Origin of the sequence: Bradyrhizobium liaoningense, from assembly GCF_018130785.1 — a bacterium.
Taxonomy (GTDB): Bacteria; Pseudomonadota; Alphaproteobacteria; order Rhizobiales; family Xanthobacteraceae; genus Bradyrhizobium; species Bradyrhizobium liaoningense_A.
Map to the genome: position 1 here is coordinate 1 of NZ_JAFCJT010000016.1, position 55,474 is coordinate 55,474.

The 55,474-nt window shown below is 61.8% G+C and carries 57 protein-coding genes, 1 tRNA gene and 4 pseudogenes (1 of these 62 cut by a window edge); 34 read left to right on the plus strand and 28 right to left on the minus strand.

Annotated features, from left to right (window positions below; genetic code table 11):
- Positions 1-297: 297 nt before the first annotated feature.
- From JQ627_RS26195 to JQ627_RS26205, 3 genes are all read right to left on the minus strand, one after another.
- A complete protein-coding gene (locus JQ627_RS26195) occupies positions 298-942 on the minus strand; it encodes a DUF2182 domain-containing protein (protein ID WP_212486973.1) in 645 nt (214 codons plus the stop codon).
- Positions 943-1,051: 109 nt separating this feature from the next.
- The gene (locus tag JQ627_RS26200) at positions 1,052-1,753 is read right to left on the minus strand and encodes a DUF1326 domain-containing protein (protein WP_212486974.1); all 702 of its coding nucleotides are present in this window, start codon (positions 1,751-1,753) and stop codon (positions 1,052-1,054) included.
- A 516-nt stretch (positions 1,754-2,269) separates the two neighbouring features.
- Positions 2,270-2,416: a hypothetical protein gene (locus JQ627_RS26205; RefSeq protein WP_212486975.1), complete on the minus strand. Its 147-nt coding sequence runs from the start codon at positions 2,414-2,416 to the stop codon at positions 2,270-2,272.
- A 132-nt stretch (positions 2,417-2,548) separates the two neighbouring features.
- Here JQ627_RS26205 and JQ627_RS26210 point away from each other — a divergent pair, with 132 nt between their 5' ends.
- The 5 genes and pseudogenes from JQ627_RS26210 to JQ627_RS26230 all read left to right on the plus strand — a co-directional run bounded on the left by JQ627_RS26210 (position 2,549) and on the right by JQ627_RS26230 (position 4,436).
- Entirely contained in the window at positions 2,549-2,794 is a 246-nt protein-coding gene (locus tag JQ627_RS26210; RefSeq protein WP_306330602.1) for a DUF3551 domain-containing protein, read from the plus strand.
- A gap of 130 nt (positions 2,795-2,924) precedes the next feature.
- Positions 2,925-3,125, plus strand: coding sequence for a hypothetical protein (locus JQ627_RS26215; protein WP_212487188.1), 201 nt, complete (start codon positions 2,925-2,927; stop codon positions 3,123-3,125).
- A pseudogene (locus tag JQ627_RS26220) lies at positions 3,083-3,256 on the plus strand (ferritin-like domain-containing protein); the annotation flags it as partial. The gene JQ627_RS26215 and the pseudogene JQ627_RS26220, both read left to right, overlap by 43 nt.
- A gap of 179 nt (positions 3,257-3,435) precedes the next feature.
- Entirely contained in the window at positions 3,436-3,801 is a 366-nt protein-coding gene (locus tag JQ627_RS26225; RefSeq protein ID WP_212486976.1) for a response regulator transcription factor, read from the plus strand.
- Between the two features lie 119 nt (positions 3,802-3,920).
- Positions 3,921-4,436: a ferritin-like domain-containing protein gene (locus JQ627_RS26230; RefSeq protein WP_212486977.1), complete on the plus strand. Its 516-nt coding sequence runs from the start codon at positions 3,921-3,923 to the stop codon at positions 4,434-4,436.
- Positions 4,437-4,450: 14 nt separating this feature from the next.
- On the opposite strand, the gene JQ627_RS26235 is transcribed toward JQ627_RS26230, so the two are convergent.
- The 4 genes from JQ627_RS26235 to JQ627_RS26250 are packed head-to-tail and all read right to left on the minus strand — an operon-like array spanning position 4,451 to position 6,456.
- Positions 4,451-4,939, minus strand: coding sequence for a DUF3147 family protein (locus tag JQ627_RS26235; RefSeq protein WP_212486978.1), 489 nt, complete (start codon positions 4,937-4,939; stop codon positions 4,451-4,453).
- A complete protein-coding gene (locus JQ627_RS26240) occupies positions 4,936-5,283 on the minus strand; it encodes a DUF3147 family protein (protein ID WP_212486979.1) in 348 nt (115 codons plus the stop codon). Before JQ627_RS26240 ends, JQ627_RS26235 begins: the two co-directional genes overlap by 4 nt.
- Positions 5,280-5,885 carry a cupin domain-containing protein gene (locus JQ627_RS26245; RefSeq protein ID WP_212486980.1) on the minus strand — a complete coding sequence of 202 codons (606 nt, stop codon included), beginning with the start codon at positions 5,883-5,885 and terminating at the stop codon, positions 5,280-5,282. The genes JQ627_RS26240 and JQ627_RS26245 overlap by 4 nt, the downstream gene beginning before the upstream one ends.
- Entirely contained in the window at positions 5,872-6,456 is a 585-nt protein-coding gene (locus JQ627_RS26250) for a phosphatase PAP2 family protein (RefSeq protein ID WP_212486981.1), read from the minus strand. Before JQ627_RS26250 ends, JQ627_RS26245 begins: the two co-directional genes overlap by 14 nt.
- A 117-nt stretch (positions 6,457-6,573) precedes the next feature.
- Here JQ627_RS26250 and JQ627_RS26255 point away from each other — a divergent pair, with 117 nt between their 5' ends.
- The 6 genes from JQ627_RS26255 (at position 6,574) to JQ627_RS26280 (ending at position 10,892) form a co-directional block, all read left to right on the plus strand.
- Entirely contained in the window at positions 6,574-6,771 is a 198-nt protein-coding gene (locus JQ627_RS26255) for a hypothetical protein (RefSeq protein ID WP_212486982.1), read from the plus strand.
- An 80-nt stretch (positions 6,772-6,851) separates the two neighbouring features.
- Positions 6,852-7,106: a SemiSWEET family sugar transporter gene (locus JQ627_RS26260; protein ID WP_249143395.1), complete on the plus strand. Its 255-nt coding sequence runs from the start codon at positions 6,852-6,854 to the stop codon at positions 7,104-7,106.
- Positions 7,107-7,119: 13 nt separating this feature from the next.
- Entirely contained in the window at positions 7,120-8,268 is a 1,149-nt protein-coding gene (locus JQ627_RS26265) for a YihY/virulence factor BrkB family protein (protein WP_249143379.1), read from the plus strand.
- A gap of 725 nt (positions 8,269-8,993) precedes the next feature.
- Positions 8,994-9,371, plus strand: coding sequence for a hypothetical protein (locus tag JQ627_RS39680; RefSeq protein WP_312015809.1), 378 nt, complete (start codon positions 8,994-8,996; stop codon positions 9,369-9,371).
- Positions 9,372-9,591: 220 nt separating this feature from the next.
- Positions 9,592-10,359: an SDR family NAD(P)-dependent oxidoreductase gene (locus tag JQ627_RS26275; protein ID WP_212486983.1), complete on the plus strand. Its 768-nt coding sequence runs from the start codon at positions 9,592-9,594 to the stop codon at positions 10,357-10,359.
- A 17-nt stretch (positions 10,360-10,376) separates the two neighbouring features.
- Positions 10,377-10,892, plus strand: a complete 516-nt coding sequence (locus JQ627_RS26280) for an inorganic diphosphatase (protein WP_212486984.1) — start codon at positions 10,377-10,379, stop codon at positions 10,890-10,892.
- 528 nt (positions 10,893-11,420) lie between these two features.
- Here JQ627_RS26280 and JQ627_RS26285 read toward each other — a convergent pair.
- From JQ627_RS26285 to JQ627_RS26295, 3 genes and pseudogenes are all read right to left on the minus strand, one after another.
- Positions 11,421-11,853 (minus strand): annotated as a pseudogene (locus JQ627_RS26285) (SDR family oxidoreductase).
- A gap of 194 nt (positions 11,854-12,047) precedes the next feature.
- The gene (locus JQ627_RS26290) at positions 12,048-12,602 is read right to left on the minus strand and encodes a DUF4142 domain-containing protein (protein WP_212486985.1); all 555 of its coding nucleotides are present in this window, start codon (positions 12,600-12,602) and stop codon (positions 12,048-12,050) included.
- Between the two features lie 106 nt (positions 12,603-12,708).
- On the minus strand, positions 12,709-13,785 hold the full coding sequence (locus JQ627_RS26295; RefSeq protein WP_212486986.1) for a flavodoxin family protein: 1,077 nt from the start codon (positions 13,783-13,785) through the stop codon (positions 12,709-12,711).
- Between the two features lie 324 nt (positions 13,786-14,109).
- Between JQ627_RS26295 and JQ627_RS26300 the strand changes: the two genes are divergently transcribed.
- On the plus strand, positions 14,110-14,562 hold the full coding sequence (locus tag JQ627_RS26300; RefSeq protein WP_212486987.1) for a PPC domain-containing DNA-binding protein: 453 nt from the start codon (positions 14,110-14,112) through the stop codon (positions 14,560-14,562).
- Between the two features lie 557 nt (positions 14,563-15,119).
- Here JQ627_RS26300 and JQ627_RS26305 read toward each other — a convergent pair.
- Positions 15,120-16,223, minus strand: a complete 1,104-nt coding sequence (locus tag JQ627_RS26305; RefSeq protein ID WP_212486988.1) for a DNA topoisomerase IB — start codon at positions 16,221-16,223, stop codon at positions 15,120-15,122.
- A gap of 176 nt (positions 16,224-16,399) precedes the next feature.
- Positions 16,400-18,313, minus strand: a complete 1,914-nt coding sequence (locus tag JQ627_RS26310; RefSeq protein WP_212486989.1) for a helicase-related protein — start codon at positions 18,311-18,313, stop codon at positions 16,400-16,402.
- Between the two features lie 1,050 nt (positions 18,314-19,363).
- Between JQ627_RS26310 and JQ627_RS26315 the strand changes: the two genes are divergently transcribed.
- Both JQ627_RS26315 and JQ627_RS26320 read left to right on the plus strand, forming a co-directional pair.
- Positions 19,364-19,549, plus strand: a complete 186-nt coding sequence (locus JQ627_RS26315; RefSeq protein ID WP_212486990.1) for a hypothetical protein — start codon at positions 19,364-19,366, stop codon at positions 19,547-19,549.
- Positions 19,550-19,817: 268 nt separating this feature from the next.
- Positions 19,818-20,003 carry a hypothetical protein gene (locus tag JQ627_RS26320; RefSeq protein ID WP_212486991.1) on the plus strand — a complete coding sequence of 62 codons (186 nt, stop codon included), beginning with the start codon at positions 19,818-19,820 and terminating at the stop codon, positions 20,001-20,003.
- Between the two features lie 80 nt (positions 20,004-20,083).
- Here the strand turns inward: JQ627_RS26320 and JQ627_RS39175 are convergent, their stop codons facing one another.
- The 3 genes and pseudogenes from JQ627_RS39175 to JQ627_RS39805 all read right to left on the minus strand — a co-directional run.
- Positions 20,084-20,311 carry a pyridoxamine 5'-phosphate oxidase family protein gene (locus JQ627_RS39175; protein WP_249143398.1) on the minus strand — a complete coding sequence of 76 codons (228 nt, stop codon included), beginning with the start codon at positions 20,309-20,311 and terminating at the stop codon, positions 20,084-20,086.
- Positions 20,257-20,502, minus strand: a complete 246-nt coding sequence (locus JQ627_RS39180) for a hypothetical protein (protein WP_249143380.1) — start codon at positions 20,500-20,502, stop codon at positions 20,257-20,259. The genes JQ627_RS39175 and JQ627_RS39180 overlap by 55 nt, the downstream gene beginning before the upstream one ends.
- A gap of 72 nt (positions 20,503-20,574) precedes the next feature.
- A pseudogene (locus tag JQ627_RS39805) lies at positions 20,575-20,757 on the minus strand (Gfo/Idh/MocA family oxidoreductase); the annotation flags it as partial.
- A 171-nt stretch (positions 20,758-20,928) separates the two neighbouring features.
- Here JQ627_RS39805 and JQ627_RS26330 point away from each other — a divergent pair.
- Entirely contained in the window at positions 20,929-21,930 is a 1,002-nt protein-coding gene (locus JQ627_RS26330) for an SDR family oxidoreductase (protein ID WP_409363819.1), read from the plus strand.
- Between the two features lie 86 nt (positions 21,931-22,016).
- Positions 22,017-24,140 carry a catalase gene (locus JQ627_RS26335; RefSeq protein ID WP_212486992.1) on the plus strand — a complete coding sequence of 708 codons (2,124 nt, stop codon included), beginning with the start codon at positions 22,017-22,019 and terminating at the stop codon, positions 24,138-24,140.
- Between the two features lie 38 nt (positions 24,141-24,178).
- On the opposite strand, the gene JQ627_RS39185 is transcribed toward JQ627_RS26335, so the two are convergent.
- Both JQ627_RS39185 and JQ627_RS39190 read right to left on the minus strand, forming a co-directional pair.
- A complete protein-coding gene (locus tag JQ627_RS39185; RefSeq protein ID WP_249143399.1) occupies positions 24,179-24,430 on the minus strand; it encodes a carbohydrate porin in 252 nt (83 codons plus the stop codon).
- A complete protein-coding gene (locus tag JQ627_RS39190; protein WP_312015810.1) occupies positions 24,315-24,803 on the minus strand; it encodes a carbohydrate porin in 489 nt (162 codons plus the stop codon). Before JQ627_RS39190 ends, JQ627_RS39185 begins: the two co-directional genes overlap by 116 nt.
- Here JQ627_RS39190 and JQ627_RS26345 point away from each other — a divergent pair.
- Both JQ627_RS26345 and JQ627_RS26350 read left to right on the plus strand, forming a co-directional pair.
- Entirely contained in the window at positions 24,684-25,082 is a 399-nt protein-coding gene (locus JQ627_RS26345) for a TetR/AcrR family transcriptional regulator C-terminal domain-containing protein (RefSeq protein WP_212486993.1), read from the plus strand. The two genes, JQ627_RS39190 and JQ627_RS26345, sit on opposite strands and share 120 nt — an antisense overlap.
- A gap of 942 nt (positions 25,083-26,024) precedes the next feature.
- Positions 26,025-26,255: a hypothetical protein gene (locus tag JQ627_RS26350; protein WP_212486994.1), complete on the plus strand. Its 231-nt coding sequence runs from the start codon at positions 26,025-26,027 to the stop codon at positions 26,253-26,255.
- A gap of 49 nt (positions 26,256-26,304) precedes the next feature.
- On the opposite strand, the gene JQ627_RS26355 is transcribed toward JQ627_RS26350, so the two are convergent.
- On the minus strand, positions 26,305-26,562 hold the full coding sequence (locus JQ627_RS26355) for a helix-turn-helix transcriptional regulator (RefSeq protein WP_212486995.1): 258 nt from the start codon (positions 26,560-26,562) through the stop codon (positions 26,305-26,307).
- Positions 26,563-26,661: 99 nt separating this feature from the next.
- On the opposite strand from JQ627_RS26355, the gene JQ627_RS26360 reads away from it, so the two are divergent.
- The 4 genes from JQ627_RS26360 to JQ627_RS26375 all read left to right on the plus strand — a co-directional run bounded on the left by JQ627_RS26360 (position 26,662) and on the right by JQ627_RS26375 (position 31,378).
- Positions 26,662-27,675, plus strand: a complete 1,014-nt coding sequence (locus JQ627_RS26360) for a hypothetical protein (protein WP_212486996.1) — start codon at positions 26,662-26,664, stop codon at positions 27,673-27,675.
- The gene (locus tag JQ627_RS26365) at positions 27,672-29,786 is read left to right on the plus strand and encodes an AAA family ATPase (RefSeq protein WP_212486997.1); all 2,115 of its coding nucleotides are present in this window, start codon (positions 27,672-27,674) and stop codon (positions 29,784-29,786) included. Before JQ627_RS26360 ends, JQ627_RS26365 begins: the two co-directional genes overlap by 4 nt.
- 56 nt (positions 29,787-29,842) lie before the next feature.
- Entirely contained in the window at positions 29,843-30,730 is an 888-nt protein-coding gene (locus JQ627_RS26370) for a 3'-5' exonuclease (RefSeq protein WP_212486998.1), read from the plus strand.
- A gap of 351 nt (positions 30,731-31,081) precedes the next feature.
- The gene (locus JQ627_RS26375; RefSeq protein WP_212486999.1) at positions 31,082-31,378 is read left to right on the plus strand and encodes a hypothetical protein; all 297 of its coding nucleotides are present in this window, start codon (positions 31,082-31,084) and stop codon (positions 31,376-31,378) included.
- Between the two features lie 601 nt (positions 31,379-31,979).
- On the opposite strand, the gene JQ627_RS26380 is transcribed toward JQ627_RS26375, so the two are convergent.
- Positions 31,980-32,600, minus strand: a complete 621-nt coding sequence (locus tag JQ627_RS26380; RefSeq protein WP_212487000.1) for a hypothetical protein — start codon at positions 32,598-32,600, stop codon at positions 31,980-31,982.
- A gap of 677 nt (positions 32,601-33,277) precedes the next feature.
- Here JQ627_RS26380 and JQ627_RS26385 point away from each other — a divergent pair.
- Positions 33,278-33,577: a hypothetical protein gene (locus JQ627_RS26385; protein WP_212487001.1), complete on the plus strand. Its 300-nt coding sequence runs from the start codon at positions 33,278-33,280 to the stop codon at positions 33,575-33,577.
- A 93-nt stretch (positions 33,578-33,670) separates the two neighbouring features.
- On the opposite strand, the gene JQ627_RS26390 is transcribed toward JQ627_RS26385, so the two are convergent.
- The gene (locus JQ627_RS26390; RefSeq protein WP_212487002.1) at positions 33,671-34,021 is read right to left on the minus strand and encodes a hypothetical protein; all 351 of its coding nucleotides are present in this window, start codon (positions 34,019-34,021) and stop codon (positions 33,671-33,673) included.
- A gap of 325 nt (positions 34,022-34,346) precedes the next feature.
- On the opposite strand from JQ627_RS26390, the gene JQ627_RS26395 reads away from it, so the two are divergent.
- The gene (locus JQ627_RS26395; protein WP_409363820.1) at positions 34,347-36,758 is read left to right on the plus strand and encodes a TonB-dependent receptor; all 2,412 of its coding nucleotides are present in this window, start codon (positions 34,347-34,349) and stop codon (positions 36,756-36,758) included.
- On the opposite strand, the pseudogene JQ627_RS26400 reads toward JQ627_RS26395, so the two are convergent.
- The 5 genes and pseudogenes from JQ627_RS26400 to JQ627_RS26420 all read right to left on the minus strand — a co-directional run.
- A pseudogene (locus JQ627_RS26400) lies at positions 36,685-37,143 on the minus strand (YcnI family protein); the annotation flags it as partial. The gene JQ627_RS26395 and the pseudogene JQ627_RS26400 sit on opposite strands and share 74 nt — an antisense overlap.
- 658 nt (positions 37,144-37,801) lie before the next feature.
- The gene (locus JQ627_RS26405) at positions 37,802-38,008 is read right to left on the minus strand and encodes a molybdopterin-binding protein (RefSeq protein WP_212487004.1); all 207 of its coding nucleotides are present in this window, start codon (positions 38,006-38,008) and stop codon (positions 37,802-37,804) included.
- 186 nt (positions 38,009-38,194) lie between these two features.
- On the minus strand, positions 38,195-39,151 hold the full coding sequence (locus JQ627_RS26410) for an ABC transporter substrate-binding protein (RefSeq protein ID WP_212487005.1): 957 nt from the start codon (positions 39,149-39,151) through the stop codon (positions 38,195-38,197).
- A 333-nt stretch (positions 39,152-39,484) separates the two neighbouring features.
- A complete protein-coding gene (locus JQ627_RS26415; RefSeq protein ID WP_212487006.1) occupies positions 39,485-39,793 on the minus strand; it encodes a DUF1330 domain-containing protein in 309 nt (102 codons plus the stop codon).
- A gap of 694 nt (positions 39,794-40,487) precedes the next feature.
- Entirely contained in the window at positions 40,488-40,685 is a 198-nt protein-coding gene (locus tag JQ627_RS26420) for a hypothetical protein (protein WP_212487007.1), read from the minus strand.
- 578 nt (positions 40,686-41,263) lie between these two features.
- Here JQ627_RS26420 and JQ627_RS26425 point away from each other — a divergent pair.
- The 4 genes from JQ627_RS26425 (at position 41,264) to JQ627_RS26440 (ending at position 43,530) form a co-directional block, all read left to right on the plus strand.
- Complete coding sequence (locus tag JQ627_RS26425; RefSeq protein ID WP_212487008.1) at positions 41,264-41,506, plus strand: hypothetical protein; 243 nt, start codon at positions 41,264-41,266, stop codon at positions 41,504-41,506.
- Between the two features lie 256 nt (positions 41,507-41,762).
- On the plus strand, positions 41,763-41,921 hold the full coding sequence (locus tag JQ627_RS26430; RefSeq protein WP_212487009.1) for an Arc family DNA-binding protein: 159 nt from the start codon (positions 41,763-41,765) through the stop codon (positions 41,919-41,921).
- On the plus strand, positions 41,921-42,196 hold the full coding sequence (locus JQ627_RS26435; RefSeq protein ID WP_212487010.1) for a hypothetical protein: 276 nt from the start codon (positions 41,921-41,923) through the stop codon (positions 42,194-42,196). Before JQ627_RS26430 ends, JQ627_RS26435 begins: the two co-directional genes overlap by 1 nt.
- Before the next feature lie 254 nt (positions 42,197-42,450).
- Entirely contained in the window at positions 42,451-43,530 is a 1,080-nt protein-coding gene (locus JQ627_RS26440; RefSeq protein ID WP_249143381.1) for a tyrosine-type recombinase/integrase, read from the plus strand.
- Positions 43,531-43,849: 319 nt separating this feature from the next.
- On the opposite strand, the gene JQ627_RS26445 is transcribed toward JQ627_RS26440, so the two are convergent.
- Complete coding sequence (locus JQ627_RS26445) at positions 43,850-45,844, minus strand: DUF6538 domain-containing protein (RefSeq protein WP_212487011.1); 1,995 nt, start codon at positions 45,842-45,844, stop codon at positions 43,850-43,852.
- Positions 45,845-45,945: 101 nt separating this feature from the next.
- Positions 45,946-46,020, minus strand: a tRNA-Gln gene (locus tag JQ627_RS26450).
- 270 nt (positions 46,021-46,290) lie between these two features.
- Between JQ627_RS26450 and JQ627_RS26455 the strand changes: the two genes are divergently transcribed.
- Complete coding sequence (locus JQ627_RS26455; RefSeq protein ID WP_212487012.1) at positions 46,291-48,069, plus strand: acyl-CoA dehydrogenase; 1,779 nt, start codon at positions 46,291-46,293, stop codon at positions 48,067-48,069.
- A 143-nt stretch (positions 48,070-48,212) separates the two neighbouring features.
- Here the strand turns inward: JQ627_RS26455 and JQ627_RS26460 are convergent, their stop codons facing one another.
- Positions 48,213-49,463 (minus strand): MFS transporter, encoded by a 1,251-nt coding sequence (locus JQ627_RS26460; protein ID WP_212487013.1) that lies wholly within the window; start codon positions 49,461-49,463, stop codon positions 48,213-48,215.
- Between the two features lie 302 nt (positions 49,464-49,765).
- On the opposite strand from JQ627_RS26460, the gene JQ627_RS26465 reads away from it, so the two are divergent.
- The 5 genes from JQ627_RS26465 to dxs form a co-directional block, all read left to right on the plus strand.
- Positions 49,766-50,521: an enoyl-CoA hydratase-related protein gene (locus JQ627_RS26465; protein ID WP_212487014.1), complete on the plus strand. Its 756-nt coding sequence runs from the start codon at positions 49,766-49,768 to the stop codon at positions 50,519-50,521.
- Positions 50,522-50,639: 118 nt separating this feature from the next.
- Positions 50,640-52,292 (plus strand): bifunctional UDP-sugar hydrolase/5'-nucleotidase, encoded by a 1,653-nt coding sequence (locus tag JQ627_RS26470; RefSeq protein WP_212487015.1) that lies wholly within the window; start codon positions 50,640-50,642, stop codon positions 52,290-52,292.
- Between the two features lie 134 nt (positions 52,293-52,426).
- The gene (locus tag JQ627_RS26475) at positions 52,427-53,356 is read left to right on the plus strand and encodes a histone deacetylase family protein (RefSeq protein WP_212487016.1); all 930 of its coding nucleotides are present in this window, start codon (positions 52,427-52,429) and stop codon (positions 53,354-53,356) included.
- 73 nt (positions 53,357-53,429) lie between these two features.
- Positions 53,430-53,681 carry an exodeoxyribonuclease VII small subunit gene (locus JQ627_RS26480; protein ID WP_027516568.1) on the plus strand — a complete coding sequence of 84 codons (252 nt, stop codon included), beginning with the start codon at positions 53,430-53,432 and terminating at the stop codon, positions 53,679-53,681.
- A 589-nt stretch (positions 53,682-54,270) separates the two neighbouring features.
- Positions 54,271-55,474, plus strand: the 5' portion of a protein-coding gene (gene dxs, locus JQ627_RS26485; RefSeq protein ID WP_212487017.1) for a 1-deoxy-D-xylulose-5-phosphate synthase. It continues 725 nt past the right edge of the window; only the first 1,204 of its 1,929 coding nucleotides appear in the window; it begins with the start codon at positions 54,271-54,273; its stop codon lies beyond the right edge, outside the window.

Genomic DNA, 55,474 nt, shown 5'->3' on the forward strand with positions numbered 1-55,474 from the left:
AGCGCCTCATCGATTCCCCCAAAAGAATCACAGGAGAATCATAACAGCAGACCGCCGTTTTTACACAGCCAGGGTCACAAGCGGCGGTCGAGGTAAGCGCGGCCCCCCGTCCGGTCCAATACCGACGCCGACATCACAGCTTCGGCCTTCTTCGGCCACAAGCTGACATCAGGAGTGTGAACGCGACGCTCCCGCAGCCCCTCCCTCAGGACATTATCGATTTACTTCCATCGGTGCAGCGACCGCCGCGATCCGGAATCTCCTCATGGGCTTCGTCGCCAGCACCTGGGGACGTCTTCAGCTCGCGCCGACGCCGAACACTACGACTGCCGCCAGGCACAACAGCGCACCGACCGCGCGGCTAAACCGTGCCGCGCCCGGCGCCCATTTCTCTGCGATGACGTAGGCAGCAATAACCGCGATCCAAAGCAGATTCATGACACCTGCGACAAACAGCAGCGCCATCAACACCCAGCAGCAGCCGACGCAAAAAGCGCCATAGCGAAAGCCCCCACGCATCGCGATTGTAGCGCTCGACGGATTGAGCACCGCTCCCCATGGCGAGCGGCACCGGACGAGACAGGCCTGCTTCAATGGCGTGAACTGGAAGAGCCCAGCAATTGCGAATACAAAGGCGCTCAAGAACGTGCTCGCGCTCTCCATCATCGGCGTGACCAGGGTCGCCTTGAGCAGCGCCCAGTGCACGAGAGTGGCCGCGATGCTGAAGCCGCCCCAAGCAACAAGATACCCCGCGATAAATCCGGCGGCGTGCGCGGAGCCGCCGATGCGGGTGAGAACTAGGATTATTGGCAGGACGGATGGCAGCATCATCGCGGCCATCATCACGGTCCACATCAGCAAGACGAGGCCGAGATCGGTCGCGTCCCAGTCCACCATCTGAGGCATGATCCACATGTCCATACCGACATTCATGTGGCGCATGCCCCAATCCATGTAGACAAGGTACGTCCACCCCCCTCCGATAAAGAGCCCGACCAAGACTCCCACGGGCAAGAGGCGCCAACCCTCCATTGAGATTAGACGAGGACTTTCAGGCCGAGTTGAAGGCGAAAGGCGCATAGAATCCACTCTTGCCGCTGATCTCCCACTGGAGATCGAAGTCTCTGTACGTGGTATGCGTGGATTTCGCGGCCACGTATGGAAACGGTCTTCGCGGCAAGTTCTCGACACGGATCTCCTTGCCGTCCAGCCCCTCGATCGCAGTGATGTCGGCATCCCCGATTCCAGCGATTGCCATCTTCCACTTCCGTCCTTGAACCTCGAACGTGATCGGCACAAATTTGACGCCGAGCACTTCCGCGACCGATCCGGCCTGCGCCGCAAATGCACCTCCCGGCTTGAAGGAGAAGATCGCGCTCAGTGCCTCGCGTTGCGCAGGGTTGGCGCGCTCGTCGATGTAGAACGCCCCCCGCCAATTGCCTTTCGCCATGTGGCTTGGCGAGACGTTCATTCTCACCACGTTCAAGCCATCGAGCGTCACGTCGCCTTTCCGGCCGGCTTCAACATGGTAGCCGAGAAGGACCGTACACAAGCCGGAGGTCGGGGCATTTCCGACGACGCAAGGGCACATTGCCTCGCAATTGCAGGCCTCCATATAGAGGCCCTTGACATTCCACGTGCTCTTCTCCTCCGCCGCTTGCGCAACCCGGACGGGGCGCAGTGCGCTGAGAACAGACGCAGCAGTTATTGAGCCAGCAATGTCGAGCAAACGGCGACGGGAGAATGGTGTCATCGTAACCTCCCCGCGTATATTGATCAGCGTAGTGGACGCGCTGTCAGTATCAAACATTAGGGTCACACTTGATCTTGGTGTGACTGAGCGCAATTGAGGTGAGTATAGCCCTGTGGACGATCCTTAGGTAGCAGCTTTCCAAGCGACCAATTCGATGAAAAGGCGGATTCGGGCAGCGGCTCTGACATGCTTGTTTGCGTGTTGGCCTGCTGGGATCAAATGCGATGTGGGTCTGAAGACCGCTGGAGGTCAAAAGCAGGCTTGAGCCATAGGCGCCCCCGGTCAATAGCACGCATTCGAAGATGCTGTGGCCCATGTGGGTTGTCCTGATCGCCGGATCGACCGGCACTGCATTACGTGCTGTTCGCCCTCCCAACCGTTACGTCACACCGGATGTCCGGCGCGATAGGCTACACCGCGAGCGCGATGGGCTCCCTGTAGCGCCCCCCTGTCGAACGTCGCGGCCGAACTAGATCGCCGTGCCCTCGGTTCCATGCCGGGATAGAAGCCGACGTCTCAACCCCACTCGTCGGCGGTGGTCGACACGCCGCCGCGCACGCCAATCGTGCCGATGCGGACATCGCTGAAATAGATGTGCCAGGTTTCCTGGTGGCCGTTGTCGCTGCGCGTCGGGTCAGTGCGGTCATGGCGATGCCCTAGCACAAGGCGTGTACTACGACGACAGTGCCGGTCGCAGAGTCGTGAATGGCACCATATCCGAGGAGCAGGCGCTCACCGCCGCGCAGGGATATCTTGCGCAGCGAAGGACAGCGCAAAGCGGAGGTGGCGATGCGGATGCTACGTTGGATATTCCTCAGTGCGGCGATCCTGGTGATGACCCCGGCTAAAGCTCAAATGTACGATCCGAGTTTTCCAGTTTGTCTTCAGGTTTGGCAGTGGGGTGGCGGCTACTACTTTGACTGCTCCTACTCGACATGGGATCAGTGCCGAGCGAGTGGGAGTGGCCGTGCAGCGATGTGCTTGGTCAACCCTTATTGGAACCGAGCGCAGCCGCGGTCATCCGGCGGCCGCTTCTACTGAAAACCGCTGGCGCAGGGCGATCCGTTCGGAGGCGTGACCAGCCCTCGCAGCGGCGCAGGCCGATTTCGACCTGAATAAGCAGCCTTTCCCTTCCCCGAACCGCTTGGATCATCGCTTGGTGGAGGTGACTATGCGTCAGGCCCCGCCAATTATTCCCGAAACCGAACACGACATCTACCTCGTCCTCGACACCTACGGCCGCCGCCACGGGCGCGCCTGGGCCGAGACCGGCGAGGAATGCACCGACCGCGACACGCTGCTGCGCGATCTGATGGAGGGCCAGTACAGCAGGCCGTGGAGCACTATGAAATCACGCGTTACGGCACGCTGATCGCCTGGGCGAAGAAACTGGGCCGCGACGACTGCGCCTCCGTCTTGCAGCAGAACCTCGACGAGGAGAAGGCGACGGACCAGAAGCTCAACAAGCTCGCTCTGAGCGACGTGAATCAGAAGGCGGCGTGAGTTTTCACGCGCGCTGCGTTGCAGGACAACCCCTTCGATCGAACGGCCCCGCGCCTCGGCGAGTCCGTTTTCGCTTCGGCTGATGCGAGCGAAAACTATCCCATCTGAATCGCGGAACCGGCTCAGGGACTCGGAGGTTCGAGATTCATTGCGATTGCCAACTTATTAGGGTTTTTCCGGTGCGTATCCTCGTCGTCGAAGACGATCCCCTGATCCGCGAGTTCGTCGTCCAAGCTCTCCGGGAAGAAGGCTTCGACGTGATCCACGCCGCCGACGGCGAACAGGCGCTCTCATGGTGCGGCCGCCAGGCCGCCGACGTGCTTGTCACGGACGTCAAGCTGCCGGGCGGAATCGACGGCTGGGAGATCGCCGAGCGCTGCCGCGAGCAGCATCCCGACCTTCCCGTGATCTATGCGACGGGATTTTCGCCAGTCACCCCGCGCCCCGTACCCAACAGCCTCATGCTGCAGAAGCCGTATCACCCGGAGCAGATCGTCGAGGCCATCCGAGAGGTGACGAACGGCCGGGCGCCACCGCCGACCTAGCCGTTGCTTCGGGCGAAGAAGGTCTCGGCTCGGTCGCTCATGGGGTTCCCCGACGTCGCAGACCGGAACCGTGAAAGGGCGCGGGCGTTCCATGCCAATTGCGAAAGGAGAAGTCTATTATGGGTATCTTCACCAAGGACATCAAAACCATGGACGACCTGCTGATCCACGGTCTGCAGGACATCTACTACGCCGAGCAGCAGATCCTCAAAGCGCTCCCGAAGATGATCGACAAGGCTACCAACCGCGACCTCGTCGCCGGCCTGAAGAATCATCTCGAGGAGACCAACAAGCAGGTCGAGCGCCTAGAGAAGGCGTTCGCGAAGCTCGGCAAGGAGCCCAGCGGCACCAAGTGCCCCGCCATCGACGGCATCATCAAGGAGGCAGACGAGACGGCCGGCGAGATCGAGGACAAGGCCGTGCTTGATGCCGCCATCGTCGCGAACGCGCAGGCCGTCGAGCACTACGAAATGTGCCGCTACGGAACGCTGATCGCGTGGGCCGAAGAACTCGGCCACGACGAGATCGTGCGCTTCCTGACCACCAATCTGAACGAGGAAAAGGCGGCCAACACCAAGCTCAACACGGTCGCTCTCCGCAAGGGCGTCAACGCGAAGGCCTCGACCGTGGCCTGACGGCAAGTGGAGCATCAGAGGGGCCGGCTTCGCGGCAAGGCGGGCCGGCCCTTCTCGCGAGCGGCCGTCCGTCGGCTCGATCTCGTTTTGCTTCGCACGTACCAGGCCGCGACCGAGACCGCCAACCAGGCGAGAGAAGCGCCCACGAACGCTCCGGCGACGGTTCGTTCGACCAAAAACCAGAACACGGCTGCGAATGCGAACATGCCCGCGGACCCAAGAACGGCGCCGGCCGAGTCGAGCGCGGCCGCCATCTGACCGCGTCGCTCCCCGGGAAGGGCGGCCTCGCGCTTGCGGCGGATTTCGTGCTTCTCGATCAAAGTTGCGCTGGCGCAGAAGATTGCGGGCAGCGCGAGGAAGAGACCGCCGATCGAAGCGCCGTATCGGCTGCTGATGAGGCCGGTGAAAACCGTGGCGGCGCCGCCGAGCGCGAAGCGGATGACGTACTCATACCAGCGCCCCTCCCGCAGCGAGGAGAGCGAGACGCGAATGGGCGACGTCATGCCTGACCTCCGGCGACGGCCCACAGGCCGAACGCCGCGGCGAGCCAGACCACGATCGACATCAAGGTCGCGGGCAGAGCCCTCACCCGCGCCCGAACGAGAAGCTGGCATACGAAGGCGCTATAGATGGCAAGCGCGACGGCGCCGGCCATCATCGATCCCGTCTGGACGGCGGCGTAGTTGGCGCCGTGCTGGTGGATCGCGATACCTAGCGTGGCGAGCGCGACGGAAGGCGCGGCCCCGAACAAGCCGGCGAAGCTCTTTGGTCTCAGGAGGTCGCCTAGCATCGCGAAGGCCGATACCACCGCGCCGCCCACCAGTAAGCGGATCAAGTATTCGCTCATTTCGGCTTCTTCCAAAGCTTCGCGAGTGGCCCGGCGGCACCGTAGACCGGGTCCTTACGCGGGACTGCCACCTTCGGAATCGTTTTGAGCGCGCGCGGACGATCCTCGACCGCCGTGCATTCGTCGTAGGTGCCGGTCGCCGGATAGGCTCCCACGACGAGGAAGTCATCGTCCGCCGACAGGCACTGGTGACCGGTCCCGGCGGGCAGAACCGCGACGTCGCCGGCCTTCAGCGTGTACGTTCGTCCCTTGTTGCCGCCGAAGCGGACCCGTCCCTTGCCGCGCGCGATAGCGAGTACCTCATGGATCCGGGAATGATAGTGCACATAGTCGTAGATGCCGTCGCGCCAGCTATCGCCCCAGCCGTTGGCCTCGAACAGGTCTTCCATCACCGCGGCGGGATCATGTTTTCCGGCAAGCTCGACCACCTTCCGATAGATAACCAGCGGCCATCGGGGATGGTTGGGGACCAGACCATCGTCCTTGAAGCGAACGGTCGCAGGATTCCGCTCATGCACAAGATCCGCAGCTCCCTTTTTTCCGGGGCGCCGCAGGCCAGTCGCGCGCTCCGCATATTCCTTCAAGTCCTCAATTATCGGCATTGCGGCTCTCCATCGATCCGTCGGCGGCATATCCGGTCCAGAGACGAAGGATTCGCTCCAGCATGGCGCCGAGCACGAATCCGGTTACGACGTCGCTTGCCCAGTGCGCCAGGACGGCCACTCGCGTGAGCGAGAGACCGATCGCGAGCGCGCGGATCGCCTGGCGTGGTCCGCGCGGCAGAGGTCCGACCGCGGACGCCAGCGCACCCATGTGCAGCGCGTGTCCGGAGGGAAAGGCGTCCTCCCGCTCCCCCGAGAACGAGATGCCGTGGATGTGTCCAAGTACGGTCCTGCGGTCGGGGCGGGTCTGGTCGAACAGAGATTTCATGCCGTGGGGCAGAAGCGACGCAGCTACGGTTACCAGCAGAGCGTGATTGCCCGCCCGGCGCAGCGCCTCGCCTTGCGTTCGAGTCGCGAGCCAACCTGCCGTTGCGAGGACCAAGAGAATCTTCTCGTCGGCTCCCCAGGTAAGCCCACGCGCCATGATCTCCGCTCGGTGATTGGTGTTGCGAGCGACCGTCCGCGCGATCCGCACATCTGCTTTCGTGGGCTTGACGGTCACATGAGCCATTGCTTCGTCCGGTTGAGCTATCTCATTCATTCTAACGCTGGAGGCAGTTCCCGGTTCGCTTAAACACAGAGGAACCATCCGCTGAAGCCGTTGTTGAAAAAGCGAATTGGAGGTCCAGTGAAGAAAAGGATGGCGCAGAAGCTGGCCTTGGCCGCGATGCTCGTGCTGGGTGCCGGCGTCGGGATATTCCTGATCGGCGGACGAGATTCCGGTGCGGTGCATGCGGATTCTGGCGTCACGACTGAGGCCGCCGCTGCGGCAGCCGGCGCCACGGTCCAGCCGACCGACCCGCCCCTCAAGGTCGAGCCCAAGTAGTCAAGCCCTTGTCCTCGTTCGCTCCCTACATCGGCGGGATCGCCGCGCTCCTCGCATCGCTCTCCTACCTGCCACAAGTCATGAAGGCCTGGCCCCGGGGATCCACCGGCGACCTCTCGCTTGGCATGTTGTCGGCGCTCACGCTGGGACTCGGGCTGTGGATCATCTATGGCGCTATCGAAGGCGACTGGGTGATCGTGCTTGCAAATGTCGCCGGCGCGACGGCTGTCCGGCGTGGTCCTAGGCTGCAAAGTGCGGGATATGCTGGCCTAGGGGCTGACCTTCCGCAAGACGTTGGCCCCAGGAACTCCTCCCTCGTTCCAGCGATTGCTTGATCCGGAGGAAAACATGAGCGCAGTTCGGAAAACCGCTCGCCGGGGTGACGGATTGAATCTCGCGGCAGCGCTGGGACTGCTCGCCGTGGCGCTTTTGTGGGACCGCATCGCGCCGCCCGAAAGGACGGCACGGACCAAGGACGACGAAGCGTTTCCGGCGAAAGAGGATGCCGATCGGCATGCCTCGCCGGCCGAGCTTGCGACGGAGGCCGGAGACCGCGGACGCCACGCAACGTCGCCCGCGGAAATCCCCGCGCGGGGATGGAAGGACATCCTCTGGCGGGTCTACGGCAACATCGGCGAGCACCGCATTCTCGCGCTCGCGGCGGGCATGACCTACTACAGCCTTCTGGCCATCTTCCCGGCCATCGCCGCGCTGGTCGCGATCTACGGCATCTTCTCCGATCCCGGTAGCATCGCCAAACATCTCGACGACGTGGCCGGCTTCATCCCCGGGGGCGCGGTGGACGTTGCTCGCGAGCAGCTCACGCGCGTCGCCACGAAGGGCGACAAGACGCTCGGCTTGACGTTCGCGATCGGCCTCGTCATCTCGCTCTGGAGCGCCAACGCCGCCATGAAGTCGCTGTTCGACACGCTGAACATCGTATACGGCGAGCAGGAGAAACGCGGTTTCGTGAAGCTCAACGCCATATCGCTCGGATTCACCGTCGGCGGCATCGCGTTCGTGATGGTTGCTTTAGGCGGCGTCGTCGTCGTTCCAGTGGTGCTAAAGTACGTCGGACTGTCGAACGCCGCGGACTTGCTCGTCCGGATCGGACGCTGGCCCGCCCTCTTCGTCGCGCTGGCCGTTGCGCTGGCCTGCATCTACCGGTTCGGCCCGAGTCGTCAGGCGCCTCGGTGGACCTGGATCACCTGGGGCAGCGCAGCCGCCACGATTCTCTGGCTTGCGGCCTCCGCGCTGTTCTCTTTCTACGCCGCCAACTTCGGCACCTTCAACGCCACCTACGGATCCTTGGGGGCGGTCATCGGCTTCATGACGTGGCTCTGGATTTCGGCCATCGTGATCCTGCTCGGAGCCGAGCTCAACGCGGAGATGGAGCATCAGACCGCCCGAGATACCACGACGGGAAGACCGAAGCCCCTCGGAGCGCGTGGCGCGAAGATGGCCGACACCGTCGGTGCGGCGAGAGAACATGGTTGACGCGATGCGCCTCGCAGACCTGGCGCTACGGTCTTCCGATCGGACGGCTCGAGGGCAGCATGGACGATCTCGTGCTGCAGGGTACGGCAGTCGCAATCGCTGCGGATCGGGCGCATCGTTTCAGCAAGCCGGTCCAGGACCACATAGACCTCGAGGAAGGAATCGGCGTCGCGGGAGACGCTTCACGCCGGCGCTTTCGTCCGCCACAGGTATCTCGCTCGCCGGTCGCCCCGCATGCCCAACCTCCGCCAGATCCATCTGATCCCGGCCGAGCTGTTCGAGTCGCGGTGCGAAGCAGGCTTCGATGCGGCGGCCGGAGAACTCGGCGAGAACATCACGACGGCCGGCCTGGATCTCGAGCGTGCCGCTCGGGACGCACATCCGCCTTGGTCCCTCGGCGGTCGTGGAGCTGACGGGGCTGCGGACGCCATGCGTCCTGATCGAGCGCTTCCGCGCCCGGCTCAAAAGACAGGTCCTGTCGTCGGAGAAAACGGGCCCTCCATTCAAATGCGGCGTCTTGGGCGTCGTTCGGGTCGGCGGGCGCGTCGCCGCCGGAGCTGGAGCGCACATCCTGCTCCCGAGCGAACCGCATGACCTCCTCGCCCCGCTGTGGATCCCGATCCTACAGGACCTGCCCTCCTGACGGCGCGTCACCGCAGACCCCTCCCGCGAGGAACGGCAACGCACCTCGCCCGTTTGGTCCCGATTGGCACGGGAGACGCCGCGTGAGCGCGAAAGATACCGCCATCGGGACGGCAAAGCAGATCGTCGCCGAGATCGTGGGAGACGGCAGGCTTGCCCGGGAAGGCGCGCGCCAAGCGGCGAGCGTCCCCGCCGCGGACGCTCTTCCATCGCAAGAGTTCTCGGTGCCGACAACCGGCACCGCCACCCTCTCGGAGCCAGCGCACATGGACGAAGTTCAGTTCGCATCCCTGCTCGGCCGTGCCGCTTTGAAGGTATGGCCCGATCTGCCTCGGGACGCGCAGGAGCAACTGTTCGCCGCCGCCGTGGACGATGGCGTCATCGCCAACTCCCTCGCCGAGTACCTTCACGACCACCATCCGAGAACAAACCATCCGGCCAGGCCGACCCGCCTCGCCTAGGCGGGCCGTAAACACGAACCGGAGAATTCCATGCCGCTCGCGCGCAAATACCCGAAGACGACGCCGATCGAACCCCGACAAGGCTCGCGACATGCGCGAAGCCGTCGTTGAGGACGCCGGCGAGACCGGCGTCGTAGACCGGGATCTGGTGCATGGCGACGGCGGGACCCTGGGACTCGACGACGACGAAGATCTAAACAGGGACGACTAGGATTCGGACATGAAGGATCGCTTCGAGGACAAGGTCATCATCGTCACGGGCGCGGCATCCGGCATCGGCGAGGCGACGGCGCGTCGCTTCTCGGCCGAAGAGGCGAAGGTCGCCCTCATCGACCGCCAGCGCGAGGCGCTCGAAAAGGTCGCCGGCGAGCTTCCGCCGGAGCGCACGCTCGCCCTTGTCGCGGACGTGTCGGATTCGCAGTCCGTCGATGACCTGGTCGCTGCGACCGTGAAGCGTTTCGGCCGGCTCGACGTGCTGGTCAACAATGCGGGCGTTCACGAAGGCGGCGATCCGGCGGAGATCACGAACGAGCAGTGGCGGAAGGTCATGTCGACCGACGCCGATGGCGTCTTCTTCGGCTGCCGGGCCGCCCTCCCCCATCTTTTGAAGACGAAAGGCTCGATCGTAAACACCGCGTCGGTGTCGGGAATGGGCGGCGATTGGTCGATGAGCCCTTACAACGCCGCGAAAGGCGCCGTCGTGAACCTCACGCGAGCGTTGGCGATGGACCTGGGGAAGAAAGGCGTCCGCGTAAATTCCGTCTGCCCCAGCCTGACGCGCACCGGCATGACCGAGGACATGATGGATGACAAGGAGCTGCTGGCGAAGTTCGCCGAGCGAATACCGCTCGGACGCGTCTGCGAGCCCCGGGAAGTCGCAGCGGTCATCGCCTTCCTCGCGAGTGATGACGCCAGCTTCATGACCGGCGCGAACGTCGCCGTGGACGGCGGCGTGTCCGCGTCGAACGGGCAGCCGCCGCAGGAGTAATCGGGACCAGAGGGTACATGGCCAATTTTCTCAAGCTGCCGACCTGGGCGGACAAGGATTTGGCGAACTGCGTTGTGGAGACTCCGCGCGGCAGCTCCTGCAAATTGGACTGGGATCCCGCGCTGAAGGTCTTTACGCTCGCCAAGCCGCTGATGGCCGGCCTCTCCTATCCGTACGACTGGGGCTTCATCCCCTCGACCAAGGCCGAAGACGGCGATCCGGTCGACGTCCTGATCATCCACGATTCACGGACCTATCCCGGCGTCGTGCTGCGCTGCCGACCAGTCGGCGTTCTCGAGGTGCTCCAGCACAGCAACGGGAAGGAAGAGCGCAACGACCGCGTATTCGCGGTACCGGACCGCTCGTCGCTGGAGACCGATCTGGAGGACATTCGGAAGCTTCCCGCCCGGGCCGTCGAGGAACTCGAACTGTTCTTCCGAGCGACGGTCGCGCTCGAAAAGAAAGAGCTCCAGTTCCTGGGTTGGCACGGTCCCGGCCACGCCATCAAGACGATCAAGCGACACTCGAAGTGACGCGATCGGGCGCCAGCATAACCGTACCGCCGAAGCTTGCCCAACGTCGATGATTTCAGTTGAGCCGCTGCAAGGCTAGGAAGCGGCGAGCCCCTACCGGGAGCTCGCGCAAACTTCCGCAGACTTGCTAACAATCGTTTCCGGCTTTTGCCGCGCCCTGCGCTTCCTGCGAGGCCGTAGGCTGACCCTGCGTCTGACGCTGCGCGTCCTGCGAGGACGTTGCGACGTTGCCTGAAGCCTTGTCCATGGCTGCGGTCGGCGGATGCTCCTTGCTTGCCGTTGCCGTACCAGTGGTCGTCTGTGCGGTGCTGCCGGGCGTTGGACCCGAACCTGCGTCCTTGTTGGCTGTGTTGCATGGGCCTGCCTGTGCAGCGCCAGTGGCGAGAATGGCTGCTACGCAGGCGGCGAAGACGGAGTGTCCTACTTTCATCGCGAAGCTCCAATGGTTGGGAATCGCCGACAACCGCGTCGTCGAGCTCAAGTTCCTAATGGGCTCATGTTCCAAAGCTCGAACGGTTCTTGCTCCGCCTAGGGCTGGCCTGCGCCGCCGGATGAGCCATAGACCTGCCCGGTGGCATAGCTCGCATCCGCGGCCGCGAGTTGCACGTAGATCGAAGCGATTTCGACCGGCTGGCCCGGGCGGCCCATCGGCGTCTGTCCGCCGAACTTCTCCAGCTTCTCCATCGTGGCGCCGCCGGAGACCTGTAGCGGTGTCCAGATCGGGCCGGGTGCGACGCCGTTGACGCGGATATGCGATGGCCGCTGCGCGGCCCATGCCGGAATCGCCGCCGGTGATCAGCGCCTTGCGGCCGCTGAGCCGGCCCGAGCCCTTGTAACTGGTCTCGCCGTGATCCGGCTTCGGATCCATCTTGCCGGCGAGGCCCGGCCAGGGCTGGGACTGCCTCTTGAAAGGAGGCTTCGGATAGAGGGATGTAGGATCAGCGAGAGTTTGGTCGGCCATGGTCTGGTGTCCTTGTGCTTTCGCGTGTGGCAGCGCGGCCGCGGCAAGGCCCGCGCTTGCTGCGCGGACGACCTGCCGTCGTGTCACGAACTGCCTGGATGATCTGGGCACGCGAGCTCTCCCGATTGCCGTCAAAGGCGGGGAGGCGTCGACGGAGAATGCCGGCGTCAACCGGCATTCTCGATCGCTGATGATTACTTGCTGGTCTGGCCGACGCTCGGAGCCTTGCCGAGCTCCTGCGCCATATCGAGATGATGCTTGAGCGCAGGGAGGGTCTTGCCGGCCCAGTCCTTGAGGTCCGCATTGTCGCCGCCCTTGGCGTAGCGCTCGAACAGCGACACCGCGTCCTTGTGCGCGCTAACCTGATAGGAATCGTAATCCGAGCTGAAGTCCTTGCCGGTTGCCGCCTTCAGCTTGTCCAGCTTGCTCTGGTGCGAGGTGTCGAGCGCGGCGGGGACCTCGGCCTTGACCTTGCCGCTGCTGACGAGACCTTTCAACTCGCTCGAGGTCTTGGTGTGATCGCTGACCATCTGCTGGGCGAACGTCTTCTCCTGCGCATTGCCCTTCTGCTCGGCGAGCTTGCTCGACTCGATCTCGAACATGTCGGAGATCGCCACTTCCTTGACGAAGTCGGCGGTGGTCGGCGCGACGCCAAGCGCCGAGTTGACGCCGCTTTTTTCTCCGAGCGATTGGGCGAGCGCGGACCCGGCGAGAAGCAGGCAGCCGAGAGCAATGATTGTCCGTTTCATGATTGATGTCCTTCATGCGGCAGCGTCGCGAAGCTGCCGCCTCGATGTTTGCGGCGACCGACCTTCAGCAAAGCCTGATGTTCCTAATGGCCGCCAACAGCCGCGTTTACTTCGGGTTGGGATCCTTCAACCCGCAGCCGGGATCTTGTAGCCGGCCCGTTCTTGCCAGCCGGATCGCATTGCCCAGCGCGCGCGCCGTGTTCTGCACTTCCTGCTGGAATGCATGGTCTTCATCCAGCGCCTGGTGCGAGGTCGCATATTGCTCCATGTAACCGACATAGCCATCGGTCTCGCCGAAGCGGCCTGCGGAGACCAGGTGCATGTCGATCAGCCAGTCCGACAACGCTCGGCGCGCGCCCTCGGCGCCCACGCTGTCGCCATGAACGATGAGGCCGAAGTGACGGCCCTCGAGATGACGCGGATAGGACCAGCCCCTCAGCTCGATTGTCTTGGCTTCCGCGGCCTTCTTGCCGTGGGTCGAGGTCGGATCGGGGTTGCCGCCGTCGGCACAGACCATGCGGTCTATCAACGCCTTGAGCCCGCCCGGAACGTGATACCAGTTCACCGGCGTGATGATGAGGATGCCGTGCGCAGCGACCCATAGGGGATAGATCTCGTTCATCCAGTCGTTGGTCTGGCCCAGCGAATGGTTGGGATAGCAGCTGCACGGCCAGTGGCAGAGCGGCATCGCGGTCGAGACGCAGGATTTGCAGGGATGGATGGTGCGGCCGTATTCCGAGGTCAGCCGTGACAGATCGAGCACGTCGACGGCGAAGCCCATCTCGATGAACTCGCGCTCGACCTGCTCGACGAGGCGCCAGGTCTTCGACATCTCGCCGGGGCAGGTGTGCTCGCTGCGGGCGGAGCCGTTGATGACGAGGATGCGGGGGGCCTCGTTGGCATCGTCATGCCGGCGCTGCGCTTCCAAGATCGCGGCGCGCGCATCGAGCCAGTCGACGGCGAGATCGTAATCGGGATCGGCAAAGCCTTCGCCGGCCTTGCGCGTCAGTGGCGCCTTGCGCGAATGGCTGTAGGCATCCCAGGCGGCGCCGACGATGGCATCGAGCTCACGTGTCAGCGGCGCGAAGGCGGGATCGATGAACTGACTGCGGTAGCGCGCCTCGAAGGCCTCGCGCGACAATTTGACGGGCGGCATCCCCTCACGAACGTCCGGGTCTGTCATGCATCCTCGCGACGAAACCGATCCAGGCGACCAACCCGGACCCATGCGCGCGGTTCCTCGCGCTGGTCCGAACCAAACCCGCTAAGCGGCGTTGGCTCTTACACCGCCGGGTGACAACCGGACGCAACGGGGACGATGGACGCGGCGCATTTTTCCGGTTTCCGCCCGCGACATCAACGCATCGGTACGCGCTGACATCTGACCTGTTCCCGGCGCGTGCAGCGCTCACAAACGAGATCGAGGGATCGGACCTATGAAGCTGACCGGCCAAATGATCACTAAAGTTAGCACAAAGGGCTTCCAGCCCAGCGCGAGCGCCCGGTCATGAAGAGCGCCAGGATAGCCGGGGTGTCGGGTTCCGAGACCCTTGTCGTGATTCTCGATTCCGGAGAAGAGGCGTTCGCTGCGCTTACGAAATTTGCGAGTGACGCCGGCATTACCGCGGCCTCATTGACCGCCATCGGCGCCTTCGAAAGGGCGACGGTGGGTTGGTTCGATTTCGACAAGAAAACCTACAAGAAGATCGAAGTTGCCGAACAGTGCGAAGTGCTGAGCGCGCTCGGCGACATCGCCGTGGGCGACGACGGCAAGGCAAGCCTTCACATCCATGTGGTGCTGGGACTGGCCGACGGGACCACCCGCGGCGGGCATTTGCTCGAGGGTAAGGTGCGCCCGACGCTGGAGGTTGTCGTTACGGATACGCCTGCTCACCTCAGGCGAAAGAAGAAGCCCGATCTCGGCATTGCGCTCATTGATATCGCGGCGGCGAAGGGTTGACGTTACTTCTTCTCGTTCTTCGGTGCCGGCGCACCATCCTTCTCACGTTTGACGGAGGAATCTTAGCCGACTCGTGGCTTTTCACACAGCCAGGGTCACTAGCGGACTTCACATGCAGCCGGCGGGATGTCTGCAATAAGTCTGGAAGCCGAAGCTGACAGCCCGGCTTCTCGGAAGCCTCCTGAGGAAGGTTAAAGAAAAAAGCCGCCAGCGGAGCTTGGCGGCTTGATAGTCCCGGACCGTCGGTTGCCTCCCCAGCCCCAAGCGTACCGCCGTTACCTTGTTTGCGGCCATGCCGCTCCGAACTATCGAATGCGCTCCGATTCGGCTATTGGGCCGCCGATTTATGCACGGCGCGTTTTACAGAGCCGGCAAGGGGGGGATGAGGATGGAAGCCGACTCTGGGGCTATGGCCAGCCGAGACCGTCCCCTTCGCCCAGACCAGCCCAGCACCCCGATTGCAAGGCGAGGGCTCCTTTTTGCCGACGAGAGCGCGTACCGTTAAGGCCGGCTTACAACCGATCGCGGAGAGCGCCGTCTAAGAACTGATCGCGGGACTAGGCGAGGGCCTTCAAAGAATCGAGACGCTTGCGCAGAAACGCCAGCACCATGATCTCTTCCGACGTGAGCTTGGCGTACTGTCGCTTGAACTTCCGAGCGATTTTGGCTTCGATCATCTTGACGAGGTCACCGGACATGTAGGCATTCAAGACTTCAGGGTGCACGTAGCACTTGCGGCAGATTGCGGGCGTGTTGCCGAGCTGCTTCGAGACGCTCTCGATCGCGGCGACAACGTTGCGCTTCGCCTCGGCCTGGCCGTCGTACTTCTTGAACTCGGTCAGCGCCAACGCCGCCAGAACCGTCCCCGCCCAAGTCCGGAAATCCTTTGCGCTGAAGTCCTCGCCTGTGATGTCCTTGATGTAGGCATTGACGTCGCCGGAATCGACGGTACGCGGCTGCCCGTCGTCGTCCAGGTACTTGAAGAGCTCATGTCCTGGGATCTCCGCGCAGCGCTTCACGATGGCGGCAATCCGCTTGTCCTCGACGCGAAGTTTCCACTGTTTGCCCGACTTGCCCGTGAAGTCGAACCGAAGGACGCCGCGGCCCACCGCAACGTGCTTTCGCCGCATCGTGGTGAGCCCGTAGGACTTGTTTTTCTCGGCATACTCGGCGTTGCCGATTCGGATCAAAGTCTTCTCCAGAAGACTGACGATCGTGGCCAGGACCTTCTCGCGAGGTAGACCTTCCAGCTTCATGTCGGCCGCGACACGGTCGCGCAGCGCGGGCAGCGCGGCCGCGAACTGGACGATGTGTTCGTACTTGTTCTGGTCGCGCAGCTCGCGCCATTTTGCGTGGTAGCGGTACTGCTTGCGCCCCCGAGCATCGAGCCCGGTCGCCTGGATGTGGCCGTTCGCCGAGGGGCAGATCCAGACCGATTCATAGGCCGGCGGGATACCGATAGACTTGATGCGTCGGATGACGGCGGCATCGGTGATGCGCTTGCCGTCCTTGTCGTAGTAGCTGAAGGTAGTCCCCGCCCGCTTGCGTGTGTAACCGGGCGTGGAGTCGCTGACATAACGAAGGCCTTCTTCCGCAATGGTGGCCGCGACCTCGGCGGTGCGGTCCAGGATCTGGTCTTCGTTGCTGGTTTGTCGGAGCATGAGCCGGTCCCCTCGGAAGCACTCCGGGATCGAGGCTCCGCTCTTTCACAAAGGATGACGACGTCGGTTTGTTCCGCTCTAAGGTCGTGGATCGACGTGTAACTCGCTGACAGCGACGAGAGGCCGCCGGTTCCTTCGGCAAAGCACTGGCCGATGAGAGACGGCATGGCTCGACTTCAGACAATCGCCACAAAGTTCACCGACATGGCTCCCCCTGTCACTGTGTGCGAAGGCCACTGCCGCAGCTCTTGACCGCTGCCGAAGGTGGCGCTGGTGTCGGTGACGGCCTTGATGGCTGCGAGCCGAGAATTGAAGCCCGCCTGTATGAGAATCGAGGCGGACCGGTTCAGCGTTCCGGTCTCCACCGCGGAGACCGCGAGGCCGAGTTCGAAGTCTTGGATCGGCAAGCCGCCAATGGTGTCTCCATGCGTCGCGGCGCGCACTCGGATGGCCTCGAGGGCCCAGGGGAGTCGGAATACCAGTCCTCCCTCAACGAACTGTAGCGTCTCTGCCTCCCGGCCGGCGGCCATGGTCGCGAGCGGGCGACCCAACAGCCACGCCCGCAGCACCGCTCGCCAATCGTCGGGCATCGTGTCGGGTGTGAACGGATAGAAAGTGAATGCGAGCTCGCCGATGCGGGTGATCGCGGCGATCGCCGCGTCGGCGTCGCCCATCAGGATCGCGGCGTTGGCCTGGACGAGAAGGAGGTTCGCGTCCGCCGCGATGGCGTCGAGCGCATGCCCGGCGGAAAGCCCCACGCCAGCGAGGAAGTAGCCTCGACGGCGTGTCGCGTTTGATTGTTTCCAGATGAGCCGGCTGCGCGAGACCAAGCCCGCCTTGAAGATGCGGCGGGACGCCTCGTTGTAGCGCTGCAGGCGCCGGTGCCAAAGCGAAGACTGCAGGATGTCGTCGAGCGCGGCCTCGATTCCCTCGTCCGGCACGTCGTTCTCTCCGATGAGACTCAGGATGGCGGTGTCGAGGGTCGCGATGTGACGTTGCCAGTCTGCGAGTGCGTTCTCGCGCGCTTCGGGCTTCTCGCCGGCGACCTCGGGAAAGCTCCATGCCATGGCGTTGTTGACGACGTATTCCGTCAGGTGACCGATGTCGCCGCCGATACGGGCGTGCATTCTGTTGAGGAGCGCGGTGATCAGCTGGATGAGCCCGCTCTCCATGTTGCGTGCGCTGAGATCGTCGATCAGCCCCTCCCAACTCTTCCGCTTCTTCGCCAAGTCGTCGAATATGGGAAACAGCACGATACCTTCGACGTCGACGTAGGCCCGGCCGGCCCGGCCGATGACGTTCTTGAACTCGGCGACGTCGATCCGTTCGCCGGCGCGATGCAGCGAGTGCATGATCACGGCGGTCGCGGACAGATTCAGCCCTTGCGCCAGCGTCGGCGAGGAGATGGTGACCTTGAGGACGTTCTCGCGCAGCAACCGCTCGATCTCCTTGCGGTAGGCAGTCGGCAGCGCGCCATGGTGCAGCGCCACACCGATGCGGAGGCACTTGAGGATGGGACTGTCCGCACCGAGCCATTCCTCGCCGAGCGCGATCGCGGTTTTCAGGACCGAAGGGTCGGCCTCGAGCATCGAAGGCAGCGCGCCCCGTTCGTGCAGGTCGACGATGACGTCGGCGAAAGGCTCGACGCTCCTGCGCATGGGACAGAAGATGAGCACCGTCTGCTTGTCCTCGACCAGCCGCCACGCGGTCGCGAGGCAGAGTTCCCTCTGATCCTGAGGGAACGGAGTTTTGCGTTGGCGCTTTGGCTTCGCCCACTTGGGCGGGGGCGCCCCGACGAGGAAGCGCCGGACCCACGGACGCTCGTCCCCGACGCGCAGATTAAGCCGCGCCGTCGACGTCGAGGGCGACCAGACGACCTCGCCGAACCGCAATCGGGTCGGCCGCCAATCGTTCTTGATCACGCCGCCGGGATGGTCCCGCCGCAGCCAGGCGGCGAAATCGTCGAGCTGATCGCCGTCGGGCAGGATCGCGCACAGGCACACGATCCGGCGCTGTGCGGCGTCGATCCGGCGCAGCAGCCGTTGAATATGTACTTCGTACTGGACCTCGCGCTCGTTGAGGCCGATCATGTGTCCTTCGTCGAACACCAGCAGGCTGACGTCGTCGAGCAGGTTGGGATCATTGCGGAGCGCGAACCCGAAGCGCTGTGCTTCAGACTGTTGCGGACGACCACCGCAATCCGTTGGCAGCTTTCGCCGCGAAGAACTCCACCGCGAAGCCCAGTCCAGGGAACGAGAAGCCTCGGTATCTCCTGGGAGAACAGATCGTAACGACCTCGAAGAGCAAAGATGGCAGTACGCTTTACTGTAGCGGTGGCATCTCCGCGACAGTGGGCGACACGAAGGCTTCGAAGACCGTTGGGTTCAGCGTTCAAAGATCGAAGGACGGCAAGATCTCGGTATCGGTCACACCCTTTGAATTTTAGTTGGCCACTGTAGCGATCGCTTCGCGACCGCCCCTTCCAGCGCGCAAACGACCCTAGCGCAGGAAATGCCGAGATCGCCAACCTTTGTGGGAAGGTTTTCTCGCGGCCCGGGGGCTTCATGAGGTTGGGGGCAGGCCGGGAGCAAGGAATCGACGCGGGTTCTGCTCGGTATTTCCAAGCAAGTTCGGCCTTATATTGCGCCTGTCGTCCGTACGGCCAGAACTTCGTGACGTCCCATCTCGCCGTCGCCTACGCGTCAATTCCCGCTGACCGTCACTAAACCCTTTGCGAACTGAGATTATGTGAAGCGTGCCGGAACGGAGACATCGACGAAAGAATTAGAAATCCGGAGACGGAATCTACGCGAGGAGCGGGACAGTCCCCAGCAAAGGCCATGTGGCGTGACGCCCGCATGGCCTTTGTCGTTATGAGGCCCGCCGACACGCGGTGATCCCATTCACATCCTTACTCTGGCGCCTGCAAACCCGGAGACCTAAGCGTTCGCTCATGTGCGATCTGATCTCTGCCTGCCGAGCCTTGCGAAGGGGTGCTCGCGCGCGAGGCCTTTCGTTCCGGACAGGGAACTTTTCGGAATTGTCACAAAGCTCGGCTGCTCTTGGAGCGTATGCGCCGACGGTGCGTTTGCTTAGCAGACACGGAATGCTGTGCGGATCAGACAGAAGGAAAAAAGACCATGAGCGTGAAGGGTGAAATCAAGGAAGGTGCCGGCTACGTCAAGGAAGAACTCTACGAGCACGGCAAATCCCCGGAAAGTCAGAAGAAGGCCCAGGAGGGCCGCAATCTCCGTAATGAGGGAAGGATTGAGGACGGCAGAGCGCCGAAGACCACCAAGCCCGGCACGGGACATCCGGAGAAATAGTTCTTGCTTGCTTCCGCCCCCGCCGCAACGGGGGCGGACTTCGAAAGGAGGCCGCACAATCACCAGGAGACACGGCTGATGGACGAAAATAGATTTGCGCCCTTGCTCAGGCGTGCAACCCCAAAAGTATGGCCGGACCTGCCCCGGGATGCGCAGGAGACTACTGTTCGCGGCTGCCACCGACGATGGGGTCATTGCAAACTCGGTTGATCATCACCCCAAGACGGCGCACCCACCCAAGCCGACGCGGTTCGCTTGAGAGCTCGCAATGTCGTTGAAACTCGGCAAGCCCAAGACGCCACCCACCACCCTCCGAAAAGACAAGGCCCGCGACATGTGGGAAGCCGTCGCCGAAGATGCCGACAAGACGGAGGGGAAGGACCGCGATCTGGTCCACGGCGACCGGGGAACGCTTGGATTGGGCGTCGGCGAAACCCTTAACAAGGACGATTAAAGAGCTGTGTCCTATGATAGCCGATGTCGCGAAACTGGTTCGCGACAGGCTCCGAGATCCGCTACGGCCAAGTTGTTAGATCACAACTGGATCTCTCCCTCCTCGCGTCCCTTCCAATATGTGGCGCGCGTGGCCTTCACCTTGATGAGCACGATGCTCAGCGTGTCGACGCCGTTTTCGAACCACTTATCGAGATCACTCGTCCAGTGTTGCTGGAGGACCGCCTTGTCGCGAACAAGTTCGGCAATTCCCTCTACGGCGACATAGATGCCGTGCGAGAAAAAGCCACCTTCGGAGGAGAAGCCCAGGCGACCTTGGGATCTCGCCGGATATCAACGACCACTCGGGTCTGCTCGCTGGACGTTCCGTCGTAAGCAACTTCACCGTTATTACTCATCCGACGTTTGGCGATCTCGCCGCCCTCCGTATGAGTCGACAGGATCGCGATGTCGATGCCGGCCATATCCTTGGCGATGTCGCCAAGTGTTTTTCTGGGCATATCGGTTCTCTCTGTGGAATTGAGAAACCGCAGGACGCAAGCGATGTTCCTAGCGTGATGCAACGATGGATATTAGACGGCGGGACCGCGAAAGCGATCCTCCCCCGAAATGCTCTCCAATGCCACCGGCCGGTTCTCGGCGGCGGATTGGTAGATTGCTTCCATCAGCTTCTGGTCCTGCAGACCCTCCTCGTCCGGGGTTCGCGGGCGACGCCCCTTCAATACGCACGCGGCCATGTGATCGATTTCACCCTTGTAAGCGAAGGCCGGCTCGAGCTGGACGACGGCTCTCTCGAAGTAAAGACGTGCCGGCCGTGCCTCATGGGCACCGTAGGCTCATGCCGGGGCGCCGGTCGATCGGCGCTCCCCTCGATTAGCAACGATGCGTCGGTCCCCGCGTTGAGCCTTAAATCCGCGGAGAGACCCATGACGCCTCCTCCCGACACATCCGTGTCCCGCCGACGCGTCGTCCAAGTTGCGAGTGCTGCGCTTGCCGCGGCGTCGCTGGCCCCCATTACAACGAAAGGCAATACCACCATGGCCCAAGAAGAGCTGACTGAGCCCACCAGCCGCTATCCCAAGCCGCCGTTCAAGGAGCAATCGCAGCCTTGGCCGGGCCTTGCCGGCAAGATGGAGCCGCAGCCCGACCATGGCGAAACCAGCTATAAGGGCTCCGGCAGACTCGCCGGACGCAAGGCGCTCATCACCGGCGGCGATTCCGGAATGGGCCGCGCAGCAGCGATCGCATATGCGCGTGAAGGAGCGGATGTCGCCATCAACTACCTGCCGGCAGAAGAGCCGGACGCCCAAGAGGTGATCGCACTGATCAAGAAGGAGGGACGCATCGGTCTAGCGATTCCGGGCGACCTCAAAGACGAAGCGTTTTGCGGCAAGCTGGTCGCGCAGGCCGTCGAAGGTCTCGGTGGTCTCGACATCGTCGTCAACAACGCAGCCCGGCAACAAACCCGCGCATCCCTCCTCGACGTGTCGTCGGAAGATTTCGACGCCACCATGAAGACCAACATTTACGCGCCCTTTTGGATTCTTAAGGCGGCCTTGCCGCATCTCAAACCAGGATCGTGCATCATCGGCACCACCTCCGAGCAAGCTTATGATCCATCTCCCGATCTCTACGACTACGCGCAGACCAAAGCCGCGACCATGAACTATGTGAAGTCGCTGGCCAAGCAACTCGCGTCGAAGGGCATCCGTGTTAACGGCGTCGCGCCGGGTCCGATCTGGACGCCGCTCCAAGTCTCCGGTGGCGCCACGATGGAGAAACTTGAAAAATTCGGCGGCATGACGCCGTTTGGCCGGCCAGGTCAGCCGGTGGAACTCGCCTCAATCTACGTCCAGCTTGCGGCGGCCGATGCGAGTTATGCGACCGGTCAGGTCTACGGCGCGGCAGGCGGATCTGGGCAACCTTGAGGGTCTAAGTGCGGACAAGGCGGCTCGCAGGAACGCCGGCTTCGTGCGTGGATTAAGAGATACCACGCACCCCGTCGGAGATCCTTATGGCCAAGACCAGGAAGTCAGCGCGCGTCCCCAGCAACACCCCCGTCGTACAAGATCAGAATCTGGCGCGAGGCGAAGGTGGCGAGCTTCACCAGATCGCCTCGGGCAAGACGCCGGTCCTGACGACGGCTCAAGGTGGTCCTGTATCCGACGACCAGAACTCTCTGAAAATTGGTCCGCGCGGACCGACGCTGGTCGAAGACTTTCATTTCAGAGAGAAGATCTTTCACTTTGACCACGAGCGTATTCCCGAGCGCGTTGTTCACGCGCGTGGATATGCCGCCCACGGCTACTTTGAAAACTACAAGTCGCTCGCGAAACACACGCGGGCTGACCTGTTTCAGCGCGCCGGCGAGAAGACGCCGGCCTTCGTGCGTTTTTCCACAGTCGCCGGAAGCAAAGGCTCCGTTGACTTAGCCCGTGACGTGCGCGGCTTTGCCGTGAAGCTTTATACGCGGGAAGGCAATTGGGACATCGTCGGCAACAACATCCCCGTCTTCTTCATTCAGGACGCCATCAAGTTTCCCGACCTGATCCATGCGGTGAAGGAAGAGCCGGACTGTGCCTTTCCCCAGGCGCAATCGGCGCATGACAACTTCTGGGACTTCATCAGCCTCACCCCTGAAAGCATGCACATGGTGATGTGGGTGATGTCCGATCGCGCCATTCCACGTTCTTTTCGTTTTATGGAAGGTTTTGGCGTTCACACGTTCAGGCTCGTCAACGCCAAGAACGAGTCCACCTTCGTCAAATTCCACTGGAAGCCGAAACTCGGCCTGCAGTCGGTCGTGTGGAATGAAGCGGTCAAGATCAACGGCGCCGATCCCGACTTCCACCGGCGCGATCTCTGGACGGCGATCAAGACCGGCAACTTTCCGGAATGGGAGCTGCAACTGCAATTGTTCGATCAGGACTTCGCCGACGCCTTCGATTTCGATATCCTCGATGCGACGAAGATTATTCCAGAAGAAGTGCTTTCGCCCGTACCGGTCGGGCGCCTTGTGCTCGACCGCATGCCCGACAACTTCTTCGCTGAGACCGAACAGGTCGCCTTCATGACCCAAAATGTTCCACCGGGAATCGACTTCTCCAACGATCCACTGCTTCAGGGACGTAATTTCTCCTACCTCGACACCCAGCTCAAGCGGCTGGGAAGTCCCAACTTCACCCATATCCCGATCAACGCGCCCAAATGCCCGTTCGCGCACTTTCAGCAGGATGGACACATGGCCATGCGCAATCCGGTCGGGCGCGCCAATTACCAGCCGAATTCCTTCGGCGAAGGCCCCAGGGAATCGCCGCAGCGCGGCTTCACTCCATTCGCCGACGCTCAGAACGGCGCCAAGCGCCGGCTAAGGGCTGAAAGCTTTGCGGACCATTACAGCCAAGCCCGTCAGTTCTTCATCAGCCAGACCGAGGGCGAACAGGCCCACATCGCGGCCGCGCTGACCTTTGAGCTCAGCAAGGTGAAAATCCCTGCGATCCGAGAGCGTATGGTGTCGCATCTCCTCAATATTGACGAGACATTGGCAAGAAAGGTCGCAGACAAGCTCGGCTTGCTGAAGATGCCCAAACCCGCGGACGCGGCTGTCCCCACGCGGCAGGATCTGCAACCGTCTCCAGCCCTGAGCATCGTCGAAAACGGCCCCGAACGCTTCGAGGGTCGAAAGCTGGGTGTCCTTGTCTCCGACGGTTTGGATGCCGGTATCCTCAAAGCCCTCAGGGGCGCCCTCGACAAGGCCGGCGCGACCTACGAGATCGTCTCGCCGAAGGTAACGGGCGTCAAAGCCAGTGACGGCAGTTGGGTCGAGGCCGACCAGATGATCGACGGAGGACCGTCCGTTCTGTATGACGCAGTCGCGCTTCTGCCGGCGGCGGAAGCTATGAGTGATCTGCTAATAGAATCCTCGGCGCGAGATTTCGTCGCCGACGCGTTCGCGCATTGCAAGTTTATTGGCTATGTAGAAGCGGCTTTGCCCCTTTTCGAAAAGGCCGGCATATTGCCTGATCAATTCGACGAAGGGTGCATCGCGTTAACCAGCGCGAAACTGTCTAAGTCATTCGTAGACGGTTTGTCCGAGCTGCGCGTGTGGAGTCGCGAACCCAAGGTGAAGTTGCCGTAGCGGCGGCAATTTCGATTGCCGTACCAGCGATCAGAACTTCACAACCGAACGGAGGCCAAGCACCGTGGCGTTCTTGAGGTGCTTGCCGGGCGTGGACCCAGCGGGTCCGTCGCGCCGCCGCCAGGATAGCGGATGAACTGCACGTTGGGTTGAATCGTCAGACCAGCCTGCACCTCATACTGGTACACCGCGGTGAGCAGCTGCTCCGTTGTTCGCAACAACCACGCTGGCCCGTACACCGACTGAAAAGTCGCGATCGAGGGCTCGGGCGCGCGGTGACACACGGGCATAAGCAGCCGCGACACCGAATTTGTTGTGCGGTCGCGCATCCGCCAATCCAATAAATTCGAACCCGCCGTCGGCATAGGCATCGATTAAGTTGCGATCGGGCGGGCTGTACGAGGCCCGCCCGAACACACCGATGCCGCGATCGTCGTCATGGCCGACGCGGCAGTGCTTTTGCTCGAAGACGGCGTAGAGACCGAGGTCACCCGATCGGCTTGCAGCCGTCCCTGAGCTCGCCGGGTCCGCGAGCGAGAGGCCTTGTTTGTCGAAACGCTGGTCCGCGAAGCTGCCGAAGTGGCGCCAGCCGCCAAGCTTGAGCTTGCCATCGAGGCCGGGATCACCCTTCTTCGCATTCCCAAGCTGGCGAAGGCTTTCTATGACAAGGGACCGGGCCGCGCCTCAGACCGCCTCGCCGAGGTACTCGAGAAAGCGAAGGCCCGCGGTGAAATCCAAATCGGGGACTGTCATGCAGCGGCAGACCATTTCGTTGGCATGCTACGCGACAACCTTCATCTGCGGGTCATCCTCGGATTGCGTCCGCCGCCGTCGGCCGCGGAAGCCGAGGCCGTCGTGGCTTCCACGGTCAACATCTTCCTTTATGGAATCTATGGCGCGAAGCGCCCGCAAGGCTCGAAGGGAGGCGCGCAGGGGCGGTAACGACGATTTGCTACTACCAACTTTTCTCCGAACGGTCGCAATTCAACGTTGAATGACCATGGGCTACGGTCCCGGTGGGCGACGTGCCAGATCTCGTCGGCCGGTCTGGCCAGCGCTTCCTCGTCCATTCGAGGTCGATCACGGCATAGGCGATGAAAACCTCGAAGCCAAAATCGCGCGGGTGAACTTGACCTACGGTAGCGTGTTGAAGGAAAGCGGATCTACGGCGTGAGCCGCGCGCGCAGCATGCACGAGATGCCCAGGCCGATGACATACTTTCCACCGGTTTCCCTGACGCATCTCAATGCCCAGGGCATGCTGCACATCGGCCTCGCGGCCGGGCTGCCAGACCCTAGTCGCAACGGCTGTCCCGTGTACGACTGATTTCGTCAGGGCCGCCTTGCTGATATATTGCAGTAGAGCGCTTGCAGAAGCGCGACGTCCCCGAGATAATTCAGGTTTTGGCCGAGATTCCCAAAGCCATCTCCGAGAACCAGATGCTGAGTTGCCCGAAGATCCAATGACAGTGCGGCAATTGGAGATCTTTCTGTGGCAATCACCTAAGATCTCTCTTGGGCCTTTCTTGATGGATGCGATTGGGAGTGGGCTCTTGGTCATTCGAATTCTCTTTAAATGCTCACTCTAATTCGGACGGTTTTTGCAACCCATTTCATATACGATGATGTGATCGCGTGAAACAGTGAACACTTCAAACAGTGATCACATGAAGACGTGACAGCGTGAAGTAGTCGTGGAGCATTTAGGATGGCCAAACGCAGAAATTTCCAGGACCTTGCTGGGCTAGTTGAAGTGCAGCACGGTAGGAAGCAGCAGGCGGTAGAGGATACAAATGTAGTCGATGACGCGGTCAGAGGCGCGGACCGAGGCGTCTCTCGGTCCATTTCGATGAGAAGCTCCGCGCCTGCCGTTCCGGCGCGGTCAGTGAACGACGCCGATTCTCGTGAAGATCTCAGCAAGATCGCAATGAAGAGCCCCTCTGGGGCGGACGCGGCGACGAAGCGGATGAGTCTGTACCTTGAGGAAGACCTGTACTGGCGTATCAGCGACTACGCGCATCGCCATCGCACCAAAATGCATCCTGTGGTCGTGCGCGGCCTGCAAAGGCTCATGGACGAGCTCGAGGCTAACGATCGGTCTTTGGATACTCGCTGATAGCCCCCACCATCATGCCGTTTGTACTCGGCTCCTCAGAACATAGTTTTCAGTCCTTGAGTGTTACCCCCTCTCCGTGAGCCTTACTACGATATAGAAAAATGACGCCGTGTTTTTCCAAGGCGTCGCGCATCTTCCGATAAGTCGCAATCTTCAGAGGATTGACGGGGATTTCAGTGTCGGCCTCAAGTCGCGACACCGTGCGACGATCAACGCCAATCGTGCGTGCGAGGTCCAGCTGCTCCATCCCAAGGAGCGCACGAGCGGCCCTGATCATGCGTCCCGTAGGCAATTTGTCGACGGCCACGGCGAACTCCGAATCGGTACCGATTAACCATACACCGGAGAGTAGCGGGCGCGACAGTAGCGGTCTTGTGTCGTGAGACATATGGGATATATATCCCATATGTCCTATTTTGATTTCAGACGCAGCAGGGTGCCCGGCTTCGACATGGCTCCGAATGGCGCTCCGGCACGAACCTGGGTATCCGGGGCGTACGAGCGCGCCTTCACAATCACGACCGTCTTCATCGACGGTAACCCGAGCGGAATGCGTTTGATCAAATCGTGCGGCACGAGACTTTCTGTCCTTGCCGCACCGTTCTCCGAGCTCGCGCGCGTGAAGGAGCACCTGTCGCCTTGGGATTTCGTCGTCTACGTGATCGACGACCCCTCGCCTATCCCGGCCCAGCCGACTTATATCGGGGAGGGAGACGGCGAGCGGAGGTTCGGTGCCCAACTCGGCAACGCCGTCGGCGCGGCCACGCAGATTTACGTCGTCATTGCCGACGAAAGCACGTTCAACAAAATTACGGCCCCCTACGTCGAAGCGAGGCTGATCCAGATCTGCACCGACCTCAACGTTCCGCTCTCCAACTCCACCCAGCCGTACGGGCGCGGCCTTCGCATCATCGACGACATTGAACAACTGGTCGGCCACGCCGAAATGCTGCTGTTCGCGGCCGGCTTCACGCGTATCGACTTCGCGCGGAGGAACCCGCCCGCGTTGCGCCATCGGCTTTCCGTAACCACGGACCTCGAGGAGATGGTTGCGATGACCGACGAGGAGAAGACGACCGTTCCCGCAGAAGGTGCCGCATTCCGGCTCGATCGCCGCGATCTCCGCGTCGAGGGTTACAAGTGGAACGATCGGTTCTATGTGATGGCAGGTTCCGACTATGCACGCCGGACGCGGGCCGGCCTTTCGGAGGATCACAAGGCGCGACGCAGGCTGCTCGAAAACGAAAAATGGGTCGATCCCGCCTCGGGCACGGCGGACAAGATGACGTTGGGCGTGGGCTTCCACTGTCGCAGTGGTGCATTTGCCGCCAAGCTACTGTCCGGGGAACATATCGATGAGGACAGCTGGCTCGCGGTGGAGATGACAGCGAACGCGCGGAGCTGCGAGGCGCCGGCATGAACCTGCGTGCCCTTGCCACCTCGACCAAGCCCCTAAGCGAAGTGTTTGTCGACCGCGTCCGAGGCGGGGTGGGGTTTTCGCGACTTGCGCGAACCTTACCCGTCTCTGAAGAGGACGATGATCGCGAGCACTCCTTCGACTGCGGGAGCGATCCGCTTCCTAGCGTCAAGCCCTCCCGCGCATGTGCTTCCGACGTCGCCGCCGCTGCCATCCTCCTCGGTCGGGCATTCGAGGCTTCGCGACACACGCTGGCCAGGCTGTTGGAGCCCGACGCCGTTAACATCATCCAAGTGCATCACCCCGATCTGGTGAAGCCGGTGCGGCGGTTCCTGGGCATTCTGCTGGCGAGCGACACGTCCCTAGTCGACGACGATGAACTCAATGATCGCGGCCCCACGACGGGAAAGAGATCCTTGATCGTGTTCGGTGAGCACACCAAGTCGACAGCCTCGGTTGAGGACCAAGACAGGGGCGTCGCCATTGCCATGCGACTCCGCTGCCCCGTGGTTGGCATCACCACGGCTTTCGGCCGGCTGCCAAGAGCTTTGGTCCGGCTTGCCGAGCATCGCGTCGTCGTTCCGCCCATCGACGCCGTAGTGGTGGCGGACGTGATCGAGGCCGTGACCGGGACCAGGCCCAAGACCGTCGACGCCTCGATGGCGGCCCGCGTGACCATCAACGACCTCGCAATCGCCGTGCGCGACGACGTCGGCGCCGAGCGCTCGCTCGAACGTCTGCAGCGTCTCGTCGAACCGCAGGCCACCCACGATGTCCCGCCGCTCGCCGAACTGGCCGGCCTTGGCGAGGCTAAAACGTTCTGCATGGAGGTGGCCGATTCAATGCGCGCTTATCTCGCGGGTGAGCGCCCTTGGAGTGAAGCACCGCATGGGCTCCTCGTCAGCGGACCGCCCGGGACAGGGAAGACTTCACTGATGCGCTCGCTGGCCCGCGAGTTGCCCAATGTGCACTTTATCGCCACGAGCTACGCGCAGTGGCAGGCACATAAGAGTGGGCACCTCGGAGATGTCACCTCCTGCATCCGCGCAACGTTCTCAGAGGCATTTCAGCGTCGTCCGAGCATCGTCTATATCGATGAGTGTGACGTTCTGCCAGCGCGTGGCAGCGGCGGAAAGCATGATTCCTGGTTTACTGCGATTGTGACAACGCTGCTCGAGTGCATTCAGGGATTCGAACAGGTCGAGGGCGTGTTCGTGTGCGCATCTTGCAACGATCCCACGCGCCTCGATCCAGCGCTCACGCGAGCCGGGCGGCTGGATCATCATATCAGAGTCGAGTTGCCCGATGTCGCCGGGCTGATGGGGATTTTCCGGACACATCTGCGCTCCGACTGCGCCGGTGCCGACTTGCGCGAGGCGGCGCTCGCCGCGTGCGGACATAGCGGCGCCGACGTGGAAAAGTGGGTCCGAATGGCCCGTCAGGCGGCACGCAAGAGCGGTAGGGACGTGACGGTGGAGGATGTTGTCGCCGCTATCCGTGGCGGCGAGCCGGACTTGCCGGCGGATCTTCGCCGTTGCATCGCCTACCACGAAGCCGGTCATGCGATCGCGCATCTCACGCTTGGCACGGCCACGCCCAAATCGCTTTCGATCGGCGGCGACGGCGGTCGCGCTGAGAGTAAGACCGGACGACTGCAACTTCCCACGCGCGACTACCTCGAGAAGCTTCTCATGACGATCCTGGCTGGACGGGCGGCGGAACAGCTGAAGTTCGGCGAGGCGACGACCGGCGCGGGCGGAACGTCCGCCGAGAGCGATCTAGTCCGCGCGACCAATTTGGCGCTGCGAATTGAGACCTCATACGGTTACGGACACTCCGGTCTTGTGACGCTCGCGGAGGGACAGCTCAGCGACGGTTACCTGCTCATGACCGAGCCGCTCCGCTCGGCCACCAACGAAACACTGATGCGCGCATACGCTAAGTCGCTGTCGATCCTGGAGCAGAACAGCCAGGCATTGGACGCCCTCGCAAAAGCCCTGTTCGCCGTTGGTTATCTCGATCAATCCGAGATCGCCGCGGTCATCGCGACCCACCCGCTTGTGCCGGCGATCCCGGATCTCGCTCGGGCGACGACCATGCCGCCGCCTGACTAGGTAGCTCCTCCGCAGCCACACGCGTGATTTATTCAAGCGAACTTACGAGAAAGAACATGGAAAGCGGAGCCAACGAGATCTTGGCGAGGCAACTGGAGGCGAGCGGAAAATACAAGGTGCTGCGTCGCATAATGCCGCATTCCGCGGGTTTTCGTCCCGACACCGGCACGAAAATTGGCGTTGTGCTCGACGTCGAGACGACGGGCCTCGATACCCTTCGCGACGAGGTCATCGAACTCGCCATGCTCAAGTTCGCCTATTCGGACGACGATCGGATCCTTGGGGTCGTCGATGTTTTTCAGGCTCTACAGGAACCGTCGTCCCCTATCGGCCCCGACATCACCGCGCTGACGCGCATCACCGACGAGATGGTGAGGGGCCAGGCGATCGACCCGCAGGCGGTCGATGGCTTCGTCGCCGACGCCAACGTGGTCATCGCGCACAATGCAGACTTCGACCGGAAGTTTACGGAACGGTTCTGGCCCGTTTTCGTCCACAAGCCTTGGGCCTGTTCGTCGAACGGCCTCCCCTGGAGGGAGCATGGTTTTACGAGCGCCAAACTCGAGCACTTGTTGGCATCTTACGGTCTCTTCTACGATGCCCATCGGGCGATCGACGACTGCCAGGCTTTGCTGACTTTCCTGGATCTGGAGCTTCCACGCGCTTCTGCGACCGTTCTGGCGAGTCTCCTCGAGCGCGCGCGGCGCAAGACGGTGCGGGTTTGGGCGCAGCGCGCGCCGTTCGAACTGAAGGAGGCTTTGAAGCGTCGCAATTACCGTTGGAATGACGGTACGGACGGACGACCCAAGTCCTGGTATCGAGACATCGAAGAAGAGACGCTGGAATCCGAGCTGCGTTTCCTCGAAAACGATATCTATCAGCTCGACGCAGACATTCTTCGACAGGATTTCACAGCGCTGGACCGCTACTCGAACCGAATTTAGCCGCTGCGGAGACTGGTGTTACCGGGACCGCGGCCGGCTTAGGAGCGAATGCCTCGCACTCGGATCCCACTCGCCTTGAGCATGAGAATAACATTCTGATTTTGGCGCAGGTCTGGCTAGACCGATCACGGGGCGCGTCAGTTCCACGAAGGCGTCGTCAAGGAAAGGACGTCGTTATGAAGGACATGACCAAGGCGCCCGGGCGTGGCTACAACGGTTGGGCTTTGCAACGGAGATGAACGCCACACCGAACTCCGCGGCGGCGAAATCCCTCTTCCTACCCTCCAAGATCAGGCATGGAAGTTCACGACCGCATGGCCGTGGCCGTTCAACCCGAACGACAGCGCGCCGGTGACCTGGTGGCGGAAGCTGCCCGCGCATGCCTTTCGCGATTCGGAGCGCGCGCAGATCGGCGAGACGCTCCGTCACGTCGACGTCCTTCGCGGCGGTGACGAACTTCGCGCTGCCCTGAATGGCGATGTCGCTGCCGCCATCGCCACGGCGCTTTCGTTGATGCCGATCGGGAACATCGATTTTCAGACCGACATCACGATGACCTCGCTGCTGCGCTGCGCGCTCAACGGCGAGGCGGCCGCTGCGCTGGTCTTGGCGCAGATCGTGGGCTTACGAACCTCGGCCATGCCTTGACGAGAGAACTCTCGGTTTTTCGTGGATCGGGTGGGGTTTCCGGCACTCCGCCGAACCCGCGAAATTTGCCGAAGCCGGCGCCGTGGTCTTGTCGGCGTTGAAGGCGCACGAGTCCGGAGCGAAGGCTGGCTATTTTTCGAACTGAATTGACCTTTTGCGCGTTCGCCTCTTGCCGAACCAAGAACGCCTTGAGCGCGTAGAAAATCTGCTGCTTCAGGCCGGGTCAGGTCGCTCCCGAACCGGGAGAAGGACTCTGTCTCCCCCGCCCATAGGCCTAGCGTGGTAACGGTGAATTCGAGAAAAGTAACGTTCAATTCCGAGTTCTGTAACGAAGAATTTGAGATCGACGCTCCCAAATCAAACGTTACTTTTTAAGAATTGAACGTTACTTTTCCCGAAATTAAGCGTTACAGTTTGGGGGAAGTAACGGGGGGTGTCGGCAAATCTTTGCCTACTTCGGTTCCTACACTGCTCCCTACGATGTCCTCTGAAAATCAAGTAGGCGGCTCCGTTCCTTCTCGATAACCCTGCTCGGGACTCTTCGCACGCCAGGTCGGATTTCCCGCTCGGACAACATCTCGCGGCAATTTTTAGAGCTGCCCTACAGTAAGTTTTTCGGCAACATGTCTGCAGCCGCCGTTTGCGGATGCTGTCGTTCGAGACCACGCTGAAGTTCATCGCAAAGCGCTATGATCGCGCGCTTCGTGCACCTGCGCAGGAAACGCTCGAGGTCACCGATGTTGCGCGGATCAAGCGCGTCGATCAAGCGATCAGCAAGATCCGCGACGTCACCGCCATCATGGCCGGATGAGGGCCCCGGCTTGCTCTTCGCGAGACGGCGCTGCACGTCGTTGAAGCTGGGAATCTTGCCGCCACGGACCTCGCCCATGATCGCTTCCACGACGTCGTCCGGGGCCGACTTGGCCGCCATTTTGTACGCCGTTCGAGCCGGGATCTTCGCAAGGTCCGACGGCGGATAAACTTTCGCCAGGCCTGAAAGAGCGAGATAGTTTTCTGCGGTGCGGGGCTCAATTCCCACCTTATCCAGGCAGTATTGGCCGAACGCACCATGTTCGAGTTTGCTCTTTGCGGCTCTTAGCAAGTCGCCGATTTCGATCACGAGCGAAGTCGCATTGGGGATAAGATCGCGCAAACGCTCGGCAATCTCTTGCAGAGCGGCAGCATCAGACGGCGGAAGGCTTGAGTAATCGAAAGTGGCCATCGCGGCAAAACCTCTCGTTGCGCCTTTTTGCACCGCAGCAAACCACGGTCACTCGCAAAGCAGGCAATGAAGGGGACGACGCGCCAACGACACCACAATGAGCAACACCGCGCGGCAAGCGGTGGCCTCCGTAAGCCTGCCGAAGGAGTCCGCCGGTGGCAAGAACTAAATGCGAAACGCCGTTTCGCATTTGCGCGCGTCTGTTCGGCTGCGAGTCTCTGGGACGAAGCGAGCCACGGCGCCGTCGGAGGCGCTATGGCGCTAGATCTCAAGTCACTCTTTGGCTGGTCGGCGTAATCTAACGTAGCGCCATACAAATACTAAAAGGTCACGAATGCCGGGCCCAGCCCCCGAACCAAGCCGACATGCGTCTCGGCCCTTCCTCTCGCGCCATTTTGGTAAGAGTCTGACGAGATACGCGAGGGCTATTAAAGCTAAGTCAAGCGTCGCCACGACGACACCCTTGACGTCCCATCCGCTCGTTGGCGCGGGCGTAGTCTGGATCGTCCCGCTCGACCAGAATTTCAGACCAAGGTACGACTGCCTTGCGGGCGCTGTCCCGGAAGCTCAGGCTTGTCACCAGAAAAATGACGAACAACTACGGAAGGAGTCAACGCCCCGGTAGACGGTTTTCCTGCAATGTAGGATTGTAACTATCGCTACCAATGGGGGAATTGTTGGCTGAGAGCGAGCAGAACCGGGAGCGGTTTCACGTCGCCTATGTCGGCGACGATGAAAATGACCACAGCATGGATCTGGAGGCGTTGGGTCCGGCGCTCCTGGCGTTCGGGCAACTCCTCCGTGCCGCAAATGCCGAGCTCAATCAGAACCGAGCAACCATGAAGGTGCTCGTAGATTCAAAGTTCGAGCACAAGTGCTTCCTCATCAACTTTGAGACCGAGCGCGGAACAGGTCCGCTCCGCTCGCTCATGATCACAACGGGTCAGCAAGCGACATGTACCGGGATGCCTGCATAGACCGCGTGCCATCTCCAGAGCAGACATCCTTGCTGAATGCGCCCGCGCTTGAGCGGCGAAGCTACCATCCGACGTGTCGGGTCATCGCTGCCGCTAAGTTCGTGGAGACTGGGGTGTTGGCGACGGTGGCGTAGCAGGCTGCTGCGGCGATGAAGCAGAAGGCTGCTGCTGCGGAGCGGTGACGGGCTGCTGATCGCCGTCACCATGTGGGACACACGTCCCTACGTTGCTTAGCAGTCGTTTGGCCTCAACATCGCGGGCTTTCTTGTAGTCCCTGCGCCGGTCAATCCGCGCCGCAGCCATGCGGTCCCAAGCATCGAACGCGTCAGCGTAGTGCTGTCGCATCTGCTCCTCAGCGGCGAGGCAGTCGCTGAACTTGTCGAACACCAGATCGGTGTTCACGGGCGAGACGCCGCCTACCAGAACCACCAACATCCATTTCATAGCTCTGCCTACATTCGTGCCCGCTGACCGGGAACGACAAGGCATCGGCAAAGTTCCAAGCCGCTGGCCCTCCAAGCCTGTCTCGGCCACAAGAACATTCAGCACACGGTCAGGTATACGGAGCTGCTTCCGACGCGATCAAGGATTTCGACCTCAGAGCACGCTGGCGCGACCCATACGCCAGTATGACGATTCTCTTGTTTCCTCATACTGTTGCTGCTAGGTTCTGCTCACCGGGTTGGAATTGACGGGACTTGCTATGCGTAGGGGCTTGATCCGGATTGTTTCCGCCACGGCGTCGTCTGCCTTTCTGGCGTTCCCCGCAATGGCGCAAGGGACTACGGAGACTAAGCCCGATCCACTTCCGCCAGTCACCGTCACCGCCCCTGACGCAACAACGGCCAAGCGGTTCGCCAAACGGAAGACAACGCAGAGCAGAGGCGCACGGAGCAGAACCGCCGTCCAAACCAGTCAGCCGCAGCCCAAGTCTGCGGGTGTCAACGGTGTCACGCCTGCTGCATCCTCCGAAGGACCCAACACCACCCTACAGCCCACCGCCGCGAGTGCCATGCGCATAAGCGGCGAGCAAGTCAACGCCGTTCCGTTCTCACGTCCCGGCGAAGCATTGGAAGTCGTGCCGGGGTTGATCGTGACCCAACACTCCGGCGAGGGCAAAGCCAATCAGTACTTCCTGCGCGGCTTTAATCTCGACCACGGCACTGATCTGGCGATCAAAGTTGACGGCATGCCCGTGAACATGCCGACCCATGGCCACGGTCAGGGCTATGCTGACATCAACTTCCTCATTCCTGAACTGATACGAACCGTAGATGTCCGCAAAGGGCCATACTTCGCGGACGTTGGGGACTTCGGCTCAGCGGGTGCAGTTGGGATCGACTACGTCACCAAGCTGCCGAAGAACATTGCGGAAGTGACAGTAGGCAGTTTCGGCTACCGGCGCGGGCTTGCTGCTGGATCAATTGCGGTTGGCGACGGCACGTTGCTCACCGCTGTCGAGGGCGTCAAATACAACGGCCCGTGGGACGTGCCTGACGACGTGCGGAAGATCAACGGCGTGATGCGCTACGGTCAAGGCACTTCGACCGATGGCGTTACCCTAACCGGCATGGCCTATTCCAACGCATGGAACTCAACAGACCAGGTCGCTCAGCGGGCCATAGATCAGGGCATCATCAGCCGGTTCGGTACGCTGGACGCAACGGATGGCGGTGTGTCCAGCCGGTTTAGCTTGTCTGGAAACCTTGCGCATTCGAGCGAGTACGGCCAGACCAACGTAAGTGCTTACGTAATCCGGTCTGACTTGCAGCTATACAACGACTTCACCTATTTCCTCGACAATCCCATCAACGGTGATCAGTTCAACCAGCTTGATCGCCGGTCACTAGGCGGGTTCGACGCACGACACTCATTTGATTGGCGGTTTGGAGGCTTCGAGACGCAAACTCGCGTCGGGATGCAAACTCGCTACGATGACATCCATGTTGGCTTGTTCAAAACTGAGCAGCGCAACTGGCTCTCGACGGTGCGTGACGACCGCGTACAGGAAGGCAACGTAGGCATCTGGACAGACAGTACCACCCGGTGGACGGACTGGCTCCGCACCACCGTTGGCCTCCGCGAAGATTTCTTCGCAGGGCGTGTGCTGAGCGACACTCCCGAAAACTCTGGAAATGCGCAAGCATCGATGGCAAGCCCAAAGGCAGGCATCGTGCTTGGTCCTTGGTTCAAGACCAAGTTTTATGGCAATGCAGGTTATGGCCTGCACAGCAACGACATCAGAGGCGCGACCATCACCGTTGATCCCAACGACAAGCTAACGCCGTTGGATCGAGTGCCGTTGCTGGTGCGCTCGCGTGGTGCCGAGATAGGCGTCCGCACCAAGGCCGTTGAGGGGCTTACGAGTTCGGTTGCCGTATTCGTCCTCGATTTTGATTCCGAGCTTCTGTTCGTCGGCGATGCCGGAACGACTGAGCCAAGCCGACCGAGCCGCCGTGTCGGCGTGGAATGGACAAACCAGTACAAGCCCCTTTCTTGGCTGAGCTTTGATCTTGATGTCGCCTATACCCGCGCCCGCTTTACCGATCCTGATCCGGTAGGAGACCGCATCCCCGGCGCACCCGCGTGGGTAGCGAGCGGCAGCGTTGTCATTGGCGGCGAGACCGGCTGGTTTGGTGCGTTAAAGGCCCGCTACTTCGGGCCACGCCCCTTGATCGAGGATAACAGCGTTCGTTCCTTGTCGTCGCTCATCTTCAATGCGCGAGCGGGGTATCGCTTCGATAATGGCTTGAGGGTGCAGCTCGATGTACTCAATCTCTTCAACGCGCAGACCAACCAGATCGAGTACTACTATCTGTCTCGGTTGCCGGGAGAGCCTATTGACGGCGTCGCTGATCGGCACGTTCACCCTGCTGAGCCGCTTGCGGTGCGACTGACGGTGGCAGCTATCGAACAGCCTTTTTCCATTCCACCATTCTTGTTCGACCAGTTAAGGGGCAGATTCGCGCTCAAATGCGAACGCCGATTGAGTGCGAGATGTCTTCTGAGAAGCCCACAATCAGACGCGGCGCTTATTGCTTCGGGAGCAACTTTACGCCCGGCGCCGGTTCCTTGTAGTCGGCTGCTGATTTTTCGTCCGAGGGAATCTCGATCCAACGATGGGTGCCGGCCCCCTCACATTCCTGCACTACCGGGAAATACAGCATGCGTCCGGGAGTGAGATCACCGGTCAGATAGACCGAAACGACGAACTCCTCGTAGTAGTCATCCGGCAGGCGGCCGGTCCACGACACCTCCTTGACGCCCTCGGTGACGTTGCTGTGGTACATCGCATACGACTTGTCATAGGTGCCTTTGACGAGGTCGATCTGCCAGCCGGCTTTCGGCATCGGCTTGACGCCGACGACGCCCTCCGGAATCCGGACGCGGACCTTCAGCGTCGGCGAGTTGCCGCAGCCGTGCGGAACGCGGAATGTCGCCCGATAGGAGGCTCCGATTGGAGCTTCCGTCTGTGCGAGAGTGACATGCGCCTGGGCTGCGGTGGAGGCGGCAAGCAGAGCGGTAACTGCGATTAAAGCGCTTCGCATGGTAATCGTCGAAGTCATGTCTGTATCTTTCCTACATACGGTAGCGAATGCCGGCGTAGATCGAGCGGCCGGTGCCCGGATTGAAAAGCGCCATCGTGGGATCGGCCGTGCCGGCCGTGACCGTGCTCGAAAACGATGAAGGTACTTCGAGACCCAGTGATCCAAATCACTGAACGCCGTCGAGTCTTCCGCGACAACTACCGGCCGCGACGGATTATCCCTCGCGAGACACAGATGGAGAGCGACATGAACTTGACCGTAGAAAAGGAACTAACGGAAGAGCTGACAATGGATCAGCTGAGCGAAGTGAGCGCCGGCCAAGGTGATGGCACTGGCACGGGCCCCCACACCGGCGCTGGTAACGGCACGGGGGGTGGGAAGCAGCACCTCATCTGGGCCGGTGGAAGTGGCACAGGCGGGCCGGTCTACGCCTAAAGGTGCGATTGATCGAACGGCGAGCGTGGCAGTTCGCCGTTACGGCCCTAGCAAGTCTTACCCTTTGCCGCGGCGTTCTTGGCCACTAGAACCTGCTTCGCGGGCGATCTTTGCGGTGACCGGTGCTTGTCGCGTCGGTCCACCGCACTTTGTGTCGGGGCTGATCAACGCGCCGAAACCACGTAGAAGCGTTCACTCCATTCCAACAATCCGGCTTGACAGTGAACGTGCGCTACCGTGGTTAATCCACTCCGATCATGACATCGGACGCCTTGATGACGACGTACACGCTGCTTCCAGCCTTAAGGCCAAGGTTATCTACAGAATCATTCGTAATGGATGAGGTAACGACTTGGCCGCCGATATCGACTAGTACATGGGCGGTCGTCGCGCCCTTCCTCACTTCCGTAACGGTTCCTTTAATTTGATTGCGAGCACTGATGCGCATCTCGGTTCTCCTGAAAGTGTGGTGCAGAGCAATGTAGCTGGTACCGAGCTCAACGGCCACTTCGGCAACGGGTCAAATTGCGAAGAACTCAGCGTGAGCAAATCTAGTCCGCTCCGCCCCGCTAAACGGACCTAAATGAGGGGTGTCGCGACTTCGCTGATGGGCCATGAGGAGACATGCACCGTCCTATTCAATCACCTCGTGGGCCCGCGCGAGCAGGGTCGGCGGAATATGGAGATTGAGTGCCCTGGCGGTTTTGAGGTTGATGATCAGCTCAAATTTGGTCGGTTGCGAAACCGGCATCTCAGCCGGCTTTCCTCCCTTCAATATCTTGTCGACGTAGCTTGCCATTTCTCGGGTCTGCTCCGCCGCATCCTGCGTGTACGCCATGAGCCCACCCGCCGCCGGCAATGCCCGTACTATGGAGAATGACGCAAGTTTGTTTTTCAGCGCCAACTCAATGCTGGTAGCGCGCAAAAGAGTGGGCTGAATGATCACAGCATCGGCCGCGCCATTCCGCATCTCAGCGAAAGCGGTCTCGAATTCATCGTCGGGATGGCGCATCAATGGCTGCGTCGCGACACCGATTCTGCCCGCGACTTTGTCAATCTCCGCGAGGAAGGATTTGGTGAATGGGTCAGCCGCATTGGCAAGGATCGCCACCCGATGCGCCGACGGAATCGTATCGCGAATCAGTTCGACGCATTTGCCTCCGAGCTGAGCCCCGAAGCTATCCACTCCGGTTACGTTGCCGCCCGGCCGGGACAGGCTGGCGACGAGACCAGTGCCGACCGGATCGCCTGAGGTCATCACGATCGGTATTTCGGCTGTGGCACGTTTTGCAGCCGTAGCCGCTGGCGTCTGCCAGGCGACGATAATGTCAACCTTTAGCCTCACGAGTTCGGCGGCCGCGTCGGCAAGCACAGCTGCATTGCCTCCCGCCGAACGGATTTGCAGCTGGATGTCCCGATTCTCGAGATGGCCGAGTTCCCGAAGTCCGTCGCGCAGTTCTTTCAGGAATGATTCGGGATTCGGATTGCCGAGGACGAGTACGCCAATGTGGTGCGTGACCGGCCGCGCTGTAGCCGCGATTGGCCAAATGGCCCCTCCGGTTACAAGACCCAGAAAATGGCGGCGCCTCATGATCGCCCCCGCTTCCGTGGTAAAACGAGCAACGCCGCAAAAGCCGCTATGAACTCTCGCCGCTTCATTCGATCCTCACGGCAGCTTGAGGACGGCGGCACGCACTATATCACGTCTCGATCATGGTCGCTGCATTGAGCTTACCGGGCGCGTCTCCGCGCGATGTCGCAGTTGGGTCAGAAGCAGTAAGGCTCGGGTCGAGCACAAGATTTCTGCCTTACCCCGAACACCCGACATCTGTGCGGACACGGTCGAGCCCCGCTTCGAATTCGGCGGTGCGAACGAACTACGAGGCAAGATTCAGCTGCGTGGTGCGCGCCGCCAAAGCGGGGCTCAGTCCGTGGGCTGCGGGCCGTCGTAGCCTTCGATCACGATGATATCGATGTCCACGGCGCCCGCGCGCAGTGCTTTCGCCCTGATGTATTCAGGTGAACGGTAGCAGGCGAGCGCGGTTTCGTAGTCCTTGAACTCGATCACGATGTTGCGGTCGCGCGCCTTGCCCTCCACCGCCTCGAAGGTGCCGCCGCGCACCAGGAATTTCGCGTCGTATTTGCGGAGCACCGCCGCGAGGGCGGGGCCGTAGGCTTTGGTGTATTCGGGTTTGATCACATCGATGCGCCCGATCCAATACCCATTCGGCATGTTGTCCTCCTCATCTTTGCATTCTCAAATCAAGAGGGGCCGCTGGGGGTTAAATTGCTCTGCGGTGCATGGTTCCGTCGGGTTAACGACACCGTTTGGCTTGAGGTTAGTGGCGCCGCGGGGCCAGGCTAATCGAGCGTCGAGGTCCGTTCAGGGTCAAAAGACGAAGCACTCAGCGTAAGCAAATCTCGTCCGCTAGGTCCCACTAAGCTGACCTCAGTGAGAGGTGTCGCCAACCTCGCTGATGGGCCAACAGGGCGACGTGACGTCACATCAACAGATAGAGGAAGCCGCCAACTGAGGCAGTCTTACCGTCTACGTCGTAGTGTCGGCCGGTTTACAGATTCCAAAACTATGCGGTCGAGCGCGGCCCTTCCGGCGCCGTGCGCCTCGTCTTGTGTGGCATAGGAATCGTGCGACGCTTTGATCAGACGCTTGCCGACATGAATCTCCCACACCCAAGGTTTCGGCGGTGGAAATCTGTGACGTAGCTTAATCCGCACCTTCGTTGGACCTTGGCTTGAGCGTCGCTATCCGTCGCGTCCCTTGCCATAGCTCTACGGCTTGCCCGTCTACCAGTTGCTCGGCGCATTGAAGCGCATCTTCGTCACTGTCGCAAAGAACCTCTATGCGCTTGGCAACGTGGCCGTCGTCACCGATGACGAAAGCATAGTATCCGAATGGCATAACCGGCCTACTTCGGCGGCTGTAAACCGGGGGAGCGAAGCCAGTCGCTGATGTGAGCGGCGACCTCCATTTGCCGAGCTTTGCGAATCGCGGTTTCCCGCTCCAGGCCGGGCCGGAGCAATTTGGCTCTCTGGCGCAACCGCACCGCTTCGCTGGCGCGACGGACTTCAAGCGTATCGGTTTGTTTGAAACGACGCCGCTTCATGGCGCGCTCCTTTCCATTCGAGGAAGGCGGGAGCGCAATCAGGCGTTCTCATCACAGATATAAGCCGCGGACCGTGCTGTGATGGGTGTAAGTCTATGGCTGACATCATTGTGAGCGTGATGTCATTTGTTAAGACTTCAGCGAAATAGATGAGAATTATTCCGAGTTTGAGCAGGAACGTTCCCGGCATGAGCGAACGGGATATGTCCGAGTTGGGTCACAAGCCGGCGTGACGCCCGCGCCATTCTCAGTCCGCTCCGCCCTCGAAACCGGACATCAAGCAGCCATGGCGTTTGGTGGGCCGCAGATAAGCCACAACCGGCGAGTTCGCTACACTTGCCCGAGCGTGAGCAACTGGCCGCCTGAGCGTCTTGCCGCTGGCGAGAGTGCGCCGTGAAGTTTGCTGCAAAATCTTCGGAAATTCCTATGCACCCAAATGGTGCATTTTATGAACTTGCAATTCCCTGATTGACGGCAGCCATGTGCGAGCGCACGATCGTGCATCGCTCGCCGAGCGGCGGGCCAGCCAGGCGCGGGTACGCCTGACCAGCCTTTCCTTAAGCACCATGGAGCAAGCCATGATGATCAAGGCAAATGCAGACTACATCGAAGTGGAGCCGGAGTGTTACCAATACCTGTCTGATGGCAAGGTTCTAGCCGTCCTCAAGACAAGCGCGGGTGATCGCATCTCATACGTGATGTCGATGGGTAGCTTTTTCCGGTCTGTCGATCTTGCGAATAGAGCGATTAACGAAAACCTCCCGGCGTCCTTGAATGCGATCAGCGGCGACAACATCGCCGAGCGCGTCGCCGTGCTCTGATCGCGCCAGCATCACCGACAAGGCCCGCCGATCACCCGGCGGGCTTTTTCCGTTTTTCAATCACGTTTCCGTATAATCCGTTACCAATACCGCGCCAGCGCCTCCCCAAGACAATCGATTTAAATTCATGAGCAACATCAACGTTGGCTGTGCGTGGGGACCCTTGTTGCGGCGACATGACATTTGCTGGAAATTAGCTGCATCCGTGCAATATTTTACGCATCGCTAATCTAGGTTTTTTGACCAGGAGCACGATGTGAATCAATCCCATGACATGACGACTTTGACGCTGAAGGTCCCAGGCGACGTGCGCGAAAAGCTGAAGGTCTGGGCTACGCATAACGTCACCAGCATGACGGCCGAATTGGTCCGTAGCGTCCGCGAACGCATGGCCCGCGAGCAGGCGGTGCGCTGATGGCGACTGATCTCAACGAGATTGTTCGCATCGCTGCTCTAGACGCGCTTGAGGAATATGTGCGCGATCTGGAGCGACTGCCAGACCGCGACCAGGGGCTCGTTATTATCGCAAGGAAATTACTGGTCGGTCAGACGTATGAAGTCGCTGCGCACGCCAACTTCGACCGAGACCGAGTCCTGGCCCTGGCCCAAGCGATCGGCGCGAAGGTCGACATCAGCGAGACAGATCATGGACTGACGCGCGTTACGTTCACGCCTGCGGCGCGGCAATGACTTGATCCATGGCCAAACAAGCCGCCCTGCCCCCTACACTTCCGCCGCGCTTGATCGGGCGCGAGGCGGGCGGCGGCATATGTCTCGGTTTGCCCTAACACATTCGACCGCATGGTGTTGGACGGGCGCATGCCACGCGCCCGTGTTCTAGGGGACAAACGCAAGGCGTGGGACGTGAGAGAGCTTGACTTGGCCGTTGAGGCGTTGCCCCATGAGGGTGAGGCCTTGGTCGCCAGCGACGTGGGATGGACCTGATGCCCCGCAAGCTCCCGCTGCATGTCGAACGCAACACCGTCAAAGGCAACACGTACCTGTCAGTCAGGATACGCAGTCAGAACGGGCCACGCATCCGCCTGCCCGATGATCCGACATCGGAAGAGTTTCGCCTTGCCTACGCTGCGGCGATGGGCGGCACACAGAAGCCCGCCACGAAGAAGGACTCGCCCGACAGCATCTCCGCGAAGATCGACACCTACATGAAGAGCCCGGCCTACACCGGGCTCAGCGACTCCTCGAAGGACGGCTACAGCTCCCGGCTCGAGCAGATCAGGACCGACCACGGCCATCGTGCATTCTCAGGGCTCACGAAAGAGCGAATCGAAACATTCATTCTCGCGCCGCTCGCCAACAAGCCCGGTGCCGCGCTCGACACGCTGAAGAAGCTCCGCATCCTCATCAACCATCTCAAGCTGACACCAGACCCGACCGCCGGAATCAAGCGGCCGAAGGGAGGCGAGATCAGGGCCTGGACCGATCGTGAGCTTGCCGCCTATGAACGGCGCTGGCCGCTCGGTACCAAGCAACGCACCGCGTATGCGCTGATGCTCAACATGGGTACCGCCCGCGTCGACACGCATCTGTTGACGTGGCATCAGGTCGACGATGGCGCCTGCTACCGCCGGCATAAGACCGGCGTGCAGGTCGACATGGACGTGAGTGAGGATCTGGAAAAGGCGCTGGCAGCGATGCCGCGCAAGCATGTCGTGGTCATCACCACGGCCTATGGCAAGCCGTTCACGGTCGACGGTTTCAGCCGATTCATGCGTGATGCCATCACGGCCGCCAAATTGCCTCTATCCTGCCAGCCGCACGGCCTGCGCAAGACGCTCGGCCGCCTGCTCGCCGACGCCGGCTGCAGCGCTCACGACATAATGGCCGCGCTCGGACACACCACGCTTGCAGAGGCCGAGAGATACACCCGCGAAGCCGATCGGAAGCGCGGCGGCGAGCGCGCGGTTACGCAGCTCAATGAACATCGGAAGAACAAACCTTCCCAAACCACACCGGGAAGTTTGGGAAAAACGGCAAAAAGCGATGGGAAAACAACGCTATGATTGCCTGGCTGGCGCTCCCTAGGGGAATCGAACCCCTGTTTCAGCCTTGAGAGAGATCGACTAAGCCGCACTCCGGAATTTGCCCAAGCAATCCAACCGAAGCAGGAAGCCGACGGGCACGCCGAGCCTCTCGGCGCCGCAACGAGCCGCACAGTGCGGTAATGAGAATTGATCAGCGACCGCCTCGGATGTATCAACGCTACATCCCTCGCGTCGAAACACCGATCGGCCAAGTCTGGGAAATCAAGGGGTTATGCTGGATTTGGTAGCGGGAGAGGGACTCGAACCCCCGACCCCAGGAGATTATGATTCCCGTGCTCTAGCCAGAGGCTGTTTGCGCCAGATGTTTAGCACGCGATGGCTGTGAAAAAGGCGCCACCTCACTGTTTTGAATCCAGGGAATGAGGTTCGTGGCCTGCGGTTCGAGATGGCCGGTGACGACTTCGAGCTTCATGATGAACTCGAACAATGTGTCGAGTTCGTGCGGCTCGCAGTAACGCTCGCTGGTTTCGCTGTCGCCTCCGTGTCCAAGGAGGTCTGCACGATCCTCCTTCGTCAGCAGCTTCTTCTTCAGTTGCGCACCAAAGAGATGCCGCACGGCATGGGCACCCAGCCCCTCTTCGGTAATCTTGGCAGCCGCGAGGATCGGCTTGAACAGCTTGTAGAAGCGATTTCCCAGCGGCGAACGACTGCTGGGAGAGTACAAGTCCGGAAACAGCAGCTTGTATCCAACCGCCTTGATCCTCCTGACATAGTCGAGGAAGCCCAAGCGGATCAATTCCGGATGGAGGGGGATATTGCGCTTGGACTGAGCGTTCTTGATGCGCCGCTGCGCGTTGGCGGCGATGTGAATATATGGCCGGCAGTCTTCGCGATCGAAGATGACGTCGTCGACCATCGCGCCGCAGAGTTCCTCTCGCCTTGCGCCCGTATAGTACATGAGGATCGGCACGAAATAGAGTGCGCAGTGGAAGACCTGGGAGCCGCCCTCCTCACCCCATTTGCCGAGTTCATCCCAGCCGGCGCAGTTGCTGAACGGCGCCGTCAGAAAAATCGCCTTGGCGCTATCAATGGGCAGCTTCGCCCTCTCGTCGCGGGCACGCTTGTTCTTGCCGCGGCTCTTTGCGCGCAATTTCGTCAGGTTGATCGCCTCCAGGCTCTTTGAACCTCGAGCAATCGCGTAATCGAAGATCTGGCCAATGAAGGTCCAATGCCGATTGAGGGTGTCGCCCCCAATACCGCGCTTGCTCCGTTCGACCGATCGTCCTTTCTCGCGGAGCTCTTCGATCGTGAGTTTCTCGTCCCTAACCGATTTGCCGTAGTGCTTGTAGATTTCGAGACGGAGGAAATCGGCGAACTTGCCGACCTCTGCCTGGCCCACGAGATTGAGGTCGTGAATGCGCTGGTCCTGAACCATGAACTTGATGAACAGGTTCGAGATGCTCTTGGCCTGCCGCTGCGTCTTCTCGTCCCAATGACCGTCAGCAGCGTTCTGCTGGATGACGCCATCCGCAAATCGCGAAAAGTCGGCCATGGGCACGAATTGCAGGATCGTAGCAACGCCATTCGTCTGCGGTGGATCGTTTGAACGATCCACCGCAGGGACTGCTGCCGCGACAATCGGCTTCGGTGGATCGTTCATCGCAAGCAGCAGGCGATCCACCAGTCCCTCGTCTTCGACTCGCGCCCCTCCGTACCGGCGCTCGGACTCTGCCAGCGCAAGCCTCATTCCGCGGAAGTACGTCCCCTGCGCCACGTCCATGTTCATGGCGGTCGGCGCGGCCTGCACGCCTTCGATCATTTGCCGAAGGACGTGGTACTTGGTCGGCACCATGTCGTTGGCCCGAAGCATGGTCAGATGGCGCTTCACAGCCTCGATGTCCGCCTCCGAGAGACCATCGGCGATCATCCGGTCGCGATCCTCAGGACGCACGGCAGCGCCGTGTCCTTGGGCATCCAGCAGGGTGTAGGTCCACAAGGCCCGCCGGTCGTCCGACCGCGCCTGGTCGACGTCAAAGCCGGGCGCGTTCTTGGCAGCGAACGCCACCCGATCGAGCTTGGCTACCTGCTTCTCGACGACGGCATGAAGCATTGTCTCAATTTGAGACCGCGACAGCCGATCGGCACCATCAGCAAGCATGGCAACATCATCCAAGAACAGGTTGACCTGGGTAGCCAGCCGACAAGCCGCCGCCCGGTTCGTCGTTTTCAGGCTCATGGAAAGATGCGGGCGGCCGAGCACGCTGGCAAGCGCCCGAGGGGTACGACGGCGCCAATAGTAGACGGCTTGGCGGCGAAAGATGTGGAAAGCCATTGCGAGCGACACCCTGGTGCAGCAGTGATGTGTCGCAGCGCTGTGCAGCAGCGCCCCAGCCAGGCCAGTTTCGTGAGCTTTTTCAGAGGAAGCGGAGCCGCTGGCTGGGGCGGGAGGGATCGAACCTCCGAATGGCGGAATCAAAATCCGCTGCCTTACCGCTTGGCTACGCCCCAACAGGCGACCAGGAAACGGGGCGGAAGAACTGGCTACCGCAGATTCCCGCTGGTCGCAGCCGGTCTATAGGGAGCGGCGCGGCATTTCAACCGCCTGGAGGGGCAAAATACCACAGGTCCAAGACCGGGTCGGGCGTTCGCCGCGCCACCCTTTATATTATAGGCCCGGCGGCGCCGCTCCCGGCCAGCGCTGTCCCGGCGTTCCGGGCCATTGAGACCTCCCCCGTTTCATGGGAATACGGCGCCAATACCTGTCCACGGGAGTGAGCCATGACCTACCGCGCGCCGATCTCTGACATGCTGCTGTCGCTCAACCATGGCGCCGGCCTGAAGGCTGCCGTGGAGGCCGGCCATTACGGCGATTTCGACGGCGACATCGTGAGCGCCGTGCTGGAGGAAGCCGGCAAGTTCGCAACCGACGTGCTGGCGCCGCTCAACAAGGTCGGCGACGAGCACGGCATCAAGCTTGACGATGGCAAGGTCACGACTGCGCCGGGCTGGCCGGATGCCTACAAGCGCTGGACCGAGGGCGGCTGGAACGCGGTGTCGGGGCCTGAGGATTTCGGCGGCCAGGGCTTGCCGATCGCGATCAACGCGGCCTGCACCGAGATCTGGAGCGCCTCCAACGTCGCCTTCGGCCTCTGCCCGCTGCTGACGGCCTCGGCGATGGAGGCGCTGGATGCGCATGGCAGCGACGAGCTGAAGAAGATCTATCTGGAAAAGCTCGTCTCCGGCGAATGGACCGGTACGATGCAGCTGACCGAGCCGCAGGCCGGCTCCGACGTCGGCGCGCTGCGCACCCGCGCCGACAAGCAGGCCGACGGCACCTATCGCATCAAGGGGACGAAGATCTTCATCACCTATGGCGAGCACGACATGACCGACAACATCGTGCATTTCGTGCTGGCGCGCCTGCCGGACGCGCCCGCGGGTACCAAGGGGATCTCGCTCTTCCTCGTGCCGAAGTTCATGGTCAATGCCGACGGCTCGCTGGGGCAGCGCAACGACATCTTTGCCTCCGGCGTCGAGCACAAGCTCGGCATGCATGCATCCCCCACCTGCACCATGACCATGGGCGATCATGGCGGCGCGATCGGTTTCCTCGTCGGCGAAGAGAACCAGGGCATGCGCTGCATGTTCACGATGATGAACCAGGCCCGCCTCGGCGTCGGCCTAGAGGGCGTCGGCGTTGCCGATCGCGCCTACCAGCAGGCGCTGGCCTATGCGCAGGAGCGCAAGCAGGGCCGCGCCGTCGGCAAGAAGGGCGACGGCTCGGACGCGATCTTCGTCCATCCCGACGTCAAGCGCATGCTGATGCGGATGCGGGCGCAGACCGCGGCGGCGCGAACCATCTGCTATGCCACCGCCGTCGCGCTCGACGTCTCGACGCGCGCCAAGGATCCCAAGGTCCGCGCCGATGCCGCCGCCCGCGCGGCGCTGCTGACACCGATGGCGAAAGGCTATTCCACCGATATCGGCAACGAGGTCGCCTATCTCGGCGTGCAGGTGCACGGCGGCATGGGCTTCATCGAGGAGACCGGCGCCGCGCAGCACTATCGCGATGCGCGCATCACCGCGATCTACGAGGGCACCAATGGCATCCAGGCGATCGATCTCGTCACCCGCAAGCTCGCGGCCAATGGCGGCGTCGCGGTATGGACGCTGCTCGACGAGCTCTCGGCGACCGTGAAGCAGGTCGAAGCCTCCAACGATCCCGCTTTCGGCACCACGGGTATCAAGCTGCGCGAGGCGCTGGAGGCGCTGACGCGCACCAGCAAGTGGCTTCTGGAGCGCGTGACCTCCGCGCCGAACGAGGCGCTCGCAGGCGCGACGCCGTATTTGCAGCAGTTCGGCGCCACCCTCGGCGGCTGCATGCTGGCCTCCGAAGCGCTCGCCGCCAAGTCCGACGGCAACACCGACGCTGCGCGCTACGTCTCGCTCGCGCGCTTCTTCGCCGAGAACATCACGGTGCAGGCCGGCGCGCTGGAACGCACGGTGACGGAGAGCGCGGAGTCGGTCGCTGCGGCGGATGCGGTGCTGCTGGGGTAACTGGTAGGCTGCTGATCCCGACATCCCCGCGCAACCGCAAAGCGGTTGTCGCTGGAGGTGCTCGCGTAGCGAGCCTCGAAGGATGAACGGCCGAGATGCAGCCGGGCCGTCGCCCTTCGAGGCTCGCCGAAGCGGCGAGCACCTCAGGGTGACGGTGATAGAGTGTGCGAATCTTCCAGCCTCTTCCCCGGCCGCCACAGCACGATTCCCGCCGCCACGAGATCCAGCACCACACACATCGCAAACGCGCTCGTGTAGTCGCCGGTGAAGCTCCGCACGAGGCCGACGATGCCTGGGCCGAAGGCGCTGACGATGCCGCTGATCGACGTGCCCAATCCCATGGCCGCGGCAAAGGCGGCAGCTCCGATCTCGCGCTGGATGATCAAGGGCGGGAACGTGATCATGTTGCCGATCGAGAAGCCGTAGACAGCGCAGCATACGAGCAGCACGGTCGGGCTCGTGCTTTGGAGAAGCACGAACAGCGCCGCCGCCTGGCTCGTCATCGACGCCGCACAGGCGAGCCGCGGATCGAGCCGGTCGACGAACAGGCCGAGCGACAGGCGGCCGATCACCGCCATTGCCGCCATGACGGTGACCGCAAGGCCGGCACTGGCGCGGCCAATCAGCGGCTCGAGGAACGTCACCTGGTGGATGATGAATCCCATCTGCGCCAGCAGCGCGATCGCGATCGGCAGCACCATGGTCCAGAACGCCGCGTTGGCGAGCAGCGTCCTGCGGGAATGGGCCGGTGCGGCCATTCCAGCGGACGAACGGTCGCCCGATGCCGGCGACATCTGCGTCGGCCAGCCGATGAAGATGACGACCACCGGCAACACCAGCACCACCATCGCCATCGTGGCGGCGAGCATGGCGGACCGGAAGCCGACGCTGCCGGTCAGCGACAACAACAGCGGAACGAGGACGATGCCGCCGCAGGTCGCGCCGTTGAATGCGAGGCTGAGCGCGAGCCCGCGGCGCCGCTCGAACCAGGAGTTCAGCACGGTGGCGATCACCACGGTGCCCATGCCGGTCCAGCCGACCGACATCAGCGCATAGGCAAGATAAAGCTGCCAGGGCGTCTGCATCAGCGCCAGCAGCACGGTCGAAGCGCCGAGCGCCGACAGGCCGCACAGGATCAGCGCGCGCAGCCCGATGCGGGCGAGCAGATCGTCGGTGAAGATGACAAGCACGGAGGTCAGGAGAAACGAGAAAGTGCTGGCCGCCGAAACCAGCGAGCCCGGCCAGCCATGGGCACGCTGAAGCTCGGCGAGATAGACGCCCTGGCCGTAAAGACCGAAGCCGAACATGAAGAAGGCCATCAGGAAACAGGCCAGCACGACGCGCCAGCCGCGATAACGCAGCGAGGATTCGTCAAAGCTCGTTGCGGCAATCATCGATGGAGCAATCGGCCAGGGGAAATGGCATTGGGCAATCGTGCCCTACAACCCCCGGTTTTTCAAATTAAACATTGTAGCCGTCTGTTGCAATGCGCAACGGCATATGCGAAGCGATACAACCAGTGTGATCCGGGACAGTGCAGTTCCCGATCAGAAAAACGACAGCGCGCCATGCGGCCGGCTCACGGGGACGTTTTCGAAAAGGTCGAGCGGGCGGATTGGCACGCCTGCAAGATGATGTAGGCTGATGCTTGCGAGACTCGCCAAGGCAAGCGTCGCGGCGACCGCAGGGGGCTCTCATGCCGAATGGCAATATCGTCGTCACCGAAGAGCGCGGAACGCGCGTCATCACCCTGCGCCGCCCGAGCAAGAAGAACGCGATCACGCAGGACATGTATCGCGAGATGAGCCGCGCGATCGACACCGCGCAGAACAATCCCGACGTCCGCTGCATGATCATCACCGGTGGCTCCGGCGTGTTCACCGCCGGCGACGACATCGACGATTTCATGCAAGCCGAAGCGAATTCCGAGACGCTGTCGGACGGTGCCAAATTCCTCTATTCGCTGGCCCTCAACGTCAAGCCGATCATCGCGGCCGTCGACGGCGCCTCGATCGGCATGGGCACGGTGATGCTGTTTCACTGCGACTATGTGCTCGCCTCGAACGCTGCGACCTTCTCCGCGCCCTACATCCATCTCGGGCTCGTACCGGTCGGCGCGGCCAGCCTGCTGATGCCGAACACGATGGGATATCAGCGTGCCTTCGCCATGCTGGTGATGGGGCGGACTTTCACAGCCGCGGAGGCGCACGCGGCGGGCTTCGTCAACACCGTTGTCTCGCCGGGACACACCGAGGTCGAGGCGCGCAAGGTGGCGCGCGATATCTGCCGGCTGCCGGCCGAGGCGGTCGCCGCCTCGCGCAAATTGCTGCGCGCCGCGCCCGAGGAGCTCACCCGCCGCATCGACCAGGAGGCCCATCTGTTCGGCGAGCGGTTGAAGTCGGATGAGGCTACTGCCGCGTTCAATGCGTTCGCGAACCGGAAGAAGAAGTAGGGGGGCGGCCGGCGCCCAGCCAACGGTCGTCATTCCGGGGCGCGACGAAGTCGTGCGCCCTGGAATGACGGCGAGAACTTTCGTGAAATCTTCGCGCTGAACGACTAATCTTGGTTCCATGCGATACCTATTCCCACTCCTCGTTGCCGCGCTCGCCACGCTCCCCGCCTCCGCCCAAACCACGGCGCCCGTCGAGCTGCGCATTCTCGCGATCAACGATTTTCACGGCAATCTGCGGCCGCCGGCGGGCGGCATCCGGATCAATGATCCCGAGGACAAGAGCAAGAAGGTGATGGTGGCGGCTGGTGGCGCCGAATACATGGCGACGCTGGTGAAGCAGCTGCGCGAGGGGCACAAGAACACGATCTTCGTCGCCGCCGGCGATTTGATCGGCGCGAGCCCGTTCCTGTCGGCAATGTTTCACGACGAGCCCTCGGTCGAGGCGCTCTCGATGATGGGACTCGCGATCACATCGGTCGGCAATCACGAATTCGACGAGGGCAAGACCGAGCTGCTCAGGATGCAGAACGGCGGCTGCCATCCCGTCGACGGCTGCCAGGGGCCACATCCCTTCACGGGCGCGAAATTCCGCTATCTCGCGGCTTCCACCATCGAGACTGCGACCGGCAAAAGCGTGCTGCCGCCCTACGAGATCAGGGAGTTCGAGGGCATCCCCGTCGCCTTCATCGGCCTCACCTTGAAGGAGACCGCGGGCATCGTCTCGCCCTCAGGCATCACCGGACTCGAATTCCGCGACGAAGCCGAGACGGTGAATGCGCTGGTGCCGCAGCTGAAAGCGCGTGGCGTCGAGGCCATCGTGGTGCTGATCCACCAGGGTGGTGAGCCCTCAGGCGACTACAATGAATGCCCTGCCATTACGGGGCCGATCGTCGACATCGTGAAGAAATTCGACCGCGCCGTCGACGTCGTCGTCAGCGGTCACACCCACCGCGCCTATGTCTGCGACATCGACGGCCGGCTCGTCACCAGCGGTGACAAATACGGCACGCTGGTCACCGCGATCGACCTCAAGCTCGATCCGGCAACGCGCGACATCGTCAGCGCCAGGGGCGAGAACGTCATCGTCGCCAATGCCTCGCTGGCCAGGGATCCCGAACAGACTGCATTGATCGAGGCCTATGACAAGCTGTCGGCGCCGATCGCCAACCGCCCGGCCGGATCGGTGACGCAGACGCTGTCGCGCATTCCGAACGAAGCCGGCGAGAGCGCGCTTGGCGATGTCATCGCGGACGCGCAGCTCGCCGCCACGAAGGATGCGAAGGATGGCAGCGCTGTCATCGCGCTCACCAATCCCGGCGGCATCCGCACCGACATCGTTCCGAGGGAGAACGGCGCCATATCCTTCGGCGATGTTTTCGCCAGCCAGCCGTTCCGCAACCGCCTCGTCACCATGACGCTCACCGGCAGCCAGCTCAAGGACATGCTGGAGCAGCAGTGGCTCGATCCGAAACGGCCGCGGGTTCTCCAGGTCTCCAATGGATTCAGCTACACCTGGGATGCGACGAAACCGTTCGGCGAGCGCATCATGATCGAGAAGATGACGCTCAACGGCAGGCCGATCGAGCCCGGAAGCGGCTACCGCGTCACCCTCAACGATTACCTCGCCGTCGGCGGCGACGGTTTTACGGCCGCCAAACAAGGCACGGCGCCACAATATGGCGGCTACGACGCGGACGCGCTGTTCGCCTTCTTCAGGGCGCACGGACCGATCGGTCCGCTGCCGCCCACCCGCATCCTGCGTGTGAATTGATCCGGATCAAACGGACTTGTCCGGGACCGCCCTTTGCCATTCCCGCCCAAGCGCTTAGATTGCGTTTTGCATTGCGTTTTGGCTCCGGATGCGCCAAGCGACGTCAAGAGCCCGTTCCCTGTGAGGCCGACCTGATGAGCACGCTTCTCCTCTCCCACAAGGCCTGCCTCGACCACGTCACGCCGCCGGGACACCCTGAAAGGCCCGACCGCCTGCGGGCGGTGGAGGAAGCGCTGTCGCACGAGCGCTTCCAGTTCCTGGCGCGCGACTTGGCGCCGGAAGGCGATCTCGACCTCGTCACGCTCTGTCACAACGAGCATTACGTCACCGAGCTGCGCCACATCGCGCCGACCAGCGGTCAGGTCTATATCGACGGCGACACCTCGATGTCGCCCGGCACGTGGGAAGCGGTGATGCGCGGCGTCGGCGGCGCAGTGGCTGCGACCGAAGCGGTGATGAATGGCGAGCATCGCAATGCCTTCGTCGCGGTGCGCCCGCCCGGACATCACGCCGAGATCGGCAAGCCGATGGGCTTCTGCTTCTTCGACAATGTTGCGATCGCCGCGCGCCACGCACAGCGCAAATACGGCATCCAGCGTGCGGCCATCGTCGATTTCGACGTGCATCACGGTAACGGCACGCAGGACATCTTCTGGTCCGACCCGACCGTGATGTACTGCTCGACGCATCAGATGCCGTTGTTTCCGGGCACCGGCGCGAAGGGCGAGCGCGGCGACCACGACACCATCGTCAATGCGCCGCTCGCCTCCGAAGACGGTGGCCCCGAATTCCGATCCGCGTTCGAGAATTTGATCCTGCCACAGCTCGAAAAATTCAGCCCCGAGCTGCTCATCATCTCCGCGGGCTTCGATGCGCATTACCGCGATCCGCTGGCCTCGCTGAATCTGCGTGCGGAGGACTACAACTGGGTCACGCGCAAGCTGATGGACCTTGCCGACAAGACCGCGGAGGGCCGCATTGTTTCGGTGCTCGAGGGCGGCTATGACCTGCAAGGCTTGAAAGAATCTGTTACGGCGCATGTCGGCGCCCTGATGGGTGCCTGACGATACCGCCACATTAACCCCGCAAAACCCGCCTTCTCTGCAGGGAATGCGAAGCGGGCAATCGGAAACGGATATGGCCGAAAATACCCAAATCGACGTCTCCAGGCTCACCTTCGAACGCGCGATCGAGGAACTCGAAACGATCGTGAAGCGGCTCGAAGACGGCAAGGTGCCGCTCGAGGAATCCGTGACGATTTACGAGCGCGGCGAGGCTTTGAAGCGCCGGTGCGAGGAATTGCTGCGCCAGGCCGAGGCGCGCGTCGACAAGATCACCACCGATGCCAGTGGCCAGGCCACCGGCACGGCCCCCCTCGACGTCCAGTAAGGGCGGCGGTCAAAGCCGTCCGTCCCAAGCATCGGCCGTCTGCATTTTTTCATGATCGCACGCCGCTGGTTCCACGGACGGGGGTCCAATTGTGCGGCGTAAGCGTCGCGGAACTCCGGCGCGAAGGGCCTCCCGCCCTCCGAATCCGGCCAAAACGGCCTTGCTCACGCCCAAAATCCTGCCGAAGAACCGGATAAGGCTGGAACCCTTCCGCTGGCGCTACGGTTAACCACTCTGGCCCGCGGGTTGCACGTGTATGCCCGTAATCGGTCCAGCGGGTTGGCTTTGGCCCAAGCTTTGGTGTAAAGCTGCGCGGAGTGTGGCTTTTTGTAAGCCTTGCGTGGGCAGAGATTACCGACGACAAGCGCTTCAAACTGCTAGTGAAATTGGCTGGGACGGACGAAGCCGATCTAAGTGACAGGGATCACAGAGACTGAACCGGAGCGCACTTTAGCTCACCTAAGCTTGAAGACGGGGCTCTGCCCCATGCAGGTGGCTCCGACGGTTTAAGGACTCGCGCTGCGCCGATATTGTGCAAACCCATCGCGCACCGGAACGATCTTCCGGCGCTGACAAATTGGAAATCGCCGTGAACGCATACAGTAAGACGCCGCTTCTCGACACCATCCAAACGCCGGATGACCTGCGCAAGCTCAAGATCGAGCAGGTCCGCCAGGTCGCCGACGAGTTGCGGCAGGAGACCATCGATGCCGTCTCGGTGACCGGGGGTCACTTCGGCGCGGGCCTCGGCGTGGTCGAGCTCACCACCGCGATCCACTACGTCTTCGACACGCCGCGCGACCGGCTGATCTGGGACGTCGGCCATCAGGCCTATCCGCACAAGATCCTCACCGGCCGGCGCGACCGCATCCGCACGCTGCGGACCGGTGGCGGCCTGTCCGGCTTCACCAAGCGCAGCGAGAGCGATTACGATCCGTTCGGCGCGGCGCATTCCTCGACCTCGATTTCCGCCGGCCTCGGCATGGCCGTCGCGCGCGACCTCTCCGGCGGCAAGAACAACGTTATCGCCGTGATCGGTGACGGCGCGATGTCAGCCGGCATGGCCTACGAAGCCATGAACAACGCGGGCGCCATGAACTCGCGCCTGATCGTGATCCTCAACGACAACGACATGTCGATCGCGCCGCCGGTCGGCGCGATGAGCGCCTATCTGTCGCGCCTCTACTCCGGCAAGACCTATCGCACGCTGCGCGATGCGGCCAAGCAGATCAACAAGCGCCTGCCCAAGATCATCGCCAACCGCGCCAACCGCGTCGAGGAATATTCCCGCGGCTTCATGATGGACGGCGGCACGCTGTTCGAGGAGCTCGGCTTCTATTACGTCGGCCCGATCGACGGCCACAATCTCGACCATCTCCTGCCCGTGTTGAAGAACGTGCGCGACATGGAGACCGGCCCGATCCTGGTCCACGTCGTGACGCAGAAGGGCAAGGGCTATGGCCCGGCGGAAGCTTCCGCCGACAAGTACCACGCGGTCGTCAAGTTCGACGTCGCGACCGGAACCCAGGCCAAGGCCAAGCCGAATGCGCCGGCCTACCAGAACGTGTTCGGCCAGAGCCTCGTCAAGGAAGCGCAGAAGGACGAAAAGATCGTCGCCATCACCGCGGCGATGCCGTCCGGCACCGGCGTCGACATCTTCAACAAGGCTTTCCCGGACCGCACCTTTGACGTCGGTATCGCCGAACAGCACGCGGTGACCTTTGCCGCCGGTCTTGCGAGCGAAGGCTACAAGCCGTTCTGCGCGATCTACTCGACCTTCCTGCAGCGCGGCT

Excerpts from the sequence above, each read along its gene's own strand:
- JQ627_RS26320 (WP_212486991.1), top strand. The coding sequence starts at position 19,818 with ATGTCGTTGAAACTCGGCAAGCCCAAGACGCCACCCACCACCCTCCGA.
- JQ627_RS26295 (WP_212486986.1), bottom strand. The coding sequence starts at position 13,785 with ATGACAGACCCGGACGTTCGTGAGGGGATGCCGCCCGTCAAATTGTCG.
- JQ627_RS26310 (WP_212486989.1), bottom strand. The coding sequence starts at position 18,313 with ATGATCGGCCTCAACGAGCGCGAGGTCCAGTACGAAGTACATATTCAA.
- JQ627_RS26415 (WP_212487006.1), bottom strand. The coding sequence starts at position 39,793 with ATGCCGAATGGGTATTGGATCGGGCGCATCGATGTGATCAAACCCGAA.
- JQ627_RS26405 (WP_212487004.1), bottom strand. The coding sequence starts at position 38,008 with ATGCGCATCAGTGCTCGCAATCAAATTAAAGGAACCGTTACGGAAGTG.
- JQ627_RS26410 (WP_212487005.1), bottom strand. The coding sequence starts at position 39,151 with ATGAGGCGCCGCCATTTTCTGGGTCTTGTAACCGGAGGGGCCATTTGG.
- JQ627_RS26245 (WP_212486980.1), bottom strand. The coding sequence starts at position 5,885 with ATGCCGATAATTGAGGACTTGAAGGAATATGCGGAGCGCGCGACTGGC.
- JQ627_RS26360 (WP_212486996.1), top strand. The coding sequence starts at position 26,662 with ATGTCCTATTTTGATTTCAGACGCAGCAGGGTGCCCGGCTTCGACATG.
- JQ627_RS26475 (WP_212487016.1), top strand. The coding sequence starts at position 52,427 with ATGAGCACGCTTCTCCTCTCCCACAAGGCCTGCCTCGACCACGTCACG.
- JQ627_RS26235 (WP_212486978.1), bottom strand. The coding sequence starts at position 4,939 with ATGACGTCGCCCATTCGCGTCTCGCTCTCCTCGCTGCGGGAGGGGCGC.
- JQ627_RS26440 (WP_249143381.1), top strand. The coding sequence starts at position 42,451 with ATGCCCCGCAAGCTCCCGCTGCATGTCGAACGCAACACCGTCAAAGGC.
- JQ627_RS26300 (WP_212486987.1), top strand. The coding sequence starts at position 14,110 with ATGAAGAGCGCCAGGATAGCCGGGGTGTCGGGTTCCGAGACCCTTGTC.
- JQ627_RS26455 (WP_212487012.1), top strand. The coding sequence starts at position 46,291 with ATGACCTACCGCGCGCCGATCTCTGACATGCTGCTGTCGCTCAACCAT.
- JQ627_RS26465 (WP_212487014.1), top strand. The coding sequence starts at position 49,766 with ATGCCGAATGGCAATATCGTCGTCACCGAAGAGCGCGGAACGCGCGTC.
- JQ627_RS26265 (WP_249143379.1), top strand. The coding sequence starts at position 7,120 with ATGAGCGCAGTTCGGAAAACCGCTCGCCGGGGTGACGGATTGAATCTC.
- JQ627_RS26200 (WP_212486974.1), bottom strand. The coding sequence starts at position 1,753 with ATGACACCATTCTCCCGTCGCCGTTTGCTCGACATTGCTGGCTCAATA.
- JQ627_RS26305 (WP_212486988.1), bottom strand. The coding sequence starts at position 16,223 with ATGCTCCGACAAACCAGCAACGAAGACCAGATCCTGGACCGCACCGCC.
- JQ627_RS26280 (WP_212486984.1), top strand. The coding sequence starts at position 10,377 with ATGGCCAATTTTCTCAAGCTGCCGACCTGGGCGGACAAGGATTTGGCG.
- JQ627_RS26315 (WP_212486990.1), top strand. The coding sequence starts at position 19,364 with ATGAGCGTGAAGGGTGAAATCAAGGAAGGTGCCGGCTACGTCAAGGAA.
- JQ627_RS26480 (WP_027516568.1), top strand. The coding sequence starts at position 53,430 with ATGGCCGAAAATACCCAAATCGACGTCTCCAGGCTCACCTTCGAACGC.
- JQ627_RS26420 (WP_212487007.1), bottom strand. The coding sequence starts at position 40,685 with ATGAAGCGGCGTCGTTTCAAACAAACCGATACGCTTGAAGTCCGTCGC.
- JQ627_RS26445 (WP_212487011.1), bottom strand. The coding sequence starts at position 45,844 with ATGGCTTTCCACATCTTTCGCCGCCAAGCCGTCTACTATTGGCGCCGT.
- JQ627_RS26425 (WP_212487008.1), top strand. The coding sequence starts at position 41,264 with ATGATGATCAAGGCAAATGCAGACTACATCGAAGTGGAGCCGGAGTGT.
- JQ627_RS26240 (WP_212486979.1), bottom strand. The coding sequence starts at position 5,283 with ATGAGCGAATACTTGATCCGCTTACTGGTGGGCGGCGCGGTGGTATCG.
- JQ627_RS26195 (WP_212486973.1), bottom strand. The coding sequence starts at position 942 with ATGCGCCACATGAATGTCGGTATGGACATGTGGATCATGCCTCAGATG.
- JQ627_RS26470 (WP_212487015.1), top strand. The coding sequence starts at position 50,640 with ATGCGATACCTATTCCCACTCCTCGTTGCCGCGCTCGCCACGCTCCCC.
- JQ627_RS26390 (WP_212487002.1), bottom strand. The coding sequence starts at position 34,021 with ATGAAATGGATGTTGGTGGTTCTGGTAGGCGGCGTCTCGCCCGTGAAC.
- JQ627_RS26250 (WP_212486981.1), bottom strand. The coding sequence starts at position 6,456 with ATGGCTCATGTGACCGTCAAGCCCACGAAAGCAGATGTGCGGATCGCG.
- JQ627_RS26290 (WP_212486985.1), bottom strand. The coding sequence starts at position 12,602 with ATGAAACGGACAATCATTGCTCTCGGCTGCCTGCTTCTCGCCGGGTCC.
- JQ627_RS26210 (WP_306330602.1), top strand. The coding sequence starts at position 2,549 with ATGCTACGTTGGATATTCCTCAGTGCGGCGATCCTGGTGATGACCCCG.
- JQ627_RS26370 (WP_212486998.1), top strand. The coding sequence starts at position 29,843 with ATGGAAAGCGGAGCCAACGAGATCTTGGCGAGGCAACTGGAGGCGAGC.
- JQ627_RS26335 (WP_212486992.1), top strand. The coding sequence starts at position 22,017 with ATGGCCAAGACCAGGAAGTCAGCGCGCGTCCCCAGCAACACCCCCGTC.
- JQ627_RS26230 (WP_212486977.1), top strand. The coding sequence starts at position 3,921 with ATGGGTATCTTCACCAAGGACATCAAAACCATGGACGACCTGCTGATC.
- JQ627_RS26260 (WP_249143395.1), top strand. The coding sequence starts at position 6,852 with ATGAAGGCCTGGCCCCGGGGATCCACCGGCGACCTCTCGCTTGGCATG.
- JQ627_RS26380 (WP_212487000.1), bottom strand. The coding sequence starts at position 32,600 with ATGGCCACTTTCGATTACTCAAGCCTTCCGCCGTCTGATGCTGCCGCT.
- JQ627_RS26395 (WP_409363820.1), top strand. The coding sequence starts at position 34,347 with ATGGCGCAAGGGACTACGGAGACTAAGCCCGATCCACTTCCGCCAGTC.
- JQ627_RS26215 (WP_212487188.1), top strand. The coding sequence starts at position 2,925 with ATGCGTCAGGCCCCGCCAATTATTCCCGAAACCGAACACGACATCTAC.
- JQ627_RS26435 (WP_212487010.1), top strand. The coding sequence starts at position 41,921 with ATGGCGACTGATCTCAACGAGATTGTTCGCATCGCTGCTCTAGACGCG.
- JQ627_RS39185 (WP_249143399.1), bottom strand. The coding sequence starts at position 24,430 with ATGCCCGTGTGTCACCGCGCGCCCGAGCCCTCGATCGCGACTTTTCAG.
- JQ627_RS39180 (WP_249143380.1), bottom strand. The coding sequence starts at position 20,502 with ATGCCCAGAAAAACACTTGGCGACATCGCCAAGGATATGGCCGGCATC.
- JQ627_RS26330 (WP_409363819.1), top strand. The coding sequence starts at position 20,929 with ATGACGCCTCCTCCCGACACATCCGTGTCCCGCCGACGCGTCGTCCAA.
- JQ627_RS26275 (WP_212486983.1), top strand. The coding sequence starts at position 9,592 with ATGAAGGATCGCTTCGAGGACAAGGTCATCATCGTCACGGGCGCGGCA.
- JQ627_RS26460 (WP_212487013.1), bottom strand. The coding sequence starts at position 49,463 with ATGATTGCCGCAACGAGCTTTGACGAATCCTCGCTGCGTTATCGCGGC.
- JQ627_RS26365 (WP_212486997.1), top strand. The coding sequence starts at position 27,672 with ATGAACCTGCGTGCCCTTGCCACCTCGACCAAGCCCCTAAGCGAAGTG.